Source organism: Stenotrophomonas sp. NPDC077461, assembly GCF_049545475.1.
Lineage (GTDB): Bacteria > Pseudomonadota > Gammaproteobacteria > Xanthomonadales > Xanthomonadaceae > Stenotrophomonas > Stenotrophomonas nematodicola.
In genome coordinates this window covers 1-55,822 of sequence record NZ_JBMWDO010000012.1, presented here as the reverse complement: position 1 = coordinate 55,822, position 55,822 = coordinate 1, and the positions used below count along the sequence as shown (strand labels likewise).

Annotated in this window: 51 protein-coding genes and 1 riboswitch (1 of these 52 cut by a window edge); of the genes, 13 read left to right on the top strand and 38 right to left on the bottom strand. The window is 68.4% G+C overall.

What is annotated here, in order from left to right:
* The 4 genes from ACPEH8_RS17570 to dusA all read right to left on the bottom strand — a co-directional run.
* A protein-coding gene (locus ACPEH8_RS17570; RefSeq protein ID WP_037590856.1) for a sensor histidine kinase crosses the window boundary here: on the bottom strand, window positions 1–1,007 show its 5' portion. The gene continues 418 nt to the left of window position 1, outside the view; the window shows 1,007 of its 1,425 coding nt (coding positions 1–1,007); its start codon is at window positions 1,005–1,007; its stop codon lies off the left edge, out of view.
* Window positions 1,008–1,030: 23 nt separating this feature from the next.
* The gene (locus ACPEH8_RS17565; protein ID WP_017355070.1) at window positions 1,031–1,714 is read right to left on the bottom strand and encodes a response regulator transcription factor; all 684 of its coding nucleotides are present in this window, start codon (window positions 1,712–1,714) and stop codon (window positions 1,031–1,033) included.
* Window positions 1,715–1,788: 74 nt separating this feature from the next.
* Window positions 1,789–2,160 carry a hypothetical protein gene (locus ACPEH8_RS17560; RefSeq protein ID WP_017355069.1) on the bottom strand — a complete coding sequence of 124 codons (372 nt, stop codon included), beginning with the start codon at window positions 2,158–2,160 and terminating at the stop codon, window positions 1,789–1,791.
* A gap of 210 nt (window positions 2,161–2,370) precedes the next feature.
* Window positions 2,371–3,387, bottom strand: a complete 1,017-nt coding sequence (gene dusA / locus ACPEH8_RS17555; RefSeq protein ID WP_136006651.1) for a tRNA dihydrouridine(20/20a) synthase DusA — start codon at window positions 3,385–3,387, stop codon at window positions 2,371–2,373.
* A 182-nt stretch (window positions 3,388–3,569) separates the two neighbouring features.
* On the opposite strand from dusA, the gene ACPEH8_RS17550 reads away from it, so the two are divergent.
* Complete coding sequence (locus ACPEH8_RS17550; RefSeq protein ID WP_136006649.1) at window positions 3,570–4,526, top strand: cation diffusion facilitator family transporter; 957 nt, start codon at window positions 3,570–3,572, stop codon at window positions 4,524–4,526.
* A 5-nt stretch (window positions 4,527–4,531) separates the two neighbouring features.
* Here the strand turns inward: ACPEH8_RS17550 and ACPEH8_RS17545 are convergent, their stop codons facing one another.
* Complete coding sequence (locus ACPEH8_RS17545) at window positions 4,532–5,371, bottom strand: AraC family transcriptional regulator (protein ID WP_262071733.1); 840 nt, start codon at window positions 5,369–5,371, stop codon at window positions 4,532–4,534.
* Window positions 5,372–5,482: 111 nt separating this feature from the next.
* On the opposite strand from ACPEH8_RS17545, the gene ACPEH8_RS17540 reads away from it, so the two are divergent.
* Window positions 5,483–5,908, top strand: coding sequence for an organic hydroperoxide resistance protein (locus tag ACPEH8_RS17540; protein ID WP_017355020.1), 426 nt, complete (start codon window positions 5,483–5,485; stop codon window positions 5,906–5,908).
* Between the two features lie 117 nt (window positions 5,909–6,025).
* Here the strand turns inward: ACPEH8_RS17540 and mmsB are convergent, their stop codons facing one another.
* The 5 genes from mmsB to ACPEH8_RS17515 are packed head-to-tail and all read right to left on the bottom strand — an operon-like array spanning window position 6,026 to window position 11,570.
* Window positions 6,026–6,916, bottom strand: coding sequence for a 3-hydroxyisobutyrate dehydrogenase (gene mmsB / locus ACPEH8_RS17535; RefSeq protein WP_017355019.1), 891 nt, complete (start codon window positions 6,914–6,916; stop codon window positions 6,026–6,028).
* Window positions 6,913–8,088: an enoyl-CoA hydratase/isomerase family protein gene (locus tag ACPEH8_RS17530; RefSeq protein ID WP_423667672.1), complete on the bottom strand. Its 1,176-nt coding sequence runs from the start codon at window positions 8,086–8,088 to the stop codon at window positions 6,913–6,915. The genes mmsB and ACPEH8_RS17530 overlap by 4 nt, the downstream gene beginning before the upstream one ends.
* On the bottom strand, window positions 8,085–8,882 hold the full coding sequence (locus tag ACPEH8_RS17525; RefSeq protein WP_423667669.1) for an enoyl-CoA hydratase: 798 nt from the start codon (window positions 8,880–8,882) through the stop codon (window positions 8,085–8,087). Before ACPEH8_RS17525 ends, ACPEH8_RS17530 begins: the two co-directional genes overlap by 4 nt.
* The gene (locus tag ACPEH8_RS17520) at window positions 8,879–10,045 is read right to left on the bottom strand and encodes an acyl-CoA dehydrogenase family protein (RefSeq protein WP_017355016.1); all 1,167 of its coding nucleotides are present in this window, start codon (window positions 10,043–10,045) and stop codon (window positions 8,879–8,881) included. The genes ACPEH8_RS17525 and ACPEH8_RS17520 overlap by 4 nt, the downstream gene beginning before the upstream one ends.
* Window positions 10,046–10,064: 19 nt before the next feature.
* Entirely contained in the window at window positions 10,065–11,570 is a 1,506-nt protein-coding gene (locus ACPEH8_RS17515) for a CoA-acylating methylmalonate-semialdehyde dehydrogenase (RefSeq protein WP_017355015.1), read from the bottom strand.
* A 112-nt stretch (window positions 11,571–11,682) separates the two neighbouring features.
* On the opposite strand from ACPEH8_RS17515, the gene ACPEH8_RS17510 reads away from it, so the two are divergent.
* Window positions 11,683–13,050, top strand: coding sequence for a helix-turn-helix domain-containing protein (locus tag ACPEH8_RS17510; protein WP_136006680.1), 1,368 nt, complete (start codon window positions 11,683–11,685; stop codon window positions 13,048–13,050).
* Window positions 13,051–13,101: 51 nt separating this feature from the next.
* On the opposite strand, the gene ACPEH8_RS17505 is transcribed toward ACPEH8_RS17510, so the two are convergent.
* From ACPEH8_RS17505 to ACPEH8_RS17450, 12 genes are all read right to left on the bottom strand, one after another.
* On the bottom strand, window positions 13,102–14,997 hold the full coding sequence (locus tag ACPEH8_RS17505) for a patatin-like phospholipase family protein (RefSeq protein WP_423667666.1): 1,896 nt from the start codon (window positions 14,995–14,997) through the stop codon (window positions 13,102–13,104).
* A 144-nt stretch (window positions 14,998–15,141) separates the two neighbouring features.
* On the bottom strand, window positions 15,142–15,639 hold the full coding sequence (locus ACPEH8_RS17500; RefSeq protein WP_229296577.1) for a lipocalin family protein: 498 nt from the start codon (window positions 15,637–15,639) through the stop codon (window positions 15,142–15,144).
* 66 nt (window positions 15,640–15,705) lie between these two features.
* Window positions 15,706–16,779, bottom strand: coding sequence for an SAM-dependent methyltransferase (locus ACPEH8_RS17495; protein ID WP_017357386.1), 1,074 nt, complete (start codon window positions 16,777–16,779; stop codon window positions 15,706–15,708).
* Complete coding sequence (locus ACPEH8_RS17490; protein ID WP_136006646.1) at window positions 16,776–17,567, bottom strand: DUF1295 domain-containing protein; 792 nt, start codon at window positions 17,565–17,567, stop codon at window positions 16,776–16,778. The genes ACPEH8_RS17495 and ACPEH8_RS17490 overlap by 4 nt, the downstream gene beginning before the upstream one ends.
* Window positions 17,564–18,121 (bottom strand): DUF2878 domain-containing protein, encoded by a 558-nt coding sequence (locus ACPEH8_RS17485; RefSeq protein WP_136006644.1) that lies wholly within the window; start codon window positions 18,119–18,121, stop codon window positions 17,564–17,566. The genes ACPEH8_RS17490 and ACPEH8_RS17485 overlap by 4 nt, the downstream gene beginning before the upstream one ends.
* Window position 18,122: 1 nt before the next feature.
* The gene (locus tag ACPEH8_RS17480; protein WP_262071738.1) at window positions 18,123–19,379 is read right to left on the bottom strand and encodes a class I SAM-dependent methyltransferase; all 1,257 of its coding nucleotides are present in this window, start codon (window positions 19,377–19,379) and stop codon (window positions 18,123–18,125) included.
* Window positions 19,376–20,143, bottom strand: coding sequence for a DUF1365 domain-containing protein (locus tag ACPEH8_RS17475; protein WP_287248431.1), 768 nt, complete (start codon window positions 20,141–20,143; stop codon window positions 19,376–19,378). Before ACPEH8_RS17475 ends, ACPEH8_RS17480 begins: the two co-directional genes overlap by 4 nt.
* A complete protein-coding gene (locus tag ACPEH8_RS17470) occupies window positions 20,140–21,420 on the bottom strand; it encodes an NAD(P)/FAD-dependent oxidoreductase (RefSeq protein WP_423667663.1) in 1,281 nt (426 codons plus the stop codon). Before ACPEH8_RS17470 ends, ACPEH8_RS17475 begins: the two co-directional genes overlap by 4 nt.
* Window position 21,421: 1 nt before the next feature.
* On the bottom strand, window positions 21,422–22,381 hold the full coding sequence (locus tag ACPEH8_RS17465; protein ID WP_136006638.1) for an acyl-CoA desaturase: 960 nt from the start codon (window positions 22,379–22,381) through the stop codon (window positions 21,422–21,424).
* A gap of 82 nt (window positions 22,382–22,463) precedes the next feature.
* Complete coding sequence (locus tag ACPEH8_RS17460) at window positions 22,464–23,237, bottom strand: anti-sigma factor (protein WP_017356864.1); 774 nt, start codon at window positions 23,235–23,237, stop codon at window positions 22,464–22,466.
* Window positions 23,234–23,803, bottom strand: coding sequence for a sigma-70 family RNA polymerase sigma factor (locus tag ACPEH8_RS17455; RefSeq protein WP_017356865.1), 570 nt, complete (start codon window positions 23,801–23,803; stop codon window positions 23,234–23,236). Before ACPEH8_RS17455 ends, ACPEH8_RS17460 begins: the two co-directional genes overlap by 4 nt.
* A 70-nt stretch (window positions 23,804–23,873) precedes the next feature.
* Window positions 23,874–24,650, bottom strand: coding sequence for a hypothetical protein (locus ACPEH8_RS17450; RefSeq protein ID WP_017356866.1), 777 nt, complete (start codon window positions 24,648–24,650; stop codon window positions 23,874–23,876).
* A 169-nt stretch (window positions 24,651–24,819) separates the two neighbouring features.
* Window positions 24,820–25,051: riboswitch (cobalamin riboswitch) on the top strand.
* 214 nt (window positions 25,052–25,265) lie between these two features.
* On the opposite strand from ACPEH8_RS17450, the gene metE reads away from it, so the two are divergent.
* The 3 genes from metE to pncA all read left to right on the top strand — a co-directional run bounded on the left by metE (window position 25,266) and on the right by pncA (window position 28,998).
* Window positions 25,266–27,560, top strand: coding sequence for a 5-methyltetrahydropteroyltriglutamate--homocysteine S-methyltransferase (gene metE / locus ACPEH8_RS17445; RefSeq protein ID WP_166472478.1), 2,295 nt, complete (start codon window positions 25,266–25,268; stop codon window positions 27,558–27,560).
* 70 nt (window positions 27,561–27,630) lie between these two features.
* Window positions 27,631–28,320 carry an epoxyqueuosine reductase QueH gene (locus ACPEH8_RS17440; protein ID WP_136006633.1) on the top strand — a complete coding sequence of 230 codons (690 nt, stop codon included), beginning with the start codon at window positions 27,631–27,633 and terminating at the stop codon, window positions 28,318–28,320.
* A 51-nt stretch (window positions 28,321–28,371) separates the two neighbouring features.
* Window positions 28,372–28,998, top strand: a complete 627-nt coding sequence (pncA, locus tag ACPEH8_RS17435) for a bifunctional nicotinamidase/pyrazinamidase (protein ID WP_423667661.1) — start codon at window positions 28,372–28,374, stop codon at window positions 28,996–28,998.
* A gap of 16 nt (window positions 28,999–29,014) precedes the next feature.
* On the opposite strand, the gene ACPEH8_RS17430 is transcribed toward pncA, so the two are convergent.
* The 3 genes from ACPEH8_RS17430 to ACPEH8_RS17420 form a co-directional block, all read right to left on the bottom strand.
* Window positions 29,015–29,182 (bottom strand): hypothetical protein, encoded by a 168-nt coding sequence (locus tag ACPEH8_RS17430; RefSeq protein WP_017356870.1) that lies wholly within the window; start codon window positions 29,180–29,182, stop codon window positions 29,015–29,017.
* Between the two features lie 51 nt (window positions 29,183–29,233).
* Entirely contained in the window at window positions 29,234–30,085 is an 852-nt protein-coding gene (purU, locus tag ACPEH8_RS17425) for a formyltetrahydrofolate deformylase (RefSeq protein ID WP_026070900.1), read from the bottom strand.
* Window positions 30,086–30,158: 73 nt separating this feature from the next.
* On the bottom strand, window positions 30,159–30,428 hold the full coding sequence (locus ACPEH8_RS17420) for a DUF2798 domain-containing protein (protein WP_017356872.1): 270 nt from the start codon (window positions 30,426–30,428) through the stop codon (window positions 30,159–30,161).
* 138 nt (window positions 30,429–30,566) lie between these two features.
* On the opposite strand from ACPEH8_RS17420, the gene ACPEH8_RS17415 reads away from it, so the two are divergent.
* Window positions 30,567–31,493 (top strand): LysR family transcriptional regulator, encoded by a 927-nt coding sequence (locus tag ACPEH8_RS17415; RefSeq protein WP_026070901.1) that lies wholly within the window; start codon window positions 30,567–30,569, stop codon window positions 31,491–31,493.
* Between the two features lie 258 nt (window positions 31,494–31,751).
* On the opposite strand, the gene ACPEH8_RS17410 is transcribed toward ACPEH8_RS17415, so the two are convergent.
* The 5 genes from ACPEH8_RS17410 to ACPEH8_RS17390 all read right to left on the bottom strand — a co-directional run bounded on the left by ACPEH8_RS17410 (window position 31,752) and on the right by ACPEH8_RS17390 (window position 37,999).
* Window positions 31,752–32,858 carry an NADH:flavin oxidoreductase/NADH oxidase gene (locus ACPEH8_RS17410; protein ID WP_136006629.1) on the bottom strand — a complete coding sequence of 369 codons (1,107 nt, stop codon included), beginning with the start codon at window positions 32,856–32,858 and terminating at the stop codon, window positions 31,752–31,754.
* A gap of 130 nt (window positions 32,859–32,988) precedes the next feature.
* Window positions 32,989–33,810, bottom strand: coding sequence for an NAD-dependent protein deacetylase (locus ACPEH8_RS17405; protein ID WP_423667658.1), 822 nt, complete (start codon window positions 33,808–33,810; stop codon window positions 32,989–32,991).
* Window positions 33,811–33,851: 41 nt separating this feature from the next.
* A complete protein-coding gene (locus ACPEH8_RS17400) occupies window positions 33,852–34,265 on the bottom strand; it encodes an acyl-CoA thioesterase (RefSeq protein WP_017356697.1) in 414 nt (137 codons plus the stop codon).
* Window positions 34,266–34,392: 127 nt separating this feature from the next.
* On the bottom strand, window positions 34,393–35,412 hold the full coding sequence (locus ACPEH8_RS17395) for a ribonucleotide-diphosphate reductase subunit beta (RefSeq protein WP_017356696.1): 1,020 nt from the start codon (window positions 35,410–35,412) through the stop codon (window positions 34,393–34,395).
* Between the two features lie 202 nt (window positions 35,413–35,614).
* The gene (locus ACPEH8_RS17390; RefSeq protein WP_423667655.1) at window positions 35,615–37,999 is read right to left on the bottom strand and encodes a ribonucleoside-diphosphate reductase subunit alpha; all 2,385 of its coding nucleotides are present in this window, start codon (window positions 37,997–37,999) and stop codon (window positions 35,615–35,617) included.
* Window positions 38,000–38,634: 635 nt separating this feature from the next.
* On the opposite strand from ACPEH8_RS17390, the gene ACPEH8_RS17385 reads away from it, so the two are divergent.
* On the top strand, window positions 38,635–39,459 hold the full coding sequence (locus ACPEH8_RS17385) for a DUF2884 family protein (RefSeq protein WP_313161023.1): 825 nt from the start codon (window positions 38,635–38,637) through the stop codon (window positions 39,457–39,459).
* A 40-nt stretch (window positions 39,460–39,499) separates the two neighbouring features.
* Here ACPEH8_RS17385 and zapE read toward each other — a convergent pair whose 3' ends face one another.
* Window positions 39,500–40,600 carry a cell division protein ZapE gene (gene zapE, locus ACPEH8_RS17380; protein WP_017356693.1) on the bottom strand — a complete coding sequence of 367 codons (1,101 nt, stop codon included), beginning with the start codon at window positions 40,598–40,600 and terminating at the stop codon, window positions 39,500–39,502.
* Window positions 40,597–41,271, bottom strand: coding sequence for an alpha/beta hydrolase (locus ACPEH8_RS17375; protein WP_026070868.1), 675 nt, complete (start codon window positions 41,269–41,271; stop codon window positions 40,597–40,599). Before ACPEH8_RS17375 ends, zapE begins: the two co-directional genes overlap by 4 nt.
* A 55-nt stretch (window positions 41,272–41,326) precedes the next feature.
* On the opposite strand from ACPEH8_RS17375, the gene ACPEH8_RS17370 reads away from it, so the two are divergent.
* Window positions 41,327–42,199, top strand: coding sequence for an EamA family transporter (locus ACPEH8_RS17370; protein ID WP_017356691.1), 873 nt, complete (start codon window positions 41,327–41,329; stop codon window positions 42,197–42,199).
* Between the two features lie 13 nt (window positions 42,200–42,212).
* Here ACPEH8_RS17370 and ACPEH8_RS17365 read toward each other — a convergent pair whose 3' ends face one another.
* From ACPEH8_RS17365 to ACPEH8_RS17355, 3 genes are all read right to left on the bottom strand, one after another.
* Entirely contained in the window at window positions 42,213–43,652 is a 1,440-nt protein-coding gene (locus tag ACPEH8_RS17365) for an ExeM/NucH family extracellular endonuclease (RefSeq protein WP_136006618.1), read from the bottom strand.
* A 132-nt stretch (window positions 43,653–43,784) separates the two neighbouring features.
* A complete protein-coding gene (locus tag ACPEH8_RS17360) occupies window positions 43,785–44,303 on the bottom strand; it encodes a c-type cytochrome (RefSeq protein ID WP_017356686.1) in 519 nt (172 codons plus the stop codon).
* Between the two features lie 114 nt (window positions 44,304–44,417).
* Complete coding sequence (locus ACPEH8_RS17355) at window positions 44,418–45,023, bottom strand: TetR/AcrR family transcriptional regulator (RefSeq protein ID WP_017356687.1); 606 nt, start codon at window positions 45,021–45,023, stop codon at window positions 44,418–44,420.
* A 95-nt stretch (window positions 45,024–45,118) separates the two neighbouring features.
* Here ACPEH8_RS17355 and ACPEH8_RS17350 point away from each other — a divergent pair, with 95 nt between their 5' ends.
* The 3 genes from ACPEH8_RS17350 to ACPEH8_RS17340 are packed head-to-tail and all read left to right on the top strand — an operon-like array spanning window position 45,119 to window position 49,947.
* The gene (locus ACPEH8_RS17350; protein WP_423667652.1) at window positions 45,119–46,282 is read left to right on the top strand and encodes an isovaleryl-CoA dehydrogenase; all 1,164 of its coding nucleotides are present in this window, start codon (window positions 45,119–45,121) and stop codon (window positions 46,280–46,282) included.
* Between the two features lie 13 nt (window positions 46,283–46,295).
* Complete coding sequence (locus tag ACPEH8_RS17345; RefSeq protein WP_423667649.1) at window positions 46,296–47,906, top strand: carboxyl transferase domain-containing protein; 1,611 nt, start codon at window positions 46,296–46,298, stop codon at window positions 47,904–47,906.
* A 55-nt stretch (window positions 47,907–47,961) separates the two neighbouring features.
* Window positions 47,962–49,947, top strand: a complete 1,986-nt coding sequence (locus ACPEH8_RS17340; protein ID WP_423667646.1) for an acetyl/propionyl/methylcrotonyl-CoA carboxylase subunit alpha — start codon at window positions 47,962–47,964, stop codon at window positions 49,945–49,947.
* Between the two features lie 36 nt (window positions 49,948–49,983).
* Here ACPEH8_RS17340 and ACPEH8_RS17335 read toward each other — a convergent pair whose 3' ends face one another.
* Window positions 49,984–51,150 (bottom strand): putative peptide maturation dehydrogenase, encoded by a 1,167-nt coding sequence (locus tag ACPEH8_RS17335; protein ID WP_153165450.1) that lies wholly within the window; start codon window positions 51,148–51,150, stop codon window positions 49,984–49,986.
* Window positions 51,151–51,372: 222 nt separating this feature from the next.
* Here ACPEH8_RS17335 and ACPEH8_RS17330 point away from each other — a divergent pair, with 222 nt between their 5' ends.
* Window positions 51,373–51,675: an NHLP-related RiPP peptide gene (locus ACPEH8_RS17330; RefSeq protein ID WP_017356374.1), complete on the top strand. Its 303-nt coding sequence runs from the start codon at window positions 51,373–51,375 to the stop codon at window positions 51,673–51,675.
* A 7-nt stretch (window positions 51,676–51,682) separates the two neighbouring features.
* Here ACPEH8_RS17330 and ACPEH8_RS17325 read toward each other — a convergent pair whose 3' ends face one another.
* On the bottom strand, window positions 51,683–54,193 hold the full coding sequence (locus ACPEH8_RS17325; RefSeq protein WP_017356373.1) for a putative peptide modification system cyclase: 2,511 nt from the start codon (window positions 54,191–54,193) through the stop codon (window positions 51,683–51,685).
* A gap of 13 nt (window positions 54,194–54,206) precedes the next feature.
* A complete protein-coding gene (locus ACPEH8_RS17320) occupies window positions 54,207–55,253 on the bottom strand; it encodes a GGDEF domain-containing protein (RefSeq protein WP_017356372.1) in 1,047 nt (348 codons plus the stop codon).
* Window positions 55,254–55,822: the final 569 nt, after the last annotated feature.

Genomic DNA, 55,822 nt, shown 5'->3' with positions numbered 1-55,822 from the left:
CGCACGATCTCCTCGGCGTTGGATTCGATCGGCAGCGGCGCGGAGAACAGCTTGTGGCCCGACGATGCGGCGCGCGCCAACTGGTAGGACACCAGGTTGTTCATGCGCCGCAGCTGGACGTCGAACTCCTCCCGCAGGTCCTGGTCCTGGGCACCGCTGTCCAGCTGCGTACGCAGCACGGCCAGCGGCGTTTTCAGGCTGTGCGCGAGATCGGCCAGGGTGTTGCGCTGGCGCTCCAGGTTCTCGCGCTCGCTTTCGATGAAGGCGTTGATGCTGTCGGTCAGCGGTTCCAGCTCGCGCGGGTGGCGCTCGCTCATGCGCTCGGTCTCGCCGCGCTGGACCTTGGTCAGCTCGGTGATCACGCGCCGCATCGGGCGCAGGCTCCATTGCAGGATCACCGTCTGCAGCAGCAGCAGGATCAGGCCCGCGCCACCCAGGTAGAACCACACGCGCCCGCGGAACACGCGCAGCTGCGCACCGAGCGCACGCGAGTCCTCCATTACGTAGATGGTGTACGGGAATTCGGTGGCCGGATCGGCGTCGGCATCCCACACCAGGCCCATGCCGTAGCGGTACACCGAGCCTTCGCTGCCGTCGATCTGGATCATCGGCAACGGACCTTCGAACACTTCCTGGCGCGGCGCGAGGAGGCCGCCGCCCACGGTGGGCAGCATCGGCCCTTCGGCCGACATCGAATTGCCTTTGCCGTCAGGCATCACCACCTGCAGGTACAGACCGCTGCCGGGCACGTCGAAACGGGGATCCGGTGGCTGCTCGCGGATGTACAGCGAGCGGTCTCGGGTGAAATCAATGCCGGCCGCGTACGCGGTGGCGTAGTTTTTCAACCGCTCGCGCAGATTGGCGCGCGCGGTATCGGCGAAGGCCGCGTCCAGCGAGTAGCCGGCGGTCGCCAGGAAGGCGACCAGACCCACGGAGGCCGCCAGCATCTGGCGCGCCTGCAATGAGCGCGGCCGCCAGCGTTTGAAGAACCACAGACGGCCGGACATCATGCTATCGCCAGAGTGTCGACTCAGCCCTCGTTGCGCGGAATCGCGAAACGATACCCGCGACCACGCACGGTTTCGATCGGCTTGAGCTCACCGTCCGCATCGAGCTTCTTGCGCAGGCGGCCAATGAACACTTCCAGCACGTTCGAATCGCGATCGAAATCCTGCTGGTAGATGTGTTCGGTGAGGTCGGCCTTGGAGACCAGTTCACCGGCATGCATCATCAGGTATTCGAGCACCTTGTACTCGTAGCTGGTGAGGTCCACGTTGCTGCCACCGACGCTGACCGTCTGTGCGGCCAGATCAAGCGCGACCGGACCACATTCGAGCGTGGGCTTGCTCCAGCCAGCGGCGCGGCGCAGCAGCGCGTTGACGCGGGCCAGCAGCTCTTCGACATGGAACGGCTTGACCAGGTAATCGTCGGCGCCCTGCTTGAGGCCCTCGACCTTGTCCTGCCAGCTCGAACGCGCGGTCAGGATGAGCACGGGGAATTTCTTGCCCTCATCGCGCAGCGCCTTGATCAGTTCCATGCCCGACATCTTGGGCAGGCCCAGATCGATGATGCCGACATCGAACGGCACTTCGCGGCCCATGTACAGACCTTCCTCACCGTCCTGCGCAGCATCGACGGCAAAGCCTTCGCGCTTGAGCCGGGCTGCCAGGGTTTCCCGCAGCGGGGCTTCGTCTTCGACCAGAAGGATACGCATGAACTCTCCCTAGTGTCCTGGGTATGGCCGGGGGCCAGTGGGTAATGCAGATGACTGCGGACAACTATCCCTGTTCAGGGGTTATCGCCGCGTAGTGATGACATATCCGAGCGCGGCGTGCGGGGCTGTGAACGCGCCGGCGCCGGGTCGTCCATGTAGCGGACCCGTCCGCGGTCGTCCATGTACTTGACCCGGTTGATGTCGCGACCGTCGAACGGGACACGCTCGGCGCCGAGGATGTGGCCCCCGGTGGTCCGCTGGACCCGACGCACCGCATCGGACAGCGAACGCTCCTGCGCCCCGCCACGCGCAGCCCGCGCCATGTCGCCCCGGACGGCGTCCGGCGGCGGGATGTCCTGCGCCAGGACCGTGCCGGTGGAGGCAGCAGCGCCCAGTGCCAGGAGGGCGAGGACGGCAAGACGGCGATGGCGGGTCACGGAGTACATCGGTCTGATCCTAGCGGACGGCGGCAAAACGTTCAAAAGTTGTAAATCCGAAACCGCCCGGCGTGCCGGCGATTTACGAATCCTTTGCAAATTCTTGGTTTTACGCGGTGAATCCGGTCTGAACTTTTCCGGCGGGGGCGCCCGTACGTTCATCTAGGTGAACATTGGCGACAAAGCGTGTGCCTTGTCAAGGCAAGACGGCGTCGCAACTCACGCAGCGACGCGTTCCGCCTGCGCCCGGGTCACGGCCAGCGCCTGCTCGATCAGGCACCAGTCGGCGCCGGCGCGGTGAGCGCCCTCGCTGAGGATCTGGCGGAACGCGCGGCCACCCGGCTGGCCGTGGAACAGCCCGAGCAGGTGGCGGGTGATGTGCTTGAGCGCCAGGCCATCGGCCAACCGCGCCTCGATGTACGGCCGCATCCCGCGCAGCAGGGTCTCGCGGGACTGCAGCGGCGCGCCGGTCTGCGCGGCCTCCAGCCGGTGCAGCACGTAGGGGTCGTGGTAGGCCGCCCGGCCCAGCATCACCCCGTCCAGCGCGGGCAGCTGCGCCTGCGCCGCCTCGACCGTGGCCAAGCCGCCGTTGAGGACGATGGCCAGCTGCGGCCGCTCGGCCTTCAGGCGGTGCGCCCACTCGTAGCGGAGCGGCGGTACTTCGCGGTTCTCCTTCGGCGACAGGCCCTTCAGCCAGGCGTTGCGGGCGTGCACGATGAACATCGCACTTCCCGCGTTGGCCGACTGATCGACGAAGTTGCGGAAGATTTCGTAGTCGTTGTCTTCATCAACGCCGAGCCGGCACTTCACCGTGACCGGGATGTCGACCGCCGCGACCATCGCCGCCACGCACTCGGCCACCAGCGTCGGTTCGCGCATCAGGCAGGCACCGAAGCGCCCGGCCTGGACGCGGTCGGACGGGCAGCCACAGTTGAGGTTGACCTCGTCATAGCCCCACTCCTGGGCGATGCGCGCGGCCTGCGCCAGCAGCGCCGGATCGCTGCCGCCGAGCTGCAGGGCCAGCGGATGCTCGCTGCCATCGAAGCCCAGCAGGCGCTCGCGGTCGCCGTGGATCACCGCATTGGCATGCACCATTTCGGTGTACAGCCGCGCACCCGGGGCCAGCAACCGGTGGAAATACCGGCAATGACGGTCCGTCCAGTCCATCATCGGGGCGACGGACAGGCGCAGGGAGGCGGTGTAACGCGCCGCAGCGTCGGAGGCAGGCTGGGTCATGGGCGGGCAGGCATCGGGATCTGCTGGCAATGCCAGCGCAATCAACAGTTTACCCGCTTGCCATGAACGCTGCCCGAGGGCAGCCCCGAGCGCCGTGTGCCGCAACGGCAACAGCGCATCGCGATTCACGGCTGCAATCGGAACAGCGCACAATTGCGCTCTGTCTTTCTGCAAGGCCTGCGATGCGCAGCCCCCTCCTGTCCGGTTTCGACCCTGCCACCGAACAAGGTGTGCTGCGCCTGTCCATCGCCGCGTCGCTGGCGATGGCGGTCGCGGCGGTGGTGTTCGGGTTCCTGGCCAACTCCTCGCTGATCATCTTCGACGGCATCTACGGCCTGATCGACGTGGTGATGACCTGGCTGTCGTTGCTGGTGGTGCGGCTGATCAGCCTGTCGACCCAGGTGGATGCATTGCAATCGCGCCTCAACCAGCGCTTCACGATGGGCTTCTGGCACCTGGAGCCGATCGTGCTCGGGGTCAGTGGCACGCTGATGATCGGCGCGGCCCTGTATGCGGCGGTCAACGCGGTGGACGCATTGATGTCCGGGGGGCGCGCGATCGCATTGGGCCCGGCGATCCTGTTCGCGGTGCTGTCGATCATCGCCGAGATCGGGCTGGCCCTGTTCGTGCGCCGTGCCAACCGCGGCATCGGCTCGGAGTTCATCGCGCTGGATGGCAAGAACTGGGGGGTGTCGGCCAGCATGTCGGCCGCCTATCTGGTCGCCTTCATCGGCGGCTGGCTGATGGGCGATACGCGCTGGGCATGGCTGGTGCCCTACATCGATCCGGCGATCCTGCTGGTGGTGTGCCTGTTCGTCATGGTCGCCCCGCTCGGCACGGTGCGGCAGGCGCTGTCGGACATCCTGCTGATCACCCCGGTGGACCTGCAGGCGCACGTGGACGAGGTGGCGCGTGCCATCGTCGCCAGGCACGGCTTCCTCGAGTACCGCAGCTATGTGGCCAAGGTCGGGCGTGGCGAGCAGATCGAGCTGTTCTTCGTGGTGCGCGCCGATGACCCGCCGCGTGCGCTGCTGGAATGGGACCGCCTGCGCGACGAGATCGGCGAGGCGCTGGGCGAGGAATCGACGGACCGCTGGCTGACGATCATGTTCACGACGGATCGGGAGTGGGCGATCTGAGGGCGTCAGGGCGCGCGTGCTGCCGCGCCCACCTGCTTCCACTGCCGCGGCGATTGCCCGGTCTGCGCTTTGAATGCGCGCGACAGTGCCGCTTCGCTGCCGTAGCCCACATCGATGGCGATGCGCTTGAGCGGTTGCCCCCTGCGCAGCGCCTGCTGCACCAGCCGCGTGCGCCAGCCCTGCAGGTACTGGCCCGGCGTGCTGCCGATGGTGTCGCGGAAGCTCTCGGCGAAGGCGCTGCGCGACATGCCGGCACGCTGCGCCAGCGATTCCAGCGTCCACTCCTCGGCCGGCGCTTCGTGCATGGCCACCAGCGCGTGGCGCAGGCGCGGGTGGGCCATGCCGGCGAGCAGGCCGACGCGTAGCTGACCGCTTTCCATCAGCGCGCGCAGGATCTGGATCAGCACCACTTCAAACAGGCGATCCAGCAGCGCCTGGCGGCCGCAGCGCTGGGCGAAGGCTTCCTCGAACAGCAGCGACAGCACAGGATGGCCCCCGTACAGGGCATCCAGCGGCAGACAGATCACTGCGGGCAGCGCGGCGGCCACCGGGTTGTTGCCGGCCCCTTCGAACTGCAGATGCGCACAGGCGAAATCGGCGCCGCGCTGCGCGTCCGTGATGAAGCGGTGGGCCAGCGGACGCGGGTAGAGCAGCACGCTGGGCTGGTCGATCTGCAGCACACTGCCATCGTCATGTTCCACCCGTACCGTCCCGTCGCGGATGAGGTGCAGCTGGCCACGCTCGCCGTCGGCAGCCAAGTGGTTGATGCCGCACAGCGGGCCGGCATGGAAGACCTCGGCACTGACCGCGAAGCGGCCAAGCAGGGATTGCAGGCGATCGACCATTCTGGACTCCAGATCAAGTTTCCTGGACGAAATGTTGCCACACGTACAGCCCAGTGGCGCACAGTACGTCTCACCTACCCGTGCCATCCCTTCACACCCCAGGAGAATTCCATGTCCATCGCAAACGTTCTGTACACCGCCACCGCCACCGCCACCGGCGGCCGCGAAGGCCACGCCACCTCGTCCGACAACGTGCTGGACGTGCAGCTGTCCACCCCGCGCGAGCTGGGCGGCGCGGGCGGTCCGGGCACCAACCCGGAACAGCTGTTCGCCGCCGGCTACTCGGCCTGCTTCCTGGGCGCGCTGAAGTACGTGGCCGGCCAGGCCAAGGTTGCGCTGCCGGCAGAGACCGCCATCACCGGCAAGGTGGGCATCGGCCAGATTCCGACCGGCTTCGGTATTGAAGTCGCGCTGGAGATCTCGGTGCCGGGCCTGCCGCGCGAGCAGGTGGAGGAACTGGTGCAGAAGGCGCACATCGTGTGCCCGTACTCCAACGCCACCCGCGGCAACATCGATGTAACGCTGACGGTCGCGTAAGCAGGATCGGGCAAAAAAATGGGCGGCTGCCTGGCTCGACCGCCTGGCAACCGCCCATCCCACCGCGGTGGATCCCCAGGGTGAACCCCGGGGATGCGTCTGAGCGTGGTGCTGGTGTTACGTTTCGTTTGCGATCACCTGCACGACGCTGGAGAAATCCAGCTTGCCGCGACCGGCCTGGTGGTTCATCGAATACAGGTTGCGCGCGAGCTCGCCGAGTGGAATCGAGGCGCCCACGCTCATGGCCGCTTCCACCGCCAGGCCCATGTCCTTGAGCATCAGGTCGCTGCCGAAGCCGCCGCTGTAGCCGCGCGAGGCCGGCGCATTCTCCAGCACACCCGGCCACGGGTTGCACACTTCGGTGGCCCAGCTGCGGCCGGTGCTGACCGCCATCATCTGCGACAACACCTTCGGATCCAGACCGTGCGCCACGCCCAGTGCGATGGATTCGCCGGTGACCGCCATGATCACGCCCAGCGCCATGTTGTTGCACAGCTTGGCGACCTGGCCGGCGCCGCTGGCGCCGACATGGAAGATGTTCTTGCCCATTGCCTGCAGGATCGGGCGGGCGCGCTCGAGCGCCTCGGCATCGCCACCGACGATGAAGGTCAGGGTGCCGGCCTGTGCACCGGCGGTGCCGCCGGAGACCGGTGCGTCGAGCATCTGCAGACCACGTGCAGCGGCCGCTTCGGCAACCTTGCGTGCGGTGGCCGGGGCAATGGTGCTGCAGTCGATCAGCAGTGCGCCGCCGGGAATATCGGCCAGCAGACCGTCCTCGCCCAGGTACACGCCTTCGACGTGGCGGCTGGCCGGCAGCATCGAGATCACGATCTCGGCATCGGTCAGGGTGTCCAGTGCAGAGTGGGCGGCGGTGGCACCGGCATCGACCGCGGCCTGCACGGCGGCGGGCACCAGGTCGAACACGCGCACCGCGTGGCCGGCCTTGGCCAGGTTGGCGGCCATCGGGCCACCCATGTTGCCCAGCCCAATAAATGCGATACGGCTCATGCGAGGCTCCTTTCAGGGTCAGTGACACCGAGGTCGGCCAGCGGGTGCGTGGCGTCGGACCAGGGCGAAACGAAGAAGGTGTGGGCCCACGCCGCCGTGGCCTCGGCCAGGGTGGCCGGCTGCCAGTGCGGGGTGCGGTCCTTGTCGATCAACAGCGCGCGGATGCCTTCGGCGAAGTCGCCGTGGGCGGCGCTGTGCAGCGCGGCGATGTACTCCAGGCGGTAGACGTCGGCCAGCGATGCGCCGGCAGTGCGGCGCTGCAGCTCGAAGGCCAACCGCGCCGAGCCGGGTGCACCGGCGGCGAGCGTGGCCTGGGCGGCCTGCAACCAGGGATCGTCGGTTTCCAGCGCGATGATCGCGTCCACGATGGTGGCCAGATCGTCGCCGGCACAGAGCGCGTCGAGGGTGGCGGCATGGCGCAGCAGCGGGCCGGTGGCCGCGTCGGTGGCGTGCTGCTGCAACAGGGCGCTGAGCTGCTCGTGGTTGCGCTTGGCCTCCTCGCTCCAGTGCACGCCGAGCAGCGCGGTGAACACCGCTTCGCGCTGCGCGTCCGGCACGTGGATGTCGGCCAGGCCGGCGTAGATCGCATCGCCGGCATTGAGCGGCGCGCCGGTAAGGGCCAGGAACAGACCACCCTTGCCCGGCACGCGCGGCAGCAGCCAGCTGCCGCCCACGTCGGGGAACAGACCGACGGTGATCTCCGGGAACGCCAGTTTCGAGCGCTCGCTGACCACGCGATGGCTGGCGCCGGACATCAGGCCGATGCCACCGCCCATCACGATGCCGTGGCCCCAGCACAGGATCGGCTTGGGGAAGGTGTGGATGGCGTAGTCGACGCGGTACTCGACGTCGAAGAATTCGGCGGCATACGTGTTGTCGCGGATGTCGCTGCGGCCCGCCTGGCGGTACTCCACCATGCTGCGGTACAGGCTGTGCAGGTCACCGCCGGCGCAGAAGGCCTTCTCGCCTGCGCCCTGCAGCACCACCAGGGCGATGCCGTCGTCGTCGGCCCAGGCCTGCAGGCGCGCGCCCAGCAGGTGTGCCATCGGCAGCGAAAAGCCGTTGAGCGTGCGCGCGGCGTTGAGCGTGGCGATGCCGATGCGCATGCCGTTGGCGGCGGTGCGTTCCTCGAACAGCACCGGTGCGTCTTCGCTGGCGGCGACCGTGCTCATGCGTTCTTCCACTGCGCGCTGCGCTTCTCCAGGAAGGCGCTGACGCCCTCGACCTGGTCGGCGCTGTCAAACAGGTCGACGAACGCTTCGCGTTCGGCCACCAGGGCGGCGGCATGGGTGCCGGTGCGGGTGGCCTGCACCAGCGCCTTGCACGCGGCGATGCTGGTCGGGCTCTGCTTGCCGGCCTTGCGCGCCCAGTCCAGTGCCAGTGCGAGCGCTTCGCCCTTGCCGACCTTCTCTTCGGCCAGGCCGATGCGCACGGCGGTGTCGGCATCGATGCGTTCGCCGAGCAGGATCATCCGCTTGGCCCAGCCTTCGCCCACCAGACGCGGTAGGTTCTGCGTGCCACCGGCGCACGGCAGCAGGCCGACGGTCGCCTCCGGCAGCGCCACCTGGGCATGGTCCTCGATGATGCGCAGGTCGCAGGCGAGCGCACATTCCAGGCCGCCGCCCATCGCATAGCCGTTGATGGCCGCGATGGAGACGCCACGGAAGCCGGACAGGGCCTCGAAGGCTTCGCCGAATCGGCGTGCCGCTTCGCGCGCGGCGCCCTTGTCGCCGGAGGCGAACTGCTTGAGATCGGCCCCGGCGGAGAAGAACTTTTCGCCTCCCCCGGTGATCACCAGCGCGTAGATGCCCTTGTCGGCATTGAGCGCACCGACCAGGTCGCGCAGGGCGGACAGACTGTGCACGGTCCAGGTGTGGGCCGGCGGGTTGTCCAGCGTCACCACCGCGACGTGGCCATCGGCCTCGACCTTCAGGCCGGTGTGTTCGTGCGTGCGCCAATCCATCATCGCAGTTCCTCTTCGGTGTTGAGCAGGTGGCGGGCCACGATCACGCGCATGATCTCGTTGGTGCCCTCCAGGATCTGGTGCACGCGGCAATCGCGGAGCAGCCGTTCGATCGGGTATTCGCGGATGTAGCCATAACCGCCGTGGATCTGCAGCGCATCGTTGCAGACGTTGAAGCCGGCATCGGTGGCGAAGCGCTTGGCCATCGCACACCACACATTGGCATCGCTGGCACCGGCATCGAGCTTGCGCGCGGCGGTATGCACCATCTGCCGCGCGGCCACGAGCTGGGTGGCCATGTCGGCCAGCTTGAACTGCAGCGCCTGGAAGTCGGCCAGCGCCTTGCCGAACTGGCGGCGCTCGCCCATGTAGCGGCGGGCCGCGTCCAGCGCGCCCTGGGCGGCACCCAGCGAACAGGCGGCGATGTTGATGCGGCCACCGTCCAGGCCCTTCATCGCCAGCTTGAAGCCGCCGCCTTCCTCTCCCAGAAGGTGGCTGACCGGCACGCGGACGTTCTCGAAGGTGATGCCGCGGGTGGGCTGGCTGTTCCAGCCCATCTTCTCTTCCTTGCGACCGTAGCTGATGCCCGGCAGGTCGGCCGGCACCGCGATCGCGCTGATGCCGCCCGCACCGGCACCGCCGGTCCGCGCCATCACCACCAGCAGTTCGGTGGCGCCGGCACCGGAGATGAAGGCCTTGGCGCCGTTCAGCACGTAGTGTTCACCTTCGCGCACGGCGCTGGTCTTCAGCGACGCCGCGTCCGACCCGGCACCCGGCTCGGTCAGGCAGTACGAGGCCAGCTTGCTGCCCGAGGACAGATCGGTGCCCCAGGCGGCGCGCAGTGTTTCGGTACCCCACGTCGACACCATCCACGAGGCCATGTTGTGGATGCTGATGTAGGCCGCGGTGGACGGGTCCACGTTGGCGAGCTCCTCGATGACGACGGCGGCGTCCAGACGGCTCAAGCCGCTGCCGCCGACCTCGGGGTCCATGTACAGGCCACAGAACCCGAGTTCCCCTGCCTTGGCGATCGCCTCGCGCGGAAAGATGCCCTCCGCATCCCATCGCGCGGCGTGCGGCGCCAGTTCGGCCTGGGCGAAGTCGCGCGCAGCCTCTCTATAGGCCTGCTGCGCTTCGTCGAGTTCCGTCGTCATCGAGTGGCTCATGGTCGAACTCCGTTGTTGCTTACTTCAGGCTGATGGTGGTGTTGACGCCGTGACCCAGCGTCTCGTCATCGAACCAGCGCGAGGTGATGGTCTTGGTCTGGGTGTAGAACATGACCACCTGCTTGCCGTACGGGCCCAGGTCGCCGAGCTTGGAGGCGCGCGAACCGGTGAAGGAGAACAGCGGCACCGGCACCGGAATCGGCACGTTGATGCCGACCTGGCCGACGTCGATGTCTTCCTGGAACTTGCGTGCGGCCGCGCCGGACTGGGTGAACAGCGCGGTGCCGTTGCCGTTCGGATTGGCGTTGATCAGGTCGATGGCGTCTTCCAGCGTGTCCGCTTCGAGGATCACCAGCACCGGTCCGAAGATTTCCTCGTCATAGATGCGCATGCCCGGGGTGACGCCGGCGAAGATGGTCGGGCCCACGAAGTTGCCCTTCTCGAAGCCGTCCACCTGCGGGTTGCGGCCATCCAGCACCAGCTTGGCGCCCTGCTCCACACCGGAGGCGATCAGGCCTTCCACGCGCTCGCGGGCGGCGCAGGAGATGACCGGGCCGACATCGGTCCCGGCCACGCTGCCGGCGCTCACCTTCAGTGTCTTTGCCTTGGCCACCAGGTCAGGCACCCACTCGCGCGCCTCGCCGACCAGCACCAGGGTGGATGCGGCCATGCAGCGCTGGCCCGCCGCGCCAAAGGCGGCACCGACCATCGCGTTGAGGCTCTGTTCCTTGTTGGCGTCCGGCAGCACCACGGCGTGGTTCTTGGCGCCCATCATGCATTGCACGCGCTTGCCGGCCAGCGAGGCACGGTTGTACACGTGCGTGCCGACGCGGGTGGAACCGACAAAGGAGACGGCCTTGATGTCCGGGTGGTCGCAGATCGCATTGACCACGTCTTCGCCGCCGTGCACGACGTTGAGCACGCCCTTGGGAATGCCCGCTTCCAGCGCCAGTTCGACCAGGCGCATGGTGACCATCGGGTCCTGCTCGGACGGCTTCAGAATGAAGGTATTGCCGGTCGCGATCGCCATCGGGAACATCCACAGCGGGATCATCGCCGGGAAGTTGAACGGGGTGATGCCGGCGCACACGCCGAGCGGCTGCAGCAGGGTGTAGGTGTCCACGCCATTGGCGACGTTGTTGGCCAGCTCGCCGAGCTGCAGGTTGCCGATCGCAGCGGCGTGCTCGACCACTTCCAGGCCGCGGAACACATCGCCTTCGGCGTCCGGCACGGTCTTGCCCTGCTCGGCGGACAGGATATGGGCCAGCTCGCTCATGTTTTCGCGGATGAGCTGCTGGTACTTCAGGAAGATGCGCGCACGGGTGCCGATGGGGGTCTTGCGCCAGGTCTTGAAGGCTTCCTTGGCCGCAGCGACGGCGGCGTCCACTTCACCGGGGGTCGCGAACGGCACCTGGGCCAGGACGTCCTGGGTGGCCGGATTGACCACGTTCTGCCAGTGCGGGCTGGCCGATTCGATGAACTGGCCATCGATCAACATACGGATGCGGGGCGCTGCAACAGTCATGGACAATCCCGGGGGGTCGATAAGTTGTTGGCATTATTCACAGGGTCAACCTCGATTTCCGGGCTGTATGCGCTTAATCTGGCCAATGCCCGCTACGATTTTTGTGAATCTTGTGAACAGCCAGTCTCCACACCGCCAGATCGGCCTGCGCCTGCTGAAGCTGCGCGAGCAGCGCGGCTACAGCCAGATCGACCTGGCCCGGGCCCTCGGCCTCTCGGCCAGCTACCTGAACCAGATCGAGCGCAACAAGCGACCCCTGACCCCGGCCGTGCAGCAGAAGCTGCGTGCGGTGCTGGGCGATGTCAGCGAGCTGTTCGATGTCGATGAGCCGGGCGCGCTGCAGGATGCCCTCGGCGAGACCCTGCGCGACCTCGGCCTGGACGATGTGAGCAGCACCGAGCTGCGCGCGATGGCCGGCAACCTGCCGCAGATCAGCCGCGCCCTGCTGGACCTGCACCGGCGTCACCTGGCGCTTCGCGAGCATGCTGCCGCGCTGGAGTTCCAGCTGGGTGACGTGCATGCCGGCCAGGCGCTGCCGGCCGGCGATCAGGTGCGGGACTTCTTCAACCGCATGCACAACCACATTCCCGAACTGGACGATCTGGCCGAGCAGTTGTTCGGCGAATGGGGGCTGGTCGCCGGCCACGTGGCGCCGCGCCTGCGCCAGCTGCTGGCCGACCGGCACGGGGTGCTGGTGGAAGTGGCGCCGCTGCAGGCCGGGCGCGAGAAGCGCGTGTACGACGGCGGCAGCCGCACGTTGTGGTTGCCCGACTACCTGGAGCCGGGCCAGCAGGCCTTCCAGATGGCGGCCGAACTGGCCCTGCTGGGGTACGCGGCACAGATCGATGCGGTGATCGCGCGAGCCGGCTTCCGCGAGCCGGAACAGATCGCGCAGGCTCGGATCGGCATGTCCAACTACTTCGCCGGAGCGCTGGTGATGCCGTATGCGCGGTTCCTGCGCGCGGCCGAACACAGCGCCTACGACATCGATGCGCTGGCGCACCGCTTCGGCGTGGGCTTCGAGGCGGTCTGCCACCGCCTGAGCACGCTGGCGCGGCGCAGTGCGCCGGGGCTGCCCTTCTTCTTCATCCGCGTGGACCGCGCCGGCAATGTCTCCAAACGGCATTCCGCCACCGACTTCCACTTCTCGCAGGTGGGCGGCTCGTGTCCGCTGTGGATTGTGTATGAGGCGTTCAATCAACCCGGCCGCGTGCTGACCCAGACCGCGCGCATGCCCGATGGCCGCCGGCACTTCTGGCTGGCGCGCCAGGTGAGCAGCGGCCCGGTCGGGCACGGGCAGCCGCGCAAGACCTTCGCGGTGGCGTTGGGCTGCGACCTGCAGCATGCCGAGCGGTTGATCTATTCGCGCGGGCTGGATATCCAGAGCCCGGGCAACTCGGTCTCGATCGGCCCCGGTTGCCGGGTCTGCCCGCGCGAGGACTGCATGCAGCGCGCGTTCGCGCAGTTGCCCGGGCGCTGAGGCGGCCGGTGCGAGACCTGGGCACCGGTAGGGGTGCCGGTTTCTCCGGGCTCAATAGATCGGGGTGACCTTCATCTGCGGCAGGGGGCGAGGCGCGCCGTCGGTGAGGTCCGGGCCGAGGTCGTCCCAGCGCTGGCCCTGCTCGACCATGTGGTGCCACAGCTGCTGCGATTCGCGTCGCTTGTCCTCCGAACCCAACCGGTAGGACGGCGGCGGCGGTTCGCCGCTGGCCACGCTCTCGTACGCATCGTGCCACGCAGCCACGCGCTGCGCGGGATCGTCGGTGCGCGCGATCTCCAGGGTGTAGCGCTGGTAGGCCGAGGCCAGGTTGCGCCAGCGGATCCAGTAGTGGTTGGCGAAGGAGAAGTCACAGAATCGCTCACCGGCCACGCTGCCCTTGGCGGCGATGCGGCTGAGCACGTCCTGCGGCATGTCCAGATTCATGCCGCCTTCGTCGCCGTGCAGCGAAACGTGCACGATGCGATCGCGATAGCCCGGCGCACGCGCCTGCAGCACATCGCGCCAGTTCTGCATGGTGGAGACGATCGAGAACAGAAAACCGGACATCTCCGCCGCGGCCAGCGGCTTGGCGATGGACTGGTAGCTGCGCTGCCAGCCCTGACGGTTCTCGGTGGGCAGGAACACCGCCCGCTCGATCTGCGCCTGTTCGCCCTGCCCCTCGGCATCGGACAGGAGGACGGCATCGGCGTGGCGCGGATACACCAGGTTGATGCCGAAGGTGGGCCAGCGCGGCAGCGCGGCGTCGAACAGATGGATGGGGAAGTTGCTGCTGATCCCGCCATCGGAGAACCAGCAGACCCGGAACGCGGTGATGACCGGGCCACAGTTCTGCCCGCCACTGGTCAGCCCTTCCATGCTGTCGGCCACATTGCTGCTGTCGCGCCCGGGCGTGGGCGCCGCTGCCGGCTCGCAGCGGCGCTCACGACGCGCCGGCTCGTGCAGCGGCACCGCACTGATCAGCAGCGGAAAGCTCAGGCTCATCCGGGTGGCCACCAGCACCGGCAACTGCTCGCCATCGACCAGCCGGTAGTAGTCGCGCCCGTCCACGCGCTGCGGCGCCCCGGCCTGCGCCACCAGCCAGTCCACGACACTGGCCGGGAACAGCTGCAGGAACTCCTCGCGCACGAACCAGAAGTGCGCAGCGCTGAACGGCAACGTGCGCGGCTCGGTATGCGAAACGCAGGTGGTGATCATCTGCAGGCTGATCGCGTGCGCCCCGGCCGGCTCGCCGGCATAGCGTGGTGCCTGGTGCAGGTCACCGAAGGTCAGCGGACGGTCGGCCGGCAGGCCAGCCAGCTCCTGCAGGCGGGCATGCAGCCAGTCGGTGAGCGCCGGCGTCGATGCATCGGCCTGGGTGGCGCCGCTGCACAGGCCCAGCAGGTTGCGCCGCGCGACCCGCGCCACGCGCAGGGCCGAGGCGAGTACGCCGGCACCGTAGGCGCACAGCAGCGACGGCAGCAGCGTGGCCCAGACACCGTCCACGCCACCGGCCAACCAGCCGATGCCGAGCAGCCCCACCAGCGTGGCCAGCAGCTCCAGCGGCGCGATCGCGAACACCGCCGCGAGCAGGCAGGCGATCTTGCGCGGCAGGCTGGACTTGCCGGTGAGCATCACCAGCAACCGGTAGGCGGTGCGCGCACCGTGCGCGGGCTGGAACAGGCTGTAAATGAAGCCACGCCGCGACAGCTCGGCCGATACCGTGGCCAGGCCCGGAAAACCGACCTGCGCCTCCACCGCCTGGCCGGCATGGCGCCGGCGGTCGCCCAGCGCGGCCGCCGCCGCCACCGCTGCGGCGATGGCGCCTGCCGAGGTGCCGCCGATGTTTTTGAAACGGTACTGTCGGGCCAGCGACAGCACCGCGTTGGGATACACGATGCCGCTGGTGATGCCGCCCTTCATGACCAGATCGCAATACCTGTCCGCCACGCTGCCGTCCTCTGTCCGCCGGTGCGCAGCCGATCCGCGCACCGTCCCCGTACATGGCCCGGAGGGGCCGCCGCATCGGGAGATCGATGACGACAGTATCGCCTGCGGGCTTCTCAGGGCCTGAGAAACCGGCCACGGATCGGCCTACTCGGCCGCGCCGGACTGCGGCACGCGCCTTACCTGGGACAGGTCATAGCCAAGCGCGGCGATGCGTGTCATGGCCTTCTGGTAGTCGGCATCGGAGAGGGTCGGGGTACGCGACATCAGCCAGACATAGTCGCGCTTGCTGCGGCCGACAATCGTCTGCTGGTAGTCCGGATCCAGGTACACGATCACGTACTCGGCCTGGATCGGCCAGATGAACTGCATGCCCCAGACCGCCCCGCCGGTGCCTTCCTTGACCGTACCGATCGGATGCATGGTTTTCACCGGTGCGTCGAAGCTGCCCTTGCGGTAGCGGAAGGTGGTCTGGATGCGGCCGTCCGGTCGCAGCGCATAGGATTCCACCGCATCGTAGGCCTCGCGCTCGGGCCGGCTCGGGATATGCGCAATCACATACCAGTCGCCCATGAAGCGTGGCACGTCGACCTGCGCCACCGGGGGAATGGGGCGGGTATTGCCGCCGCAACCGCCCAGCAGCATGCCGGTGACCAGCAGCGGGATGAAAGCACGAATCGTCATGACGGCGTCCTCGGCAGGCGTGGGGGATCAGGAGCGATCGAACAGGTAGTGCGCCACCTGCCACTGCTGGCCCTGCTGGTAGCCGAACAGCTCCGCACAGGCCATCCAGAACATGCGCCAGCGCTGGTGCCACAGCGGGGCCGCAGCGTCGCCGTAGCACTGGCGCAGCACGGCCATCACCGCGTCCTTCTCGCGGTCCTGGTTGGCCAGCCAGTGGTTGGCGGTGCGCTGGTAGTGGGTGCCATCGAGCAGCCAGCGCTGTTGCAGGTGCAGGTGCTGCTGGAAGAACAGCAGCGTGTCGGCGGCAGGCATCAGGCCACCGGTGAAGAAGTGCCGGCCCATCCAGTTGTCGTCGCCGTCCGTCTCGAACGGGTACATCAGCGTGCGGTGCACGAAGATGTGCACGAACAGCTTGCCCTGCGGGGTGAGCCAGCCGTGGATGCGCTGCAGCAGCTGCGGGTAGTTGCGCATGTGCTCGAACATCTCGATGGACACGCAGCGGTCGAAGCTGCCCGCCTCCAGGGTGAGATGGTTGACGTCGCGGGTAAGGACGGTGACGTTGGCCAGCCCCCGCGCCCGGCACTGCCCCAGGATGTACTCGCGCTGGCTGTTGGAGTTGGAGACCGCGGTGATCCGCGCGCCGGGGTAGCGCTCGGCCATCCACAGGGTCAGCGAGCCCCAACCGCAGCCGAGCTCGAGGATGCGCTGGCCGTCGGCGAGCTGCGCGCGCTCGCCATACAGCGCCAGCATCGCCTCTTCGGCTTCATCCAGCGTCTCGTGGCCGGTGGCGTAGTAGCAGCTGCTGTACTTCAGGCGTTTGCCCAGGCAGTGATGGAAGAAGTCCGCCGGAACCTCGTAGTGCTGGCGATTGGCTGCATCCACGTGCAGGGCCACCGCGCTGCTGGCCAGCCCGGCGATGCGGGCGGCGAAGCGCTGCGACTGGGCCTGCTGGCCCCCGGCGAGTTCGTCGCGCAGGCGCTGCTCGCATTGGCGGCGGATGCCCAGGCGCAGCAGCGCGTCGGGCAGCAGGCCGCGTTCGGCCAGGCCGGTCAGGCCGGGGGCATAGTCCGGCAGGGGCAACGGTTCACTGGCGGCATTCACGATGACATCTCCTTGCGGGAGGAAGAGCGGGAGGGGAACCACGGGAACAGCATCGGGGTGGTGCGCTGGTAATGGCGATAGTCCTCGCCACGGCTGCGCAGCGCCTGCGCCTCGGTGAAGGGAATGCCGCTGACCCAGCGCAGGAACACGTACATCACCAGCGGACCGGACCACGCCAGCCACCACAGCGGCGAGTGCACGGCCAGCAGCACGTAGGTGAACCAGTGCAGCCATTCGAAGAAATAGTTGGGATGCCGCGAGTAGCGCCACAGCCCTTGGCGGCAGGTCGTCCCCTTGTTGGCCGGATCGGCGCGGAAGCGCGCCAGCTGGCGATCGGCGAGCGCCTCGCCGCCCACACTCAGCAGCCACACCGCGGCCGCTGCGATCAGCCAGCCGACGTGCGTGGCCGGGGCGACCGACACCGCCACGAAGGGCAGCGCGAACAGCACGATCAGCAGCGCCTGGAACTGGAAGAAGCCGAAGATCTTGCCCTGATGGCCGTTCCAATACTGCCGCAGATGCCGGTAGCGGCCGTCCTCGGGTTCGCTGCGGACGCGGCGCCACAGGTGCAGCGCCAGCCGCGTTCCCCACAGGCCGCCAAGGGCAGCGAGGGCGATCCGCGGTGTCGACGCACCCGTGCCGAGCAGGGCAAGCAGCAGCGCCGATGCACCGACACCCTTGGCCCACAGGACGTCGACCACGCCGATATTCTCGTGGCGGCGCTGCCACCACCAGCCCCACGTCATGATCACCGCGGCATACAGCCAGATCACCCACAGCATCTTCATCGTGTCTCTCCCGCAGCGAGGGTGTTGATCGGGTCCACCGGGCGTTGCCAGTGGCGCGCGCACGCGGCCAGCAGCGGCAGGGCGACCGCCCAGCCAAGGCCCAGCACTGCCACGCCGTGCCACGGCGGCGCGGTGAATACCACCGAGGACCAGCCGCGCGCAGCCGACAGATACGCCAGCGGTGCCAGCAGCAGCCCCACCAGTGCGGCCACGCGCAGATGCCGCTGCAGCACGGCGAAGGACACCGTCAGCGTCATGGCGAAGGCTGCCCACAGCGCGAGAATCCACGGCGGAGCCAGCCAGGCCGCATCGTTGCCGGCGGCGTACACCACGCGCCCGGTACCACCCGCCAGGCCATCGACCACCAGCCCGCAGCCGATCGCCACGCCCATCAGCTTCATCTCGACCGATGGCCGCGGCGACCACGCCAGCTGGCTGGCCACGTATACGGCGGCTGCCAGCAATGCCGGCCACCACAACCCGCGGCCGGCGCCGACCACTGCGCACAGCCACACCAGTTGGTTGCCAATCACGTTGGACCAGAAGCGCAGCACCTCAGCCCTCCCCGGCGATCAGCGCAGGCCGGTAGCCGGGGCGCGCCATCAGCAGGTGCGACACGCCGATCGAGCGCTCCAGGAAGCCGCCTTCGCAATAGGCCAGGTAGAACTCCCACATCCGGATGAAACGCGCATCGAAGCCCTGCGCGCGCACGGCGGGCAGCTGGGCAAGGAAGCGGTGCCGCCAGGCCCGCAGCGTCAGCGCATAGGACGGCCCGAAATCGTGCTGACCAATCAGCTGCAGGTCGCTGCTGCGGGTCTTGGCAGCGACGATCGCGTTGATCGACGGAATGAAGCTCCCGGGGAACACGAAGCGCTTGATGTAGTCCACGCTGCGGCGGGCCTGTTCGTAGCGCTGGTCCTCGATAGTGATGGCCTGCAGCAGCGCCAGACCGTCGGGGTTGAGCAGGCGGGTGAGCGTGGCGAAGTACGTGTCCAGGTACTGTGCGCCGATCGCCTCGATCATCTCGATGGAGACCAGCTTGTCGTACTGGCCCTCCAGGTCACGGTAGTCCTTGAGCAGCAGGGTCACCCTGTCCTGCAGGCCGGCGGCTTCCACCCGCGCCTTGGCCAGCGTGTACTGCTCGACGGAAATGGTGGTGGTGGTGACATGGCAGCCGATCTCGCGCGCCGCATACAGCGCGAAACCGCCCCAGCCGGTGCCGATCTCGATGACGCGATCATCGGCGGTGAGCTGCAGCTGTTCACAGATGCGCGCGAGTTTGCGCTGCGAGGCTGCCTCCAGCGTGTCCTCGGTGCTGGCGTACAGCGCCGAGGAATACATCAGGTCCTCGGACAGGAACAGCGAGAAGAACGGGTTGCCGAGGTCGTAGTGCGCGGCGATGTTGCGCCGGCTGCCTTCGCGGGTGTTGCGGCGCAGGCGGTTCCAGCCCTTCAGCAGCCAACCACCGACACGCGCCACGCCGCGCTCCATGCTGTCGAGCAGGTCGCGGTTGCGCACCAGCAGCTGCACCAGCGCGACCAGGTCGCTGCAGCGCCAGTCGCCCCGGATGTAGGCCTCGCCGGCGCCGACGCTGCCCTGCGCGGCCACCGCGCGGTAGAACGCCGGATCGTCCACCCACACGGTAACGCGCAGCGTTGCCGTCGGATCGCCCAGCATCACATCGCCGGCGGCATCGCGCAGGTGCAGGCTGCCACCGCGCAGCGGCGCCAGCTGGGACACCAGGCGATCGCGCAGGAAGCGTTCCAGCGCGGTGGGCAGGGCGGGCAGGCGTGGCCGGGTCATGTCGTTCATGGGCGTTTTCCAGCAAGCGAAGGGTGGTCGTGGACGGGGGTGCGCTTGAGCCACAGGCGCAGCGCCTGCCAGTGGATGGCCGCGACCACCTGCAGGGTCATCAGCGGGTAGCGCAGCAGGACGCCGGCGAGGCCGCGGCGGTCCAGCGGCTGGCGCTGCAGCACCAGATCGGCATCGAACTGGCGCGCACCCTCGCGCCAGACCTGCATGTGCACGTGCAGATCCTCACCCGGCGCGGTGAAGCGCCAGCGGTAGCGGCAGTCCATCGGCATGAAGGGCGAGACGTGGAACTGCTTGTCGAACTCCCATGCCAGCGCGCGGCCGTGGGCATCGGCGGCGGCCACCGGCAGCACGTAGGCGTGCCGCTCTTTCCAGGGCGTGTTGGTGATCTCCGCGACGATGCACTCCAGCGTGGTGCCGTCGGCGGCGTAGCAGTAGTAGAAGCTGACCGGATTGAACACGTGGCCGCCATAGCGCAGGTGCGCGAGCAGGCGGATCGGTCCGGCCGGCGCGCGGCCGAGCGCCTCGGTCACCCGCGCGCGCACGGCTTCGGCCAGCGGCACGGCCGGGTCGCCGAGGTAGTCGCTGCGGCGGAACTCGGCCAGGTTGCGGCGGCCCACCGACCACAGCCAGCGGCCACGGAACACCTGGTCCAGCTCATCCAGATCCAGCAGCAGCTGCGCCACCGGGTAGCCGAACGCGTGGGCCTGTGGCAGGTGGCGGCGATGCCGCATGCGGCCGCGGTAGATCGCGCTGGCGCTCATGCCGACACCGCCTCGGACAACGGCCAGTACGCGTCGGCATCCAGTGCGTCCAGCGCATCCACCACACGGCGCGCGCTGCGGATGCCGTCCTCATGGAAGCCCCAGCCCCAGTAAGCGCCGGCGAACCAGGTCCGGCGCCGGCCCTGTACCTCGGCCCAGCGCCCCTGCGCGCGCACCATCGCGTGGTCGTGCACGGGGTGCGAGTACTGCAGGCGGCGCAGCACCTTGGCCGGGTCGATCGCCTCACTGCGGTTGAGCGTGACCACCAGCGGCGTGGGCGTGTCGATGCCCTGCAGCAGGTTCATGCAGTAGCTGACCGTGCACGGTGCCGTCGGCGACGCCGGCACGTGGGCGTTCCAGGCGGCCCACGCCTTGCGGTGCGTGGGCAGCAGCCGGGCGTCGGTATGCAGGACCACCTCGTTGGGCTGATAGCGGATCGCCCCGAGCACGGCACGTTCGGTCGGATCGGCATCGGACAGCATCGCCAGCGCCTGGTCGCTGTGGCAGGCCAGCACCAGCTGGTCAAACCCTTCCAGCCCGGCCGCACTGTGCACGCGGACGCCCTGCGCGTGACGTTCCACGCCGTATACCCGGCACTCCAGACGCTCCCGGACCTGCCAGCGGCGCCGCATCGCGTCGATGTAGCGGGCCGACCCGCCATCCACCACCCGCCACGGCGCACGGCCACTGACCTGCAGCATCTGGTGGTTGGCCATGAACTGCACCAGGTAGCGTGCCGGGAACGCGGCCAGCGCCGCCGTGGGCGCCGACCAGAGCGCCGAGGCCATCGGCAACAGGTGCTCGTCCACAAAGGCGCGTCCGTAGCCACCGTCCTGCAGGTATTCACCGAGCGATGGCCCGTCCCCGTCGCTCTGCAGCAGCGCCGGTGCCTCGCGGTAGAAGCGCCGCAGATCGCGCAGCATGCCCCAGAAGCGCGGCGAGACCAGGTTGCGGCGCTGGCAGAACAGCGCATCCAGCGAGGTGGCGTTGTACTCCAGCCCGCTGCGCTCGCTGTGCACGGAAAAGCTCATGGTGGTCGCCCGCGTCGCCACGTTGAGCTGCTCGAACAGCGCGGTGAGCAGGGGATAGTGCAGCGGGTTGAACACGATGAACCCGGTGTCCACCGCCTGCGTGCGCCCGTCCACCTCCACCGTATGGGTGTGGGTGTGCCCGCCGAGGTAGTCGTTGGCTTCGAACAGGGTCACCTCGTGGCGCTGCGACAGCCACCAGGCGCTCGCAAGGCCGGCGATGCCCGATCCGATCACGGCGATGCGCATGTCAGTTCTCCGCCTTGGCCAGCACCCACGCCGGCACCGGTTTGAGATCGCGTACCAGGCCCAGCCAGCCCATCACGCGCAGGCCGTACCAGGTGATGTCCACTTCCCACCAGTAGAAGCCCTGGCGCACTGTGCCCGGGAAGAAGTGATGGTTGTTGTGCCAGCCTTCACCGAAGGTCAGCAGTGCCAGCCACAGGTTGTTGCGGCTGTCGTCGGCGGTGGCGAAGCGGCGCCGGCCGAAGCGGTGCGCCAGCGAGTTGATGGTCACCGTGGCGTGGAACAGCACCACCGTGGAGATGAAGAAGCCCCACACCAGCATCTGGCCGCCGCTGGTGCCCCACGACGGCGCGATGCGCTCGAGCACGGCCCCCAGGCCGAACAACGCGGCGGCCAACACGATCGGCACCAGAGTGTCGAAGCGGTCCAGCCAGCGCAGTTCGGGATATTTCGCCAGGTCCGGGATGCGCGCGAAGTCGGTGCGGAACCCTTCGGGGGTGAGGAACCAGCCCATGTGGCTCCACCAGAAGCCGTGCACACGCGGCGAGTGCGGATCGGCCGGGGTATCGGTATGGCGATGGTGGTGCCGATGGTGCGCGGCCCACCAAAGCGGGCCCCGCTGCACGCTGGCCGCGCCGATCACGGCGAACGCGAACTGCACCGCGCGCGAGGTCCGGAAGGTGCGGTGCGCGAAGTAGCGGTGGTAGAAGGCGGTGATCGCGAACATGCGCACGGCATACAGCGCCACCGCGACCCCGACCGCGATCCAGGACACGCCCACCCACAACACCGCCACGCAGGCCAGGTGCATCGCCGCGAACGGGATCGCGCGCAGCCAGTCCACGCGCTGCGCGGCTTCGGGCGCCACCGTCGTGTCGGCACCGGTATCAAACCAGCGCCGCACCGTGGGCCAAAGGCCCCGGCGGGCGGTGCGTCCTGTTGCAGGGGCGGGTCCGGCCGACATATCGCGCATCTCCTGGCGTGCTTGTCAGGAGATACGGGAACAGCGGCCTTCCGGATGCACGTATCCGGAAATAAAGTGCACCTTAGAGGTTGGCGATGTCGCCCTTGGCGATGACCGGGCCGGTCGGGATGCCCTGCGGGGCGCCGCCGGACGGTTCCAGCGTGATCGCCAGCACCGAACCGTTCACCAGCGCATCACGCAGCATGTCCGGTACCGCCACGGTGTGGGCGCGGTTGATCGAGACCAGGCCCAGCGAACGCGGTGCACCGCCCGCCGGGATCAGCCACAGCTCGGGCGCGCGCCCGGCGGCGTCTGCTGGCGCCGGGACCGGCACCATCAACACTTTGCCGTGGGCCTTGTCGACCGAGGCCAGCCAGCCAGGGGAACCGTCGTCGTGCAGCAGCGGCGTGACCGGCCTGGTGGCCTGTTCCGGCTCGGCCGGCGTGGTCGGGGTGACCGCCACCGGCGGCGCTACCGGTGCCACCGGTACCACGTCGCGGCGGGCAAGGACCGCCACCAGCGCGACCACCGCTGCCAGCGCCGTCATGCCCTGCCAGAAGCCGGTGCGCTGCCAGGCGCGCGGTGTGGCGCCCACCGACGGCCAGCCCAGCGAGGTGCGGATACGCGGCCACAGGTGGGCCGGGACGGCCTCGGTGCCGAGTGAGTCGAGCAGCGGCGCCAGCCGGTTTTCCCACTGGCTGACCAGGCGCGCAAAGCCCGGATCACGGGCGATGCGCTGTTCCACCTCGGCGCGCTGGGCGGCATCGAGCACCCCGAGCACGTATTCACCGGCCAGGATGTCCGCGCCGGGTGGTTCGGCGTCATGAGGCATATCGTGGAGATCGCGGACGTTCATCGTTCCAGGCACACCCGTAGTTGGCCCAGCCCACGGCGGATCCAGCTTTTCACCGATCCCAGCGGCGCACCGATCCGGCGCGCCAGTTCGTCATAGCTCGCCCCATCCAGGAAGGCCAGCCGGATCAGCGAACGCCGGCGAGGCTCCAGCGTGTCCAGGCAATCGTCCAGGCGCTCGCGATCGGAGGCGTGCTCGGCCGCCTGCGCTGGCTGCGGCGCGAAATCGGGAATCTCTTCGGCCACCGACAGATCGTCCAGCGGGCGCGGCGGTGCGGCGCGCAGGCGATCGATGGCGCGGTTGCGGGCCAGCGTGGAGAGCCAGGTCATGGCTGAGGCCTTGGCGCGGTCAAACTGCGCGGCCTTGTGCCACACCGTGACGAAGGCGTCCTGCAGCACGTCCTCGGCATCGCCGCGGTCGCGCAATATGTGCAGGCAGATCGCGAAGAGACGGCCGGAGGCCAACTGGTAAACCGATTCAAACGCCTGGCGGTCGCCGGTGGCGACCTGGACGAGCAGCTCATCGAGGCGCCGCGAGGCACCGGTATCGGCAGTGTCCAGCTCGGGCATCGCAGGCTCAATGTCGTCGGGGGAACAGCCGGCATCGTCGTCGCTGCGCGCCTGCCGCGCAAGGGGGCACTCATCCGGCACATGCGGACACCAGCGGTTGCTGCCGCGCGGAGGCCAGCTCGGCCAGCGTTGCCGCGACCGGCGCCTCGGCAAACTCGACGCGCACCTGGGGGTAGCGCCCGTGTTCATCACGCACGTTGCCGGTGCCGGAGAACTGCAGGAGGCGGGGTGTGGCGCGCGCGTAGATCAGGGTCACCGCCGGCACGGCGAAGCCGAACCAGGCATCCAGGCGCATCTGCAGCTGCTCGGCCGGCTGGCCCTGCCAGGTGACCGCACCGCTGCGCTGCAGCTTCAATGGCACCAGCCGCTGGCGGCTGGGCAGCAGGAACTGGAAGGCCACGCTGCGCCCGCCCTGGAGGGCGTCCCAGTGCTTGAGCACGGCCGCGTCGAACCCGGCATCGACCACCGCGTCGGACGGAATCGCGATGGTACGGCTCACGCGTTCGGCCTGCGCGTCCTCACGCACGTACACGGTGCGGGCGGTGGCGCTGCCCTGCAGGCCTTCCTGGTAGCCGTTGCGCGCATCTTCGAACGCGAAGTCCGGGGTCTGCGCACTGCCCTGCGGGGTCATCCATTTGCGCGCGAAGGCGCGTCCGTCCGCGCAGCGGTACAGCACCAGCCGCGAGCGCGCCTCGGGCGGGCCCTGCAGCCAATGGGTCTCGCGGTACAGCAGGCGCCCGCCGGCGGGCGCGTAGGCACGGCCTTCCTGGCGCTGCACCTGCTGGGCAGCGGCTGGCAGCGCCGGGATCAGCACCAGCAGCAGCGAGGGAAGAAGGGTTCGGCGCATGTCCGGCTCCGCAGGGGGGGTCATCGGGAGATACGCAGGCAACGGCGTCATGGATGCAGTGGCTGGCGCGCCTGCCCCACTCCCGAAGCACGTTCTGGCTGAACCGGCAGAGGCCCCGTGACGCGACCCAGGACGAACCGGCCCCCCTTGACCACCGCGCCCCTTCGGCCTACCTTGTGCTCGCCGAAGGTATCCATCTCTTCATGCCGATGAAGGGATGGGTTTAAACGGGAATCCGGTGAAGGCGCCTTGCGCGCCCATTCCGGAGCTGCCCCGCAGCGGTGAATGGAAACGAATCCTGCCAACAGCACTGGGCATCCGCCTGGGAAGCGGCAGGTACAAGGAGGGCGTGCGCGCCCGTGTCCATCAGCCCGAATACCGGCCCCGGCCGGGGAACACGACCGTTCCCCGATTCGACCTGGAACGTCCGCGGGGAGGTTGCCGGGGCCTGCCGCCATGCCGCCAGCATGGCGCCGCCCCCGTGCGTCCGCTTCGCGGCATCCGGTTCGCCCGCGGGGGCGAAGGTCGCTGGCGGGGCGGGCACGGCAGCAATGGCGTGGACGGCGCGCGGTTCCTTCGTTCCTCAATGCCCCTACGCAATGAGGACACGTTCCAATGACTACCGTTACCAACCTGGGTTTTCCGCGCATCGGCGCCAAGCGCGAGCTCAAGCGCGCGCTGGAGGCGTACTGGTCCGGCGAGAGCAGCGCGCAATCGCTGCAGGACACCGCCCGCGCGCTGCGCGCCCGCCATTGGCAGCTGCAGCGCGAGGCCGGGGTGGACGTACCGCCGAGCAACGACTTCAGCCTCTACGACCAGGTGCTTGATGCCGCGTTCCTGTTCGACGCGATTCCGGCGCGCTACCGCGCGCTGGCCGATGCCGACCCGCTGGCCGGCTACTTCGCCCTGGCCCGTGGCGTGCAGCGCGATGGCCACGACCTGCACGCGCTTGAAATGACCAAGTGGTTCGACACCAACTACCACTACCTGGTGCCCGAGCTGCAGGCTGGACAGGGCTTCGCACTGCGCGGCGACAAGCCGTTGGCCGAGTATCGCGAAGCCCGCGCGCTGGGCATCCAGACGCGGCCGGTACTGCTGGGCCCGGTGAGCTTCCTGCTGCTGTCCAAGACCGTGGATGGCAGCCCGGCGCTGGATCTGCTGGACGCGCTGCTGCCGGTCTACGTCGAGCTGCTTGGCGCCCTGAAGGACGCCGGCGCCGAGTGGGTGCAGCTGGACGAGCCGCTGCTGGTGCAGGATCTGGACGAGACGGCACGCGCCGCCTACGTGCATGCCTACGCCACGCTGGCCACCGCGCCGCGCCCGAAGGTGCTGCTGGCCACCTACTTCGGCGCGCTGGACGACAACCTCCCGCTGGCGGCCTCTTTGCCCGTCGATGGCCTGCACGTGGACCTGGTGCGCGCACCGGAACAGCTGGATGCGGTGATCAAGGCACTCCCGGCCGGCCGCGTGCTGTCAGCTGGCCTGGTCAACGGCCGCAACATCTGGCGTACCCATCTGGACAACGCGCTGGTGCTGGCGCGCTACGCGCATGGCCACCTGGGCAACCGGCTGTGGCTGTCCCCGTCGTGCTCGCTGCTGCACAGCCCGGTGGACCTCGCGCTGGAAACCAGGCTCGACGATGAGCTGCGCGGCTGGCTGGCCTTCGCACGACAGAAGCTGCAGGAGCTGCGCCTGCTCGCCGACGCCATCGATGGCGCCGCGCATGCCGAGGCCGGGCTGGCCGAGGCACGGGCCCGCATCGAGTCGCGCCGGCAGTCGCCGCGCGTGCACAAGCCGGCCGTCGCCGCGCGTCTGGCCGCGCTGACCCCGGCCGATGCGCAGCGCCACAGCCGCTACCCGCAACGTCACCTGGCGCAGGCGGCCGCCCTCAAGCTGCCGCGCTTCCCCACCACCACCATCGGGTCGTTCCCACAGACCCTGGAGGTGCGTGAAGCGCGTGCGCGCAACAAGTCCGGCAAGCTCTCCGATGCCGACTACGATGCCTTCCTCGCCACCCAGACCGAACACTGCGTGCGCGTGCAGGAGCAGATCGGGCTGGACGTGCTGGTGCACGGCGAGTTCGAGCGCAACGACATGGTCGAGTACTTCGGCGAGCAGCTCGATGGTTTCGCGTTCACCAGGAGCGGGTGGGTGCAGAGCTACGGTTCGCGCTGCGTGAAACCGCCGGTGATCTACGGCGATGTGACCCGTCCCCAGCCGATGACGGTGCGCTGGTCGCAGTACGCGCAGTCGCTCACCGACCGGCCGATGAAAGGCATGCTGACCGGCCCGGTGACGGTGCTGCAGTGGTCGTTCGTGCGCGATGACCAGTCGCGTGCCGCGACCTGCCGGCAGATCGCGCTGGCCCTGCGCGATGAGGTGCTGGACCTGGAAGCGGCCGGCATCGGTGTGATCCAGATCGACGAACCGGCCATCCGGGAGGGATTGCCGCTGCGTCGCGCGCAGTGGCGCGAGTACCTGGACTGGGCGGTGGAAGCGTTCCGGATCAGCGCCAGCGGCGTGCGCGACGCGACGCAGATCCACACCCACATGTGCTACTCCGAGTTCAACGACATCATCCATTCGGTCGCCGCAATGGATGCCGACGTGATCTCCATCGAGACCTCGCGGTCGCGCATGGAGCTGCTGGATGCGTTCGTCCGCTTCCAGTACCCCAACGAGATCGGTCCGGGCGTGTACGACATCCATTCGCCGCGCGTGCCGGACAAGGAGGAGATGCTCGCGCTGCTGCGCAAGGCCGCCGAGGTCCTGCGTCCGGAGCAGATCTGGGTCAACCCGGACTGCGGGCTCAAGACACGCGGCTGGAAGGAAACCCGCGCCGCCCTCGACGCACTGGTGGCCGCCGCGCGCCAGCTGCGCGAGGAAAGCGCCGACGCCAACGCCGCCTGACCCACCGCCACGCCTGGCCCCAAAGACCGCGCCGCCGCCGTTGCCGGCGGTGCGGTCGACGAGACATCGCATGACACTGCCTCACACCCCCCCGATCGACCGCCCCACTCTCACCCTGCCGGGTGGCCACACCAGGCTGCTGCTGCATTCGTGCTGCGCCCCGTGCTCCGGCGAAGTCATGGAGGCGATCACCGCCTCGGGCATCGATTACACGATCTTCTTCTACAACCCCAACATCCACCCGGTGAAGGAGTACGAACTGCGCAAGCAGGAGAACATCCGCTTTGCCGAGAAACACGGCGTGCCGTTCGTCGATGCCGACTACGACACCGACAACTGGTTTTCACGCGCACGCGGCATGGAGAACGAGCCCGAGCGCGGCATCCGCTGCACGATGTGCTTCGACATGCGCTTTGTGCGCACGGCGCTGTACGCGCACGAACACGGCTTCCAGGTGATCAGCAGTTCGCTGGGCATCTCGCGCTGGAAGGACATGAACCAGATCAACGACTGCGGCCACCGCGCCGCCGCGCACTACCCGGGCATCCAGTACTGGGACCACAACTGGCGCAAAGGCGGCGGTGCCGCGCGCATGATCGAGATCAGCAAGCGCGAGCAGTTCTACCAGCAGGAGTACTGTGGCTGCGTGTACTCGCTGCGCGATGCCAACCGCCACCGCCGCGAGAACGGCCGCGAGCGGATCAGAATCGGGGTGCTGTACTACGGCGACGGCACATCGCGACCGGGCGACGACGACTGACCGCCACCGGGGCGTCGGCTAGACTGGACGCCCCGCCTGCGTGATGCTGCCATGAACCGCTTTCCCACCGATGTCGCCCTGATCGTGGTCGATCTGCAGCCGGACTTCATGCCCGGCGGCGCGTTGCCCTGCGAAGACGGCGATGCGATCGTGGCGGACATCGCCGCGCTGCTGGCACAGGGCCGCTATGCCACCGTGGTGGCGACCCAGGACTGGCACCCGGCCGATCATGCGTCGTTTGCCAGCCAGCATCCCGGCCACGCCCCGTTCGAGCAGATTGCCCTGCACGGCCACCCGCAGACGCTGTGGCCGGACCACTGCGTGCAGGGCACGCCCGGCGCCGCATTGCACGTCGGCGTGGACTGGACGCCGGCGGCGATGATCCTGCGCAAGGGACGCAACCGCCACGTCGATTCGTACAGCGCCTTCCAGGAAAACCACGACGCCGATGGCCAGCGGCCACCCACCGGGCTGGCCGGCTGGCTGCGCGAACGCGATATCGCCGAGGTGCATGTGTGCGGCCTGGCACGCGACTACTGCGTGCTGTGGACCGCACAGGATGCGGCCGCCGCCGGCTTCCGCGTGGGCTATCTGTGGGCGCTGACGCGCCCGGTCAGTGCCGCCAACGACGATGCCACGCGCGCGGCGCTGGCGGCCAGCAGCATCACGCTGCGCTGAGGGGTACGCCGCCGGCTCAGGCCTGTGGCGGCTGCTTGGCGGCGGCCTTGCGCTGGCGCTCGGCTTCCAGCCGTGCATTGCGCTGGAACACCCACACCAGCAACCAGATCGAACCGCCCACCACCACCGCGCATACACCCAGTACGGCCAGCAGCTTCACCCACACCATCGGATCGGTATTCATCGCGCACTCCATTGCAGGACAGGGACCGGAGCATAGCATCGGCCACCGCGATCAGCGGAACACCACCGTGCGGTGTCCATTGCGCAGGATGCGATGCTCGACATGCCGCCGTACCGCGCGCGCCAGCACCTGCGACTCGGTATCGCTGCCCAGCCGCACCAGATCCCGCGGGGTCATCGCGTGGTCCACGCGCGCCACGTCCTGTTCGATGATCGGACCTTCGTCCAGATCGTCGGTCACATAGTGCGCGGTCGCACCGATGATCTTGACCCCGCGTGCGTGCGCCTGGTGGTACGGCTGCGCGCCCTTGAAGCTGGGCAGGAAGCTGTGATGGATGTTGATCGCCCGCCCCGCCAGCGCCTGGCACAGGCGCGGCGACAGGATCTGCATGTACCGCGCCAGTACCACCAGATCGATCTTCTCGCGTTCGACCAGGTCAATGATCTGCTGCTCCTGCACGGCGCGGTTGTCGGCGTTAACCGGCAGGTGGTGGAACGGGACACCGTAGGAGCCGGCGAGAGCGGCGAAGTCGGTGTGGTTGGAGGCCACCGCCGCGATATCCACCTGCAGCTGGCGGCTGTGCGCACGGAACAGCAGGTCGTTGAGGCAATGCCCCTGCCTGCTGACCAGCACCAGCAGCCGTGCCCGACGACGCGCATCGTGCAGTTGCCAGTCCATCGTGAACTCGCTGCCCAGCGTGGCCATGCGCGCTTCCACGTCTGCCAGCGACCGTTCGGCGGCGCGATCGAAATGCACGCGCAGGAAGAACCGGCCGCTCTCCTCGTCGCCGAACTGCTGGGCATCGAGGATGTTGCAGCCCAGCTCGAACAGCAGGCCGGACACGCGGTAGACGATCCCGGTACGGTCCGGGCATGACAGGGTGAGGATGGAATCGGGGCGCATCACGGCAGTGTAAGTGAGCGCCCTCCGTAGCGGGATGGTTGCTCTCAGCTGCAACCATTGGCCTGCGGTGCGTTCAACGCGGCGGATGCACGGTCAGTGCCACCAGCCGCATCACCAGCGGGCGCACCACCAAGATGCAGCAGAACGCAGTGGGCATGGCCAACCGGTACGCACCGAACACGCGGGCGGGATAGTGCGCGTCCAGCCCGGCGTTGGCGGCGGTGATCACCAAGCACATCAGCATCGCCATGATCGAGGCCATGAAGAAGGCGAACACGTAGGGCGTGGAGCGGCTGCCGAGCTTCCAGCGACGGGCCGGCAGGGTCTGCGGAGGGAGCGACATGCGGAGCGATCCGATCAAGGGCAACCGGCGGTTGCGGGACCGGCACGATAGTCAGGGCAGCGGGGGGCCGGTAGACCGCGACGGATTGGCTCTTTATAAAGACAATCTTTGCAATGACCGGCCTTGATTGGCGCCATCATGAACATTCTCCAGTCAATCCGCAGTTTCATCCGGACCGCCGACGCCGGCAGCCTGGCCGCCGCCGCGCGTACGCTCGGGATCAGCCCGGCGGCGGTGGGGCAGAACATTGCGCGGCTGGAAGCCCACCTGGGCGTGCGCCTGTTCAACCGCACCACCCGCACGCTGGCGTTGACAGAACGCGGCGCGCTGTACCTGGCCGAAGTACGCCACATCGAGCGCGATCTGCAGCGGGCGCAGGCTGCCGTGACCGATCCGGAGGCGACCCCGCAGGGCCGCCTGCGCGTGGCCAGTACCGCTGCATTCGGTCGGCACGTGCTGGCCCCGCTGCTGCCGGCCCTGCAGGCGCGCCATCCGCGGCTGGAGATCGAACTGCTGCTCACCGACCGCGCAGTGGACCACGCACGCGAAGACGTGGATGTCAGCCTGCGGATCGAACAGCAACTGGTGGACGGGATCGTGGCGCGGCCCATCGCGCAGGTCCCGTTCGTGGTCTGCGCGGCGCCCTCGTACCTGGCGCAGGCAGGGACCCCGTCCACGCCGGATGCGCTGCGCGACCATCGCTGTCTGGTGTTCCGCTACCCGGTGGACGGGCGCCTGCTGCCGTGGGGCTTCGTGCGCGACGGCATCCGGTTCGACGCCGGGATGCGCCCTGCGCTGGTCTGCGACGACATCGATGCGCTGGCCGCGATGGCGGCCGCAGGCGGCGGCATTGCCCGGTTGGCCGCGTTCGTGGCGGCGCCGTGGCTGTCGCGTGGCGAACTGCAGGTGCTGTTCGCCACCGGCGACGGCGCCCGCACCTCACCCGAGCCGATGCGGCTGTTCCTGTGCGTCAGCGACCGCCGCGACCTCACGCCCAAGGTGCGGGCGTTGATGCAGGCCCTGCTCGATGCGCTGCCCGAGGCCTGGCGGGTGGACACGGTCTAGGGGGCCGGCGCTGCCGGAAGAACCCCGGCAGCGAAGAGTACGGCTGAGCAGTATCGAGCGATGTGTTTCAGTCCCTTCCCCTCACGCATGTCGCGGCAAGCGAGCCGCACGTGCCGTTCTACGCGAGGGGAATTCTCTCGTCTGTGACTCTGATGGCCGACATCAACGTATCGATGGGGAGTGGATTGGGTATATGCACTTCCAACCAGATCCGCTGACGCCGCCCTGGACACGTGCGTCCGTGCCGGCCCTCCGGTCTCAGCCCTCCGGCGCGAGAAACACGCCGCGTGCTTCGCGCGGCTCGCAGCGCAGGTACTGCGGTGCCGGGGCGAGTGAGTCGCCCAGGGCGGCGGCGGCGTGCCACGGCCAGCGCGGGTCGTAGAGGATGCCGCGGGCGAGCGCGATGGCGTCGGCGTGGTTGTGGCGCAGGATCGATTCGGCCTGCGACGGATCGGTGATCAGACCCACCGCGATGACGGGCATTTTGACCTTGGCCTTGATCGCCGCCGCAAACGGCACCTGATAGCCCGGCTCCTGCGGGATCTTCTGGCGCGCATCGAGGCCGCCGCTGGAGACGTGCAGGAACTGGCAGCCGCGCATGTCCAGGATCTGGGCCAGGGTGCTGCTCTGCTCGATGTCCCAGCCACCATCGACCCAATCACTGGCCGAGATGCGCACGCCCACACTGATGCGGTCGGAAACCGCTTCGCGCACGGCGTCGAACACACGCACGAGCAGGCGCATGCGGTTTTCCAGCGAACCGCCGTACGGGTCCTGGCGCTTGTTGCTCAGGGGCGACAGGAACTGGTGCAGCAGGTAGCCGTGCGCGGCATGCAGCTCGATCAGATCCAGCCCGGCGCGCTCGGCGCGGCGCGCGGCGGTGGCGAAGGCCTCGACCACGGCATCGATGCCGGCCTCGTCCAGCGCCTCGGGCACGGGGCCATTGGCCGCGAACGGGAGCGCGGACGGGGCGTGGGTGGTCCAGGCGCGCGGGTCGCTGGCCGGCAGTGCGCCGCCGCCGTCCCACGGCCGCGCCGAGGACGCCTTGCGCCCGGCGTGGGCGAGCTGCACGCCCAGCGGCATCGGCGACCAGCGCTTCACCGCATCAATCACCTTCGTGAGCGCGGCCTCGGTGGCGTCGTCCCACAGGCCCAGGTCGGCCCAGCTGATGCGGCCCTCGGGCAGCACGGCGGTGGCTTCCAGGATCAACAGGCCGGCCCCGGACTGCGACAGCTGGCCCAGGTGGATCTGGTGCCAGTCGTTGGCCAGGCCATCGGTGGAGGAGTACTGGCACATCGGCGCGATGACGATGCGGTTGGACAGCGACAGCGGGCCAAAAGAGACGGGAGAGAAGAGCTGACTCAAGGGGGACTCGGGGGAGGAAGAATGAAACCGGGGCGTTATTGCACTCCGATGTGGGCGTGCAGGCAACCTTGTGTGTGGAACGGTGTGGCCAGCGGGGCAGAGCCCCGCTCTACGAGGCGGGCCGTGCGCTTCAGGCCGATGCGTTCGCCGGCAGCAGGAATGAGAGGGCGGCCGCGCAGCGCTGCTCCACCTTGAGGGTGAGCAGGTCGTCTGCACGGGTGCGGCCCAGGTTCAGCGCGGCCACCGGCAGGCCCGCGTTGGCGGCGGCCTGCACGAACCGGAAGCCGGAGTAGACCATCAGCGACGAACCCACCACCAGAACGGCGTCGGCCTGCTGCAGGTGGGCGTGCACGGCGGCCACGCGCTCGCGGGGCACGCTCTCGCCGAAGAACACCACGTCGGGCTTGAGGAGGCCGCCACACTGCGCGCAGGCAGGTACCTGGAAGGTGTCGAACGCCACGCCCTCCAGATCGGCGTCGCCGTCCGGGGCCTGCGCTGCGTCCAGGTGCTGCCAGTCGGGGTTGTGTGCCAGCAGGATGTACTGGAACGCCTCGCGCGGAATGCGCGCCTCGCAGCCCATGCAGCGCACCTGGTCCAGCCGGCCGTGCAGGTCGATGACGCCCACGCTGCCGGCGCGCTGGTGCAGCCGGTCCACGTTCTGGGTCAGCAGCACCTCCACCTGCCCGCGCGCCTCCAGCGCCGCCAGCGCGGTGTGGGTGCCGTTGGGCTGGGCCTGGCCGAAGCGGGGCCATCCCGCCAGGCTGCGCGCCCAGTAACGCTGGCGGGTGGACAGCTCACCCATGAAGGCCTGGAAGGTCACCGGCGGGGTGCGCTTCCACTGGCCATCGGCATCGCGGTAGTCGGGGATGCCCGAGTCGGTGCTGCAGCCGGCGCCGGTAAGCACGAACAGGCGCCGGGCGCGGTCGATGAAATCGGCGAGTGCGGGGGTCATGGCGATCAGATGGGGGCGCTGCCGGGCCAGCGCAATTGCCCTCAGGGCCCGGGAATGGGCTCGGGCAGTGCCGGCACGGCGACCGGCTGGCCGGCGTCGTCCAGGGCGATCATCACGAAGTGGCCACGCGTGCAGAGTTTGCGCTCGCCGTTGTGCAGGTCTTCGGCGATCAGCTCCACTTCCACCTTCATCGAGCTGCGGCCCACCTCGACGATGCGGCCGACGGTCTCCACCATCTGTCCGATGCGGATGGGCAACTTGAAGTCGACCTGATCCGAGCGGGCGGTGACCACGGTGCGGCGCGAATAGCGCGCGGCGGCAAGGAAGGCGGCCTTGTCCATCCACGCCAGTGCCTGGCCACCGAACAGGGTGCCCATGTGGTTGGTGTGGTTGGGGAAGACGATCTCGGCCATGCGGACTTCGATGGGCGGGACGGTGTCGGGGGAAGCGGTCATGGGGGCGGCCGGTACATGTGGGGTCGCGCGGATGATACGGCAGGCGCAGTGAGCGGGTGGCGGGTACCGCCAAACAGACAGCCCCGGCCAGGCCGGGGCTGTCTGCTTCACGCACGGCAGCGTGGGATCAGAACGACATGTCGAAGGCGACTTCGCCCTTCACGCCAACCTGGTAGGCCGAGGAACGGCGCTCGAAGAAGTTGGTCAGTTCCTGCACGTCCTGCAGTTCCATGAAGCTCAGCGGGTTGCGCACGTTGTACTTCTTTTCCATGCCCAGGCGGTGGAAGTGGTTGTCGGCGCAGTGCTGCAGGTACTGGCGCATGTCGCGGGTGGAAATGCCCGCCACGCCGCCGGAGAGCACGTCTTCGGCGAACTGCACTTCGCATTCGATGGCTTCGGCGAGCATGTCATACACCTGCTGCTTCATCGCATCGTCGAACAGGTCCGGCTCTTCCTCGCGGATCACGTCCACGCATTCAAAGGCGAACTCCATGTGCGCGCTTTCGTCGCGGAACACCCAGTTGGTACCCGAGGCCAGGCCGTTGAGCAGGCCACGCGAACGGAAGTAGTACACGTAGGCGAATGCAGCAAAGAAGAACAGGCCTTCGATGCACGCCGCGAAGCAGATCTGGTTGAGCAGGAACTGGCGGCGCTCGTCACGGGTCTCGATGCGCTTGAGGTTCTGGATCGAGTCGATCCACTTGAAGCAGAAGTCGGCCTTCTTCTTGATCGAGTCGATGTTCTCCACGGCGTCGAACGCCTTGGCGCGTTCGTCCGGATCGGGCAGATAGTTGTCGAGCAGGGTCAGGTAGAACTGCACGTGCAGCGCTTCTTCGTACAGCTGGCGCGACAGGTACATGCGCGCTTCGGGCGCATTCAGGTGCTGATACAGGTTCAGCACCAGGTTGTTGGACACGATCGAATCGCCGGTGGCGAAGAACGCGACCAGGCGGTGGATCAGGTGGCGCTCGCCCGGCGACATCTTGCCATGCAGGTCGCTGATGTCGATCTGGAAGTTGATCTCTTCCACGGTCCAGGTGTTCTTGATCGCGTTGCGATACATGTCATAGAACTGCGGGTAGCGCATCGGGCGCAGAGTCAGTTCAAAACCGGGATCGAGCAGCATTTGACGGGGCTTGTCGGCCATGAGGGCAGTCCTTGTTTCGGTTGGCGGCGTCCCGGGGGACGCGTCGAAAGACCCGCGCGTGTGCGCGGCGGGCTTCCGGCACGGCAGGCGCCGGAGCGCCTGCGGTGACAGCGGTGTTGGTGGTGTCGATCAGGTTCCGTACCGACCAGCAGCCGGTACCGAGCCGTTGGAATGCCGGCCCTGCTGGGCCGGCACGCCCTTCTTACTGGCACGCCTCGCAGGCTTCCGGGTTCTCCAGCGAGCAGGCCACGGCGTCCACCGGGGTGTAGCTGCTGACAGTGGTCTTGGCGATCTTGGTGGCCGGACGCGAACGCAGGTAGTACGTGGTCTTGATGCCCTGCTTCCAGGCGTACATGTACATGGAGGACATCGCGCCGATGTTCGGGCTTTCCATGAACAGGTTGAGCGAGGCGGACTGGTCGATGAACGCGCCACGGTCGGCGGCCATGTCGATCAGCGAGCGCATCGGCAGTTCCCAGGCGGTGCGGTAGACGTGGCGCAGGGTTTCCGGAATCTGGGCGATGCCCTGGATGGAACCTTCGGCCAGCTTGATCGCATCGCGCATTTCCGGCGTCCAGTGACCCAGCTTCTTCAGCTCGTTGACCAGGTAACGGTTGACCTGCAGGAAGTCGCCGGACAGGGTCTCGCGCTTGAACAGGTTGGACACCTGCGGTTCCACGCACTCGTAGCAGCCGGCGATCGAGGCGATGGTCGCGGTCGGGGCGATGGCGATCATCAGCGAGTTGCGCAGGCCATGTTCCTTGATGCGCTCGCGCAGGGCATCCCAGCGCGCGCTGTCTTCGGGCACCACGTTCCAGGCGTCGAACTGCAGTTCGCCGCTGGCCGCACGGGTGTCGGCGAAGGACGGGTGCTTGCCGCGTTCCTGGGCCAGTTCGACCGAGGTTTCCAGTGCGTGGAAGTAGATCGTTTCGGCGATCTTCTTCGACAGCGCGCGGGCTTCGGCACTGTCAAAGGCCAGGCGCTTGCGGAAGAACACGTCCTGCAGGCCCATGCAGCCCAGGCCGACCGGACGCCAGCGCAGGTTGCCGCGGCGTGCCGATTCGATCGGATAGAAGTTCAGATCGATCACGCGGTCGAGCTGACGCACGGCCAGGCGCACGGTGTCGGCCAGCTTCTCGTAGTCGAACTCGCCGTGGGCATCGAAATGGTTGCCCAGGTTGATCGAGCCCAGGTTGCACACCGCGGTTTCTTCGGCCGAGGTGACTTCCAGGATTTCGGTGCACAGGTTGGACAGGTGGATCACGTTGCCCGGACGCAGGGTCTGGTTGCTGGCGCGGTTGCACTTGTCCTTGAAGGTCATCCAGCCGTTGCCGGTCTCGGCCAGGGTACGCATCATCCGCGAGTACAGCTTGCGCGCGGAAATGGTGCGGTTGGCCTTGCCCTGGGCTTCGGCCTGCAGGTAGGCCTGCTCGAAGGCTTCACCGAACAGGTCGGTGAACTCGGGCACCACGCGCGGATCGAACAGCGACCATTCCTGGTCGGCCTCGACGCGCTTCATGAACAGGTCCGGGATCCAGTTGGCCAGATTCAGGTTGTGCGCACGGCGCGATTCGTCGCCGGTGTTGTCGCGCAGCTCGAGGAAGTCCTCGATGTCGGCGTGCCAGGTTTCCAGGTACACGCAGGCCGCGCCCTTGCGCTTGCCGCCCTGGTTCACCGCAGCGACCGACGAATCCATCGTCTTGAGCCACGGCACGATGCCGTTGGAGTGGCCGTTGGTCGACTTGATCAGCGAACCGCGCGAACGCACGCGGGTGTAGCTGACGCCGATGCCGCCGGAGAACTTGGACAGCTGGGCGATGTCGCCGTACTTGGAGTAGATCGACTCCAGCGAATCCTTCGGCGAATCCAGCAGGAAGCACGAGGAGAGCTGCTCGTGGGTGGTGCCGGAGTTGAACAGGGTCGGGCTGGACGGCAGGTAGTCCAGGTTGCCCATGCGGCGGTACAGCGCCAGGGCTTCCGGCACGTCCTCGCTCAGTGCACTGGCGATGCGCAGGAAGAACTGCTGCGGGGTCTCGATCACCTTGCGGGTGTGCGGATGGCGCAGCAGGTAGCGGTCGTAGAGGGTACGCAGACCGAAGTAATCGAAGTTCAGGTCCAGCGAGATGTCGATCGCATCGTTGAGCTTGCGCGCATTGGTCTGCACGAAGTTCAGCAGGCGGTCGTTGATCAGACCCACTTCATGGCCACGGCCGACCGACTGGGAGAACGCGTAGATCTCCTGGCCGGACACTTCCTTGGCGATGAAATTGGCCAGCAGGCGCGCCGCCAGGCGACCGTATTCGGGTTCTTCACCGATCAGCAGCGCCGAGGTGCGGATGGACAGCTCGTCCAGCTCCTGGGTGGTGGCACCGTTGTACAGCCCCGAGATGGTGCGGGTGGCCACGCGCATCGGGTCGACAGCGTGCAGACCTTCGGCGGAACGCTGCACCGCACGCACGATCTTGTTCAGGTCCACCAGTTCGGTAGTGCCGTTGCGCTTGGTGACGCTCATGGCGTTGGCCGTGGGCGGCGAGGTCAGCAGGAACTGACTGTCCTGTTCGGTGGCTGCGCTGGTTTCGGTGCTCACGGCGGTTTCCTCTTGGCGTGATGTTGGGTGGCACAGGGACGCCTGCCGGGCAGGCGCCGGACCAGTGCGCTCGGTATCCGAGGGTGGAACAGCGGTGTCGCACGGGCCGCGACCACGCAGTCAGCCTGCGGGCGGTTCCCCTGCGTCACCGGTCATCTCCCCCCGGAGATGTGGCGCGACCGGTACCGCACGCTGTACTTCGTGCGGTTGTCGGCAGGTCCACGATGACGGCTGCGTTGCCGGCCACCGCTGAGGGCGGTACCGGCTGCGTGCTGGCTCGATCACCGCGCTTCCCTTTTGATCCGGCGACTTGGGGTCGCTGGAACCGACGGCCACAAGATAGTGGGGGTAATAGGGATCGTCAACGCCAAATGTAGTGAAAGTTGGCAATCCCTTACAGCGCAAGGTTCCGCTCCCGAACGCCGCTCCGGCGCCCCCGAGACCTGTCGAAACCGAGTGCGCAGTCAAGGCCGGAACAGTCATCCCGGACGCGACGCAGGGGCGCGGAAAACAGAACGACGGGCTCACGCGGACGTAACAAACCGGGGTTCGGGGGCCGGTCGCGGATGACTTCCGACCCGCGCCCGGTCGGTCCAACGGTGCCACGCTGGCCCCTCCCCCTCGGAGACTCACGCATGAGACTGGCCCTGACTGGATGTCTGCTGATGGCCCTGGGGGCGCCCGCCGCCGCCCACGCCGACGAACCCGGCAACGCGCCGGCCCTGTCCTCGCGGGAATGCGGGGTGAGCACGCCTTACGACGTGCTGGTGGACAGCGGCGGGATCTGGCTGCGCAACCGCGACCAGGTGCCGGCGGAGATCTTCTTCCACGACGGGGAGCTCAACATCGACCGCCAGCCGATCCCGGTCAACGCCGCCGACGCCCAGCGGCTGCGCCAGCTCGAATGGGGCACCCGGCAGCTGGTCCCGGCGGTGGCCGGGGTGGCCGGCGAGGCGGTGGACATCGCCTTCGATGCGTTCGGCGCCACGGTGGAGATCATGAGCGGGAGCCGCAGCAAGGCCCGCCAGGTGGCCCGCCTGCGCCAGGACGCCCACGACCACGTGGATCGCACCCTCGGCCGTGGCATCTGGGAGCAGGAGGCGTTCGGCGCGGGCTTCGAGCAGCGCGTGGAGCAGGCGGCCGAGTCGATGGCCGGGTCGCTGGCGCGCGGGATCATGTGGACGATGTTCACCGGCGGTGCCGGCCGCATGGAGGCCCGCGCGGCCAGAATGGAAGGCGAGCTGGAACGCAGCATGGAGATCCGCGCCAGGGCGCTGGAGGGCCACGCCCGTTCGCTGTGCACCCAGGTGCTGGCGCTGGACGATATCCAGCGCGCGCTGGAGGTGCGCTACCAGGGCAAGCCGCTGGCGATGATGGTGATGGACCGCGACCAGGACAATGCCCCGGAGGTGGCGCGGGAGCAGCCGCGCGGCGATGCGGTGGCCCTGCCCCGTCCCTGACGGCAGCGTGCCGCCCCGCCCGGCGGGGCGGGGCCGGTGACTAGGCGCGGTGCGCGGTGCCGAGGTACTCGGCGCTCTGCATCTCGATCAGCCGCGAGGCGGTGCGCTCGAACGCGCCCTGCAGGCGCACGCCCGAATACAGCGCCACCGGGGAATCGCTGGCGGTGCAGACCAGATTGACGTGGCGGTCGTACAGCTCGTCGATCAGATTGACGAAGCGGCGCGCGGCATCCTCGTTCAACGTGTCGAAGTGCGGGATGTCGCCCAGCAGCACGGTGTTGAACTCATGCGCGATCTCGATGTAGTCCGACGGCCCGCGCGGGCCTTCGCACAGCGCCGTGAAGTCGAACCAGACGATGCTCTTGCCACGCCCGCGCACCGGGATCTTGCGCGCTTCGATCTCGATGTTGCCCGGCTTGGCGGCCGTACCGCCGCTGAGCTCGGCCCAGCGGCCGGCCAGCCATGCATCGCTGCCGGCGTCGCGCGGGGACCGGTAGACCGGCGAGCGGGTCAGCGCGCGCATGCGGTAATCCTCGGTGCCTTCGGCGTACAGCTCCACGCAGTAGGTCTGCAGCAGCCCGATGGCCGGCATGAAGCTGTCGCGCTGCAGGCCGTTGAGATACAGGTTCTCCACCGCCGTGTTGGAGGTGGTCACCAAGGTCACGCCCTCGGCGAACAGGCGTTCGAGCAGGCGCGCCAGCAGCATCGCATCGCCGATGTCGGTGACGAAGAACTCGTCCAGCACCAGCACGCGCAGCCTGCTGCGCCATTCCTGGGCGATCTTCGCCAGCGGGTCGCTCTGGCCCTGGTGCTCACGCAGGCGCTCGTGGATGCCGCGCATGAAGCGGTGGAAATGGGTGCGGTACTTCTGTTCGATCGGCAGGCCGTCGTAGAACAGGTCCACCAGGAAGGTCTTGCCCCGCCCCACGCCGCCCCAGAAGTACAGCCCCTTGACCGGCTCGGGCCTCTTCCAGAACGCCGACAGCCGGTCCAGCCAGCCGTCCTGCGCGCTGTCCACCAGGGCGATGTGGATGCGGTCCAGCTCAACCAGGGCCGCATGCTGGGCCGGGTCGTCCTGCCATTCGCCGCGCGCCACGCCGTCGGCGTAGCGCTGGGTCGGGGTCATCGCGGTATCGCTCATGCCGTAACGGCGTCCGCGTTGGGCAGCCAGTGCTTGACGCCGTGGGTGATGGCCCCGCGCAGGTCGATCAGCTTGCGGTGGAAGAAGTGGCTGGTGTCGGGCATGCGTACCAGCTCATGCGGGGCACCGATGCCCTCCAGCCAGGTGTAGACGGCCTGCGGGTCGACGATCTCGTCTTCGTCGCCCTGGATCACCAGCCACTGCGACGGCGGCTGCACGCCCTCGAAATCCCAGCGGCCGGCGGGCGGGGCGATGGACACCAGCGCGGCCGGCTGCAGGTCGCCCGCCGCACGCAGCGACACAAACGCACCGAAGCTGAAACCGGCCAGCCACAGCGTGGCCTGCGGCTGCTGCGCACGCACCCAGGCCGCGACGGCCTTGAGATCGTCCTGCTCGCCGTTGCCGTGGTCGAACTCGCCGGCCGACTGGCCGACGCTGCGGAAATTGAAGCGCACCGTGGCGATGCCGAGATCGCGCAGCGCGCGTGCGGCCATCGTGACCACTTTGTTGTGCATGCTGCCACCCTCGGTGGACAGCGGGTGGCAGACGATCGCCACCACGGGCTGCACCACGACATCGGCGTCCGGCAGATCGACCACGACATCCAGCGGACCGACCGGGCCGTCCAGCGTCAGCGCAGCGCTTTCTTGGGGAAATGGGGGATTGTGCATGGCGTCATAATAGCGTCCCTCCGCGCGCTTCACCGCCGCTTCCACCGGGTCCGTCATGCACCATCTGGTTTTCAGCGTCCTCTGCAGCGTGCTGGTCTCGGTTCTGCTGAAGCTGGCACCGCGCCGGCAGCTGGACATGCCGCAGGTGGTGACGTGGAACTATCTGGTCGCCAGCGTGCTCAGCCTGCTGCTGTTGAATCCGTCACTGGCGTCGCTGCGCTCCACGCATGCGCCGTGGCTGGCGCTGCTCGGGTTGGCGGTGACTCTGCCGGCGATCTTCCTGGTGATGGCCCGTGCGGTCACCCGTGCCGGCATCGTGCGCAGCGACGTGGCCCAGCGCCTGTCGCTGCTGTTGTCCCTGCTGGCGGCCTTCCTGGTGTTCGGGGAAACGGCCAACGGCTGGAAGCTGGCCGGGCTGGCGCTGGGTCTGCTGGCGATTCTGGGCATCAGTGTGCGCCCGCGCGCCTTGGCCACCGAGGCCGGCGGCGGGCGCGCGTGGCCGTGGCTGCTCGGGGTGTGGGTGGGCTACGCGCTGGTGGATATCCTGCTCAAGCAGGTGGCACTGTCGGGGACACCGTCGATGGCCGCGCTGACCGTCTGCTTCGGGCTGGCCTTCGTGCTGATGCTGGGACTGCAGCTGTGGCGGCACGCCAGCGGGGCCGCGCCGCTGCACTGGCGCAACGTGGGCGCAGGCGCGCTGCTGGGCCTGCTCAACTTCGGCAACATCCTGTTCTACGTCCGCGCCCACCAGCACCTGCCGGACAGTCCGGCGGTGGTGTTTGCCGGGATGAACATCGGCGTGGTGGTGCTGGGCGCGCTGGTTGGCATCCTGGCGTTCGGCGAACGCACCAGCGTCTGGAACCGCATCGGCCTGGGGCTGGCGGTGGTGGCGATCGGGCTGATCGCCTGGGGGACCTGGTCGGTGTGAGGCAGGGTGCGGATTACCGGTCGAAACCGAGCAGCAGCGGGTCGTGGTCGGAGCTGCGCCACGGGCCGGATGCGTTGCGGTCGCGGTAACCGACGTCATCGGCTTCATCGGCGTTGATGTGCCATTCGGCGGCGCCGCGCAGGCGCTTGACCATGCCTGGGCTCAACAGCGCGTGGTCCAGCCGGCCGCTCATGCCGTTGTAGACGTAGCTGTAGGGGTGAGCGACCTTCGCCTCGGCGAAGGCGTCGTGCCAGCCGGCGGCGTGCAGGGTGCGGATCGGGTCTTCCATCGCATAGGCATTGAAGTCGCCCAGCAGTACCGCATCGGCGGTGCCGGCACCGGTCGGGTCGGTGCGCAGCCACTGGTCCAGACGCCGCGCGGAGTCCACGCGGGTGGCGTTCCAGCAGGCCTGGTCGTCCTTCTGGTCGGCATCGGCGCCGCTGGCTTCCGAGCAGCCCTTGGACTTGAAGTGGTTGGCCACGACCACGAACGGCGCGCCCTTGCCGGCGCGGAAGGCCTGCGCCATCGGCACCCGGCTGTGCGGTCCGAACGGGCCCTGCTCGAGCGTGGCCGGCCCACCGATCGGGGTGACCCGCGAAGCGCGGTAGATGATGCCGACCCGGATCGGGTTCTCGCCCGGGCCCTGCTTTGCATCGATGAAGCGCCAGTCGGCGCCGGCGCCACGATCGGCATTGAGGGCGTCGACCAGCTGGGCAATCGCCGACTGCGGGCCGTAACCGTCGTTCTCCAGCTCCATCAGCGCGGCCACGTCGGCGCCGAGCGCGTTGATGGTGGCGACCAGCTTGGTCTTCTGCGCCTGGTGTTCGGCCAGGGTGCGGGCGCCGCGCAGGGTCGGATAGCCGCCGCCCTGCCCGTCGCCGTTGAAGAAGTTCTCCAGATTGAACGCGGCAATGTGCAGCCTGCCGGCGACCACCGGGGCCGCCGGGCGTTCCAGCGCCGGCAGTGTCAGCGGGCGGGTGACCTGCAGGCGCGGGGTGCCCTTGTCGTCCACCCGCACGATGCCTTCCACATTGCGCAGGATCATGCCGGTGCGCAGGGTGGCGCCGGCCGGCAGGTAGCCCACCGGGCCCGGGTCGCGCGCACTGCTGCCGTCATCCAGCAGCAGGCGGCGGTGGCGGTTGTCGGCCACCACCTTGTCGTGGGCCGCGCTGCGCGGGGCGGCCACTTCGCTGGGCTGCCACAGGCGGCCGCCGAAAGCCACAGTGAGTTCGCCGAAACGCGCCAGTCCGTCGGTGCCGGCCAGGGTAAGCGGGGCGGCGATACGCACCTGCTGGCCGTCCAGCGCCTGCCAGTCGGCGGGCGCGGCGGTCAGGGTGACAGTGGCACGGGCGGCGGGGGCCGGCGACGCCGGCTGGACCTGCGGCTGGGCCTGGGCGAACGCGCACGCCGGCAGCGCCAGCGACAGGGCAAGGGCGAGGGAACGACGGCGCATCGACAGGCTTCTCCACAAAAGTGGTGCACAGACTACCGCCGAAATGTGACCCGTCCAGCGCTGTGCGGCGTATCGCCGGCTCCGGCAAAGCATCCGGGGCGGGGGAGCCTGGTTGCCGGCCGGCGGCCGGCACTACTTCAGGTTGGCGAGCATCCAGTCGACCGTGGCGTGGATCTGCTCTTCAGTCAGAGCCGGGTTGCCGCCCTTGGGCGGCATGATGCCGCCATCCGGACCGGTGTAGCCCTCCACGGCGTGCTTGTAGAGGGTGTCCTTGCCCTGAGCGATGCGCGCATCCCAATGGCTGTGGTCCAGGGTGGGGGCATTGCCCACGCCGTTGGTGTGGCAGGCCGTGCAGAGGTTGTCGAAGATCACCTTGCCGTCGGTGGTGCCGCCATAGGCGACCTGCGAGGCCGCCTTGGCCAGGGCGGCGGCTTTGGCCGCTGCCTGGGCGGCCGCACCGGTGCTGCCGGCATAGACGGCGCCGGCCGGGGCGATGCGCTGTTCGGTGCGCTTCACCGCCTGCGGCGAGATTTCAGGGGGAATGCTGGTGTGCAGATACGCTGCAAAGAGAATCAGGCCGAGCGTGATGGCCATCAGCAGCGCGATGACCATGGAGAAGCGTTTCAGGAACTCGAGGTCGTAATTCCGCACTCTCTATACCCCTGGCTGGTAGTCGTTGGACCACGGCTTGTCGGCCGAGTATGACCAGCGTCGGCGGCGCTCTGCAAGCCGCCCCCGGGTGTCGCATTGCAGCATCGGCGCGGCTCAGGCGCCGGCGGCGCGCAGGCAGAAACCGCAGATCGACGCGACCAGCGCGTTCTCGTCGCCGTGGGCATCGCGGCTGGGCGCGGTCGGCCCGACCAGCGCTTCGGTGAACGCCCCGACGATGCAGGCCGCGGCGACGGCGGTGTCCTGCGCGGGAAAGCTGCCGTCCTCGATGCCATCGGCAATGATGCGGCGGAACACGTCGCCGAACAGCCGGCGGCAGCGGATGCGTTCGGCTTCCACCTCCGGGTCTACCGGCTCGGCGATGAAGGCGTAGGCCAGACCGGGGCCGGCCAGCGCGCGGCGGACAAACGCGGTGATGGCGCGGCGCAGGCGCTCGGGGGCCGGCAACGGTTCGGCGGCGATCGCTTCGAAGATGCGCAGCTCGTGCGCCACTGCCGCCGTGAGCACCTCCACGAACAGCTCGGCCTTGGACGGGAAGTGCCGGTAGATCAGGCCCGTGGAAACGCCGGCCTCGGCCGCCACGGCGGTTACCGGGGCATTGCGGTAGCCGCCGGCCGCCACCAGCGCGCGGGTTGCCAGCAGGATCCGTTCACGGGCCCCGGCGAGGCGTTCTTCCATCAGGGCGGAGCGTTTGTAGGCCATTTGTTGATTCTATGTTCAATTTTTGAATTTGTGTTCACTTCTTGATCGAAGCGGGCTACGCTGCGCCCATACCCAGCCGTCTCGGAGCCGCCCTCATGCACGTCCCCACCATGAACTTCGATCTCGGCGAAGAGATCGACCTGCTGCGCCAGAGCGTGGCCCATTTTGCCTCTGCCGAGGTCGCGCCGCTGGCCGCCAAGGCCGATGAGGAGAACCTGTTCCCCAACGCGCTGTGGCGCAAGTTCGGCGAACAGGGCCTGCTCGGCCTGACCGTGGAGGAAGAATACGGCGGCAGCGGCATGGGCTACCTGGCCCACGGGGTGGCGATGGAAGAGATTTCGCGCGCCTCCGGCGGCATCGGCCTGTCCTACGGCGCGCACTCCAACCTGTGCGTGAACCAGCTGCGCAAGAACGGCACCGAAGAACAGAAGCGACGCTTCCTGCCCGGCCTGTGCAGCGGCGAGAAGGTGGGCGCGCTGGCGATGAGCGAACCGGGCGCGGGCTCGGACGTGGTGTCGATGAAGCTGCGCGCCGACAAGCGCGGCGACCACTACGTGCTCAACGGCAACAAGATGTGGATCACCAACGGCCCCGACGCCGACGTTCTGGTGGTCTATGCCAAGACCGATCTGGCCGCCGGTGCCAAGGGCATCACCGCGTTCCTGGTCGAAAAGGGCATGAAGGGCTTCTCCACCGCGCAGAAGCTGGACAAGCTCGGCATGCGCGGTTCCAACACCTGTGAACTGGTGTTCGAGGACTGCGAAGTGCCCGAGGCCAATGTGCTGGGGGCGGTCGGCGGTGGCGTCAAGGTGCTGATGTCCGGCCTGGACTTCGAGCGCGTGGTGCTCTCCGGTGGGCCGCTGGGCCTGATGGCCGCTGCGATGGACGTGGTGATGCCGTACGTGCACGAGCGCAAGCAGTTCGGCGAGGCGATCGGCACCTTCCAGCTGATCCAGGCCAAACTGGCCGACATGTATGTGGGCCTCAACGCCTGCCGTGCCTATGTGTACGCGGTGGCGCGCGCCTGCGACCAGGGCCGCACCACGCGCCAGGACGCGGCCGGTGCGATCCTGTACTCGGCCGAGAAAGCCACCTGGCTCACCGGCCAGGCAATCCAGATCCTCGGCGGCAACGGCTACATCAACGAGTACCCGACCGGCCGCCTGTGGCGCGATGCCAAGCTGTACGAAATCGGCGCCGGCACCTCGGAGATCCGCCGCATGCTGATCGGCCGCGAACTGTTCCAGCGCACGCTGTAAGGAAAGACACGCCATGACGGTACTGAGCACCCAGCTGCAACCGGGCAGCGAGACCTTTGAAGCCAACCGCGCTGCGTTGCAGGCGGTGGTGGACGACCTGCGTGCCACGCTGGCGCAGACGGCGCTGGGCGGCAGCGAAGCGGCGCGGCAGAAGCACACCGCGCGCGGCAAGCTGCTGGTGCGCGACCGCATTGATGCGCTGCTCGATCCGGGCAGCGCGTTCCTGGAGATCGCGCCGCTGGCCGCGCACGGCATGTATGGCGACCCGATCCCGAGCGCGGGCGTGGTCGCCGGCATCGGCCGCGTGTCCGGCGTGGAGTGCGTGATCGTGGCCAACGATGCCACCGTCAAGGGCGGCACGTACTACCCGATGACGGTCAAGAAGCACCTGCGCGCGCAGGAAGTGGCCGAGCAGAACCGCCTGCCGTGCATCTACCTGGTCGATTCCGGCGGCGCCTTCCTGCCGCTGCAGGACGAGGTGTTCCCGGACCGCGATCATTTCGGCCGCATCTTCTACAACCAGGCCAACCTCTCGGCGCAGGGCATTCCGCAGATCGCCTGCGTGATGGGGTCGTGCACCGCCGGTGGCGCCTACGTGCCGGCGATGAGCGATGAAACGGTGATCGTGCGCGAGCAGGGCACCATCTTCCTCGGCGGCCCCCCGCTGGTGAAGGCGGCGACCGGTGAAGTGGTGACGGCCGAAGAACTCGGTGGCGCAGACGTGCACACGCGCATCTCCGGGGTGGCCGACCACATGGCCGACAACGACCTGCAGGCGCTGGCCCGGGTCCGCGCGATCATCGCCCAGCTCAACTGGCGCAAACCCGAGCCGGCGCTGGCGATACAGGTGCCGGTGGAACCTCGGCATCCGGCCCACGAGCTGTACGGCGTCATCCCGGCCGACACCCGCAAGCCGTACGATGTGCGCGAAGTGATCATGCGCATCGTCGACGATTCGCGCTTCGATGAATTCAAGCCACGCTATGGCACCACGCTGGTCACCGGCTTCGCGCACCTGCACGGCTACCCGGTGGGCATCATCGCCAACAACGGCATCCTGTTCTCCGAGTCCGCGCTGAAGGGCGCGCACTTCATCGAGCTGTGCACCCAGCGCGGCATACCGCTGGTGTTCCTGCAGAACATCACCGGCTTCATGGTCGGCCGCAAGTACGAACACGGCGGCATCGCCAAGGACGGGGCCAAGCTGGTGATGGCCGTGGCCTGCGCCAAGGTGCCCAAGTTCACCGTGGTGATCGGCGGCTCGTTCGGCGCCGGCAACTATGGCATGTGCGGGCGCGCCTACTCGCCCAACTTCCTGTGGATGTGGCCGAACGCGCGCATCGGCGTGATGGGCGGCGAACAGGCCGCCAGCGTGCTGGCCACGGTCAAACGCGATGGCATCGAGGCCAAGGGCGGGCAGTGGTCGGCGGACGAGGAAGACCGTTTCAAGTCGCCTGTCCGCGAGCAGTTCGAGCAGCAGGGGCACCCCTACTACGCCAGCGCACGGTTGTGGGACGACGGCGTGATCGATCCGGCCGACACCCGGCGCGTGCTGGGCCTGGCACTGTCGGCCAGCCTCAACGCCCCGGCGCGGAAGACCGATTTCGGCGTGTTCCGCATGTAATGCACGGGCGGTGCCGCAGGGCGCCGCCGCCACTGGCCCGCGCAACGAGACCACCATGTTCACCAAGATCCTGATCGCCAACCGAGGCGAAATCGCCTGCCGCGTCATCGCCACCTGCCAGCGCCTGGGCATCGCCACCGTGGCGGTGTATTCCGACGCTGACCGCAACGCGCGCCATGTGCGCATGGCCGACGAGGCCATCGCGATCGGCCCGGCGCCGGCGCGTGAGAGCTACCTGCGCGGCGATGCCATCCTCGACGCCGCACGCCGCACCGGCGCGCAGGCAATCCATCCCGGTTATGGCTTCCTGTCCGAGAACGCCGACTTCGCCCAGGCCTGCGCCGAGGCCGGCATCGTGTTCATCGGCCCCTCCGCCGAGGCGATCCGCGCGATGGGCGACAAGAGCGCGGCCAAAGCGTTGATGCAGCAGGCCGGCGTGCCGCTCACCCCGGGCTACCACGGCGATGACCAGGCGCCGGAGTTCCTGCGCGGGCAGGCCGACGGCATCAGCTACCCGGTGCTGATCAAGGCCAGTGCCGGCGGCGGCGGCAAGGGCATGCGCCGCGTCGACAACAGCGCCGCCTTCGTTGAATCGCTGGCCAGCTGCCAGCGCGAGGCGCAGTCGGCGTTCGGCAACGCGCACGTGCTGGTGGAAAAATACGTCGAGCGACCGCGCCACATCGAGATCCAGGTGTTTGGCGACAGCCACGGCAATGTGGTGTACCTGTTCGAGCGCGACTGCTCGGTGCAGCGCCGCCATCAGAAGGTGCTGGAAGAGGCACCCGCGCCGGGCATGACCGCCGAACGGCGCGCCGCGATGGGCCAGGCAGCCGTGGATGCCGCGCGTGCGGTGAACTATGTCGGCGCTGGTACGGTGGAGTTCATCGCCGGTCCCGACGGCGATTTCTACTTCATGGAAATGAACACCCGCCTGCAGGTGGAGCATCCGGTCACCGAGTGCATTACCGGCACCGACCTGGTGGAGTGGCAGCTGCGCGTGGCCAGCGGCGAGCCGCTGCCGATGCGCCAGGACCAACTGCAGATCCGCGGCCATGCGCTGGAGGCACGCCTGTACGCCGAAGATGCCGACCGCGGCTTCCTGCCCTCCACCGGCACGCTGCGCCACCTGCGATTGCCAGCCGGCAGCGCGCACGTGCGCGTGGACGCCGGCGTCGAGCAGGGCGATGCGATCACCCCGTTCTACGACCCGATGATCGCCAAGCTGATCGTGTGGGACGTGGACCGCGATGCCGCGCTGCGTCGCATGCAGCAGGCGCTGGCCGAGTGCGAGGTGGTCGGAGTGACCACCAACGCCGCGTTCCTGCGTCGACTGGTGATGACCGGTTCCTTCGCGCAGGCCAGGCTGGATACCGCGCTGATCGAGCGCGAGCAGGCCGCGCTGGCACCCAACGAAGGCGACAGCGACCCGGCCCTGTGGGCGTTGGCCGGCCTCGCCGCCGTGGCCAGCAGCGAGGCGGCCAGCGTGGACCCGCGCGACCGCCATTCGCCGTGGCAGGCCCAGGATGGCTGGCGCCTTGGCGCACCTGCCGCACGCCGGCTGACGCTGGAACACCGCGGCACCCAGCGTGTGATCGGCGTGACCGGCCAGCACACCGCCTGGTCGGTGCAACTGGACGACGGTGCCGCCCTGCCCGTGCATGGCGGCCTGGAGGCCGGTGGCCTGCGCGTGCAGATCGGCGACCGGCTGCATCGCGCGCGCCTGGTCCGCGACGGCAACGAGCTGTATCTGTTCGGTGGCGACGGCGTGCAGCGCTTCACCGTGCACGACCCGGTCAGCGAGGCGGACCAGGCGGTTGTCGACGCGGGCAGCCTGCTCGCGCCGATGCCCGGCCGCATTGTCGCCACCTCGGTGGCGCCGGGCACGCGGGTCGCGCGTGGCGCGCCGCTGCTGGTGCTCGAAGCAATGAAGATGGAACACACCCTGCAGGCACCGGCCGACGGCGTCGTGCAGGGCTACCGGGTCAAGGCCGGCGACCAGGTCGGCGATGGCGCGGTGCTGGTGGATTTCGAGGCGGATTAGGCCCGACCGCGGGGAACGGCCATCGCGTCCCCGCGCTCAACCCGCGTCCGCGCCAGGCGTCTTCTCCCAGACGCGCTGGCCGGGATCGAATTCGGTCGTGGTCATCTGTGCCGCGCGCCAGCCGACGCCACAGATGGCCATCGGGCCTTCGGCCATCGGGTCGAGTCCGAGCAGGCGCTCGATCTCATGCTCGTTGATGGCCGCGGTAACAAACGCACCCAGCTTCTGCTGGGTCGCGCACAGCAGCAATTGCTGGGAAAGGTGCCCCACATCCAGCGTCACGGCGCGGTAGGCCTTGGCGTGGTTGCGGTACTTCCAGTAGGTACGCGGGTAGCGTGGTGCCAGCACCACCAGCACGTGCGCATCGGCAAACCAGTGCTGCCCGGCCAGCGCCGACAGCGCCACCTCACGCAGGCGGGTGTCATCGCCAGGCAACCGCGTCAGCGCGTGCGAGGCGGGATCGTAGTGATGGATGCCCGTCGCCAGCCCGGCGACGTTCTGCACGAGCAGGTAAGCCTCGGTGGGATGCAATCCACCGGCTGACGGCACGTTCTTCTTGAAGAAAATGCTGTCGGCCTGGAGGTCATAGCGGCCGGTGGCAGCGAAGACACGCTTGAGCAGACGCGCAAGCTCCTGCAGCGGCAACGCGTGGGCGGTATCGAAGTTGCGGCAGGTCGCACGCGACTGCAGCAGCGCGTCGAAGGCGTCTTCCTCCGGATGCGGAAGCAGCGTGGTGACGCCATCCCGTCGCGCCACCGCCGGTGGTGGTGGACCCAGGTTCCCGCGCAGGCCTGCGGCGGTCTGCATGCCGGCTGATTCGAGCGCGGCGGCGCTGTCCTGGCCCTGCCAGCGTCCCATCCAGTGGGCGATCGCGGCCGGTCCCCACCAGTGCATGCCGCGGAGCTGCTCATCGCGCGTGCGCAACGGATGCGCGCGGTCGCGGATGAACACCAGGCCTCCCTCGACCAGGATCCGCAGCACGTCGGCGTCGGCATCGGCAGGGGGCGCGCTCCAGCGTTGCGCGTCAAAGCGTCCCAGCAGCAGCACCGCAGACGCATCCAGCTCCAGCGGCGCATCCAGATGCGGTGCCAGCGCCAGCCATCGAAGGTGCGTATCCACGCCACTGCCGCCAAGCAGCACGCTCTGCAGCGAGAATGACACTTCGCACTGCGGCTCGAGATGCACGATTCCGCAACGCCGCATCGACCTGCCTGCTTCCATTTCCACGCCGTCCTCAGTGCTTCGCGGATCGCATCCGCCCTTCGTTGTCGGCATCCCTGCCGTATTCTTCAGCCCCACCCGCCCACGCGTGGGCATGCCACATTCAAGTCGCCCCTGCTCTGGCCGCTACCGATCGCAGGCTTGCCGGCCTTGCCTGGCGCCCTGCCCCGTCGCCACCACGCTTCTTCTGTCGAGACTGCCCGCATGTCGAGTGAAAAGACCCCCCTGAGCCCCGCCGATGCCATCAAGCTGCTGGACCTGCTGTCTAGCGATGCCGACTTCCGCGCCCGTTTCGCTGCCAGCCCTGCGCAGGCATTGAGCGAGATCGATGCATGCCTGGGCGAAGCGTCGGTGCTGTGCTGTCTCGACGGCACGCTGGCATCGCCTGCGGAGTTCGAGGCGGCTCGCGAGGCATTGCTGGACCACCTCACCCGGGTGACGATGTTCAACAACCCGCACTGCTTCGTCACCGGCGAGGTGGATGCCTCGCTCAAGCGCACGCCCTGACCAGGGATCAGCGAACGGCCGCGACAGCGGGGCAGCCCGCTGCCGGGCAACGCTGCACGGCCAGCCTGGCGTCGTGCACGTTCAGCGCCTGCATGGCGTAGGAGCCGGCGCTTTCGGCATACGCGCGGCCGCGATTGGCAAGCAGCCACTGCCGTTCCCGTTCCGCATCCTGCTCCGCGCCTTCGGCAAGATAGGCCCTGCGCAGCGCGCTGTGGACCTGGTACAGCTCGCTGCCGTCTTCCAGCGCCTTCAACCGCGCCACGGACTGTCCGGTCTTTCCGCGCCGCGCCAGTTCCACTGCATCCACGATGGACACCACCTGCGCCGCCCGGGCATCGCCGAGCTGGCGTGCCAGCGGCAGCAGCGTGGGCAGGTAGTGGGGCGCGACGCGATCCAGGCCGGCGCGTTGTGCGGCGTAGACGGCCACGGCGGCAAAGTACAGGCGCTGGCCGCGGTCATCGGTGTCGCTGCGCCCGGCCTGCCGCAGCAGCGGCTGCACCAGCCGGTGGAACTCGGCTTCGGTGGGAGGCTGCCCGGTCCCGCTGCGCACCGACAGGTCGATGACGCCAAACAGTTCGCACACCTGGACCGAGGTCCCGCAGTCGGCGGCCGCCTGCTGGGCCGAACGGCGTGCCGCATCGGTATTGCCCTGGTCCAGCGCCAGTGACGTGCGCTCCAGCCAGTTGCCCGGATCGTTCTTTTCCAGCTTTCCCAGCAGTCGGGTGGCGGCGGCAACGTCGCCGGACGCCGCCAGCGCGGCGACGCGCTGACGGGTCCCCTGCCCGCCACTGGAGACGGCCGCCTCGTTGAAGGTGCGCAGCGCCTGGCCGAATTTGTTCTGCGCCAGCTGGGTACGGCCAAGCAGGTCCACGGCCAGGCTGCGCAGGGGGTACTGCATGACATCGCCGTGGCGCACCGCCTGCTCGGCCACCGCGTAACGGCCCATGTCCAGCTCGGACAGACCGTAGTTGATGTGCGCGCCGTGATGGTCCGGGTAGAGATCGGCCAGCAGTTTCCACTTCTCTGCGGCTGCGGCCTGGCCCGGCTCGCTCAATTCCAGTTTCCACGCATCCAGGTACAGCGCCTCGCGCGCGGTGAGGCGGTCACGCAGCAGAACGGCCTTGGCCAGCAGCTCGCGCGCCGGGTCGCGCTGCCCGCGGCTGACCTGGATGCGCAACTGGGCCAGATAGGCGAAGGCGAACTCCGGGTCCAGCCGGGTCGCCTGCTCGAAATACGCCAGTGCCTGCGGCATGCGATGTTGACCGTAGGCCGCCAGCCCTTTGGCATAGGCGTTGAGCGCATCCAGATTGGCGGTGGCCACTTCCGGAAGCGGTGCCGAGGTACGGTCGATATCCTGGAGGGCTTCACCCAGACGGCCACGCAGGCTGGCAACCACATGATCGGTGGAGGCCAGCACCGATTCCAGCCCGCGGCCATCGGCATAGTCGGAGTAGACCGTCTCGCCGCTGGCCGGGTCGACCACTTCAACCGAGACGCGCAGCTTGCCGTGCACTTCCAGCACCGACGGCAGAATGATCGCGCGCGCGCCATCCCGTGCGGCCACCTCCAGTGCAAGACGCCGGTCGAGGCGGACATCGGGCGCACGCCGCATCCGGGTCAGCGTGTCGCGCACCTTCATGTCGCTGAGCACGTTGACGAAGCGCGACTGCTCCAGGCTGATCCGGAACGCCTGCTGCAGGCTGTCGTCGAGCAGGACATTGCCGGTGAGGTTGTTGACGTCCCCCACCACGACCCAGTCGCGCTCGGCAAACGCGATCGCCGGCTCCGGCCGCAGCAGCATCCAGCCGCCCACGGCCAGCGCCGCCACCAGCAGTGCTTCAGCAGCCAACGCGGGCGGCTGCCGCCACAGCGGAATGTCGCGGCGCGCCTTGGCGTTGCCGCGCGGCATGCGCAGCGGCGCGAAGCCGATCTCGCCCACCTCGAAGACCTCCTGGGTGGTCGGCACGCCCTTGAAGCGCCAGCGGCCGTGCGACTTCCACAACAGGCGCTCGCCGCGCTCGCCCAGTTCGCCGGTGACGCGATGGGTCAGCGATTCGGCCACCGCCGACAGCAGGATCTGGCCGGGGCGGGCCAGCGTCATCAGGCGCGCGGCCATCGGTTTGGCCAGGCCCTCGACCTCGAGCGACTTGGCCCCGACCTTGATCGCCTCGGGGCTGTTTTCCCAGGTCAGCACTTCGCCAACGTGAAGACCGGAACGGGCACGCAGCACGATGCCGCGTTCCTCGCCGATCTGCTGCAGGCCGCGCTGGTAATCCAGTGCGAAGCCGAGCGCATCGATGGCGCGTTCGAAGAGGAGGAACAGACCGTCGGAGCGGTCGATCTGATGGCCGTTCCACTGCTGCTGCAGGGTCAGCACCAGGCGGTCGTGCTGCTGGAACAACTCGGCCGCGGCGCTGTCGCCGATACGCTCGACCAGGATCAGCGAGTCGCACAGGTCGGTGAACAGCAGAGCCCGCAACTGCGGGGTCTGGGTCGACGTTCCGATGTCGCCATTCATGCCGCTCTCCCGATCAGGGCGTATCGGTCGCTGCACGCGACCAGTGCAACCGGTTGCCGCCCAGGCGCTTGGCCTGGTACAGGGCGCTGTCGGCGCGAGCGTACCACTCGCTCCAGTCGCTGTGGGCGTCCAGCAGGCCCACCCCGATGCTGACCGGGCAGACGTGCGGCATGCCGTGGGCGCGGCCCATCAGGCCGTGCACAGCACTGAGGATGAACTCGGCGGCGTGCTGCAGGACATCGGCGTCGGCCTGCCGCAACAGCAGGCAGAACTCGTCGCCACCCAGCCGGCAGGCCATGTCCTGCTCGGTGGCGACCGAGCGCAGGATGTTGGCCACGCTCTGCAGGACGCGGTCGCCGGCCTGATGGCCGTGTTCGTCATTGACCTGCTTGAAGCTGTCGCAGTCGATCAGCAGCAGGCCCTGCGGCGGGCCGTCGGCGTGGCTGCGGCATTCCTGCAGGTACAGTGCCAGACCGCGACGGTTGTGCAGGCCGGTCAGCTCGTCGGTGCGCACCAGTTCGCGGGTGTGGGTGAGCTGGTGGGTGGTGACATACAGGTTGTCCAGCGCGGTTTCCAGGTCGTGGTTGCGCCGGCGCAGCTGCCGGATCAGAACCTGTTCGTTGCTCACCACGCGCATGATGGTCCGCCGCAGGAAGTACGCCACCAGGCCCGGATCGCGGATGACCAGGCGCTGGAAATCGGCGTGGTCCAGTTCCAGCAGTACGCTGTCCTGCAGCGCGCGGGCGTCGGCGCTGCGCGGGTGGTCGCCGATGAGCAGCCCCAGTTCGCCGAAGAACTCATGCTGGCCCAGCGACTTGACCACCAGGTCTTCGCCGAAATCCAGTTCCACCGCGCCGCTCTCGATCACATACATGGTGTCGCCGGGCTGCCCGCGCAGGAACAGCAGGTCGCCGGCGGTCACCTTGCGCTGGCGGCCGAATTCGGCGAACAATGTGAATTCGTCAGGGCTCAAGACGGCATGGACGATCTCAGCCATCGCTGTCTGCGCGATGCCTGGCTCCTGTTCGCACACAATCGCCGCCGCAACCTTGCCGGTCATCCCGTGCACCCGCTTCCCAGCGTTCCCCCGGTGAGCAGAAGAGGATAGCACCGTTAAAAACTGTGCGCCTCATCCCATTTCGGAACCGGGGACGCCCATTTTTACCCGTCCCCTCCGCCTTCACGTTCAACGCCGTCTACAGGGCGTCCCGGCCAAGGGGCGGGTCCGGAGGGCAGGGTAGACGCATTGGGCAGCCGGAAGACCGATTGCGACAGCACCGGAGGTCTCCCCGGAGTACAACGCATCTGAAATCTCCGACGTCCGCGCGCGCCCTCATCCCCCGGCTGACAAGGCGTCCAGGCGCTTTCACCGGACGCGGCGGTCGGATGGGCCGGGGTTTTCCGATGGCTGTGACCGGGCCGCGTCCCTACGCTGGCGTCCCCCGGTTCACGGAATGTCGACGATATGGATATCTCGCACCGCTCGCTGGCGCCCACCCTTGGCGCTCCCTCCCAGCAGGCGCGCCTGATCCAGCTGCTCGGCCCGGCCTCCGGCCTGGTGGTGGAGCGCTTCGAGGGCCAGGAGGCGGTCTGCGGCAGCACCCGGTTCGAGATTGACTGCCTGTCCAC

Excerpts from the sequence above, each read along its gene's own strand:
- ACPEH8_RS17520 (WP_017355016.1), bottom strand. The coding sequence starts at position 10,045 with ATGAGCCACTCGATGACGACGGAACTCGACGAAGCGCAGCAGGCCTAT.
- ACPEH8_RS17395 (WP_017356696.1), bottom strand. The coding sequence starts at position 35,412 with ATGGCCGACAAGCCCCGTCAAATGCTGCTCGATCCCGGTTTTGAACTG.
- ACPEH8_RS17420 (WP_017356872.1), bottom strand. The coding sequence starts at position 30,428 with ATGTCGCTCCCTCCGCAGACCCTGCCGGCCCGTCGCTGGAAGCTCGGC.
- ACPEH8_RS17345 (WP_423667649.1), top strand. The coding sequence starts at position 46,296 with ATGACGGTACTGAGCACCCAGCTGCAACCGGGCAGCGAGACCTTTGAA.
- ACPEH8_RS17340 (WP_423667646.1), top strand. The coding sequence starts at position 47,962 with ATGTTCACCAAGATCCTGATCGCCAACCGAGGCGAAATCGCCTGCCGC.
- ACPEH8_RS17455 (WP_017356865.1), bottom strand. The coding sequence starts at position 23,803 with ATGCCCGAGCTGGACACTGCCGATACCGGTGCCTCGCGGCGCCTCGAT.
- zapE (WP_017356693.1), bottom strand. The coding sequence starts at position 40,600 with ATGAGCGATACCGCGATGACCCCGACCCAGCGCTACGCCGACGGCGTG.
- ACPEH8_RS17540 (WP_017355020.1), top strand. The coding sequence starts at position 5,483 with ATGTCCATCGCAAACGTTCTGTACACCGCCACCGCCACCGCCACCGGC.
- ACPEH8_RS17560 (WP_017355069.1), bottom strand. The coding sequence starts at position 2,160 with ATGTACTCCGTGACCCGCCATCGCCGTCTTGCCGTCCTCGCCCTCCTG.
- ACPEH8_RS17415 (WP_026070901.1), top strand. The coding sequence starts at position 30,567 with ATGAACATTCTCCAGTCAATCCGCAGTTTCATCCGGACCGCCGACGCC.
- ACPEH8_RS17350 (WP_423667652.1), top strand. The coding sequence starts at position 45,119 with ATGCACGTCCCCACCATGAACTTCGATCTCGGCGAAGAGATCGACCTG.
- ACPEH8_RS17490 (WP_136006646.1), bottom strand. The coding sequence starts at position 17,567 with ATGAAGATGCTGTGGGTGATCTGGCTGTATGCCGCGGTGATCATGACG.
- ACPEH8_RS17330 (WP_017356374.1), top strand. The coding sequence starts at position 51,373 with ATGTCGAGTGAAAAGACCCCCCTGAGCCCCGCCGATGCCATCAAGCTG.
- ACPEH8_RS17385 (WP_313161023.1), top strand. The coding sequence starts at position 38,635 with ATGAGACTGGCCCTGACTGGATGTCTGCTGATGGCCCTGGGGGCGCCC.
- ACPEH8_RS17365 (WP_136006618.1), bottom strand. The coding sequence starts at position 43,652 with ATGCGCCGTCGTTCCCTCGCCCTTGCCCTGTCGCTGGCGCTGCCGGCG.
- ACPEH8_RS17545 (WP_262071733.1), bottom strand. The coding sequence starts at position 5,371 with ATGGTCGATCGCCTGCAATCCCTGCTTGGCCGCTTCGCGGTCAGTGCC.
- ACPEH8_RS17355 (WP_017356687.1), bottom strand. The coding sequence starts at position 45,023 with ATGGCCTACAAACGCTCCGCCCTGATGGAAGAACGCCTCGCCGGGGCC.
- ACPEH8_RS17530 (WP_423667672.1), bottom strand. The coding sequence starts at position 8,088 with ATGAGCACGGTCGCCGCCAGCGAAGACGCACCGGTGCTGTTCGAGGAA.
- ACPEH8_RS17475 (WP_287248431.1), bottom strand. The coding sequence starts at position 20,143 with ATGAGCGCCAGCGCGATCTACCGCGGCCGCATGCGGCATCGCCGCCAC.
- ACPEH8_RS17320 (WP_017356372.1), bottom strand. The coding sequence starts at position 55,253 with ATGACCGGCAAGGTTGCGGCGGCGATTGTGTGCGAACAGGAGCCAGGC.
- ACPEH8_RS17525 (WP_423667669.1), bottom strand. The coding sequence starts at position 8,882 with ATGATGGATTGGCGCACGCACGAACACACCGGCCTGAAGGTCGAGGCC.
- ACPEH8_RS17480 (WP_262071738.1), bottom strand. The coding sequence starts at position 19,379 with ATGAACGACATGACCCGGCCACGCCTGCCCGCCCTGCCCACCGCGCTG.
- ACPEH8_RS17405 (WP_423667658.1), bottom strand. The coding sequence starts at position 33,810 with ATGACCCCCGCACTCGCCGATTTCATCGACCGCGCCCGGCGCCTGTTC.
- ACPEH8_RS17500 (WP_229296577.1), bottom strand. The coding sequence starts at position 15,639 with ATGCTGCTGGGCGGTTGCGGCGGCAATACCCGCCCCATTCCCCCGGTG.
- ACPEH8_RS17470 (WP_423667663.1), bottom strand. The coding sequence starts at position 21,420 with ATGCGCATCGCCGTGATCGGATCGGGCATCGCCGGCCTTGCGAGCGCC.
- ACPEH8_RS17400 (WP_017356697.1), bottom strand. The coding sequence starts at position 34,265 with ATGACCGCTTCCCCCGACACCGTCCCGCCCATCGAAGTCCGCATGGCC.
- ACPEH8_RS17460 (WP_017356864.1), bottom strand. The coding sequence starts at position 23,237 with ATGAACGTCCGCGATCTCCACGATATGCCTCATGACGCCGAACCACCC.
- ACPEH8_RS17550 (WP_136006649.1), top strand. The coding sequence starts at position 3,570 with ATGCGCAGCCCCCTCCTGTCCGGTTTCGACCCTGCCACCGAACAAGGT.
- ACPEH8_RS17335 (WP_153165450.1), bottom strand. The coding sequence starts at position 51,150 with ATGCGGCGTTGCGGAATCGTGCATCTCGAGCCGCAGTGCGAAGTGTCA.
- ACPEH8_RS17370 (WP_017356691.1), top strand. The coding sequence starts at position 41,327 with ATGCACCATCTGGTTTTCAGCGTCCTCTGCAGCGTGCTGGTCTCGGTT.
- ACPEH8_RS17430 (WP_017356870.1), bottom strand. The coding sequence starts at position 29,182 with ATGAATACCGATCCGATGGTGTGGGTGAAGCTGCTGGCCGTACTGGGT.
- pncA (WP_423667661.1), top strand. The coding sequence starts at position 28,372 with ATGAACCGCTTTCCCACCGATGTCGCCCTGATCGTGGTCGATCTGCAG.
- ACPEH8_RS17565 (WP_017355070.1), bottom strand. The coding sequence starts at position 1,714 with ATGCGTATCCTTCTGGTCGAAGACGAAGCCCCGCTGCGGGAAACCCTG.
- ACPEH8_RS17515 (WP_017355015.1), bottom strand. The coding sequence starts at position 11,570 with ATGACTGTTGCAGCGCCCCGCATCCGTATGTTGATCGATGGCCAGTTC.
- dusA (WP_136006651.1), bottom strand. The coding sequence starts at position 3,387 with ATGACCCAGCCTGCCTCCGACGCTGCGGCGCGTTACACCGCCTCCCTG.
- ACPEH8_RS17440 (WP_136006633.1), top strand. The coding sequence starts at position 27,631 with ATGACACTGCCTCACACCCCCCCGATCGACCGCCCCACTCTCACCCTG.
- purU (WP_026070900.1), bottom strand. The coding sequence starts at position 30,085 with ATGCGCCCCGATTCCATCCTCACCCTGTCATGCCCGGACCGTACCGGG.
- metE (WP_166472478.1), top strand. The coding sequence starts at position 25,266 with ATGACTACCGTTACCAACCTGGGTTTTCCGCGCATCGGCGCCAAGCGC.
- ACPEH8_RS17375 (WP_026070868.1), bottom strand. The coding sequence starts at position 41,271 with ATGCACAATCCCCCATTTCCCCAAGAAAGCGCTGCGCTGACGCTGGAC.
- ACPEH8_RS17325 (WP_017356373.1), bottom strand. The coding sequence starts at position 54,193 with ATGAATGGCGACATCGGAACGTCGACCCAGACCCCGCAGTTGCGGGCT.
- ACPEH8_RS17465 (WP_136006638.1), bottom strand. The coding sequence starts at position 22,381 with ATGTCGGCCGGACCCGCCCCTGCAACAGGACGCACCGCCCGCCGGGGC.
- ACPEH8_RS17450 (WP_017356866.1), bottom strand. The coding sequence starts at position 24,650 with ATGCGCCGAACCCTTCTTCCCTCGCTGCTGCTGGTGCTGATCCCGGCG.
- mmsB (WP_017355019.1), bottom strand. The coding sequence starts at position 6,916 with ATGAGCCGTATCGCATTTATTGGGCTGGGCAACATGGGTGGCCCGATG.